The organism is Streptomyces sp. NPDC002130, from assembly GCF_040296465.1.
In the GTDB taxonomy this organism is placed as follows: Bacteria; Actinomycetota; Actinomycetes; order Streptomycetales; family Streptomycetaceae; genus Streptomyces.
In genome coordinates, this window is the sequence record NZ_JBEOXI010000045.1 from 1 (window position 1) to 42,895 (window position 42,895).

38 protein-coding genes and 2 pseudogenes are annotated in these 42,895 nt (G+C 71.5%); 26 read left to right on the forward strand and 14 right to left on the reverse strand.

Annotated features, from left to right (window positions below; translation table 11 throughout):
• The first annotated feature begins 153 nt into the window (after positions 1 to 153).
• Positions 154 to 567 (forward strand): SRPBCC family protein, encoded by a 414-nt coding sequence (locus ABT116_RS11400; RefSeq protein ID WP_351631022.1) that lies wholly within the window; start codon positions 154 to 156, stop codon positions 565 to 567.
• 6 nt (positions 568 to 573) lie between these two features.
• A complete protein-coding gene (locus ABT116_RS11405) occupies positions 574 to 882 on the forward strand; it encodes a hypothetical protein (protein WP_351631025.1) in 309 nt (102 codons plus the stop codon).
• Positions 883 to 985: 103 nt separating this feature from the next.
• Here ABT116_RS11405 and ABT116_RS11410 read toward each other — a convergent pair whose 3' ends face one another.
• Positions 986 to 1,465 (reverse strand): MarR family transcriptional regulator, encoded by a 480-nt coding sequence (locus ABT116_RS11410; RefSeq protein WP_351631027.1) that lies wholly within the window; start codon positions 1,463 to 1,465, stop codon positions 986 to 988.
• Between the two features lie 64 nt (positions 1,466 to 1,529).
• Here ABT116_RS11410 and ABT116_RS11415 point away from each other — a divergent pair, with 64 nt between their 5' ends.
• Positions 1,530 to 2,369 (forward strand): alpha/beta fold hydrolase, encoded by an 840-nt coding sequence (locus ABT116_RS11415; RefSeq protein WP_351631030.1) that lies wholly within the window; start codon positions 1,530 to 1,532, stop codon positions 2,367 to 2,369.
• Between the two features lie 25 nt (positions 2,370 to 2,394).
• Here ABT116_RS11415 and ABT116_RS11420 read toward each other — a convergent pair whose 3' ends face one another.
• The 9 genes from ABT116_RS11420 to ABT116_RS11460 form a co-directional block, all read right to left on the reverse strand.
• Positions 2,395 to 3,576, reverse strand: coding sequence for a Rieske 2Fe-2S domain-containing protein (locus ABT116_RS11420; RefSeq protein WP_351631032.1), 1,182 nt, complete (start codon positions 3,574 to 3,576; stop codon positions 2,395 to 2,397).
• Positions 3,577 to 3,721: 145 nt separating this feature from the next.
• Positions 3,722 to 4,255 (reverse strand): AAA family ATPase, encoded by a 534-nt coding sequence (locus ABT116_RS11425; protein ID WP_351631115.1) that lies wholly within the window; start codon positions 4,253 to 4,255, stop codon positions 3,722 to 3,724.
• A 13-nt stretch (positions 4,256 to 4,268) separates the two neighbouring features.
• Positions 4,269 to 4,787: a hypothetical protein gene (locus ABT116_RS11430; protein WP_351631034.1), complete on the reverse strand. Its 519-nt coding sequence runs from the start codon at positions 4,785 to 4,787 to the stop codon at positions 4,269 to 4,271.
• A 10-nt stretch (positions 4,788 to 4,797) separates the two neighbouring features.
• Positions 4,798 to 5,328, reverse strand: a complete 531-nt coding sequence (locus ABT116_RS11435) for a GNAT family N-acetyltransferase (protein WP_351631036.1) — start codon at positions 5,326 to 5,328, stop codon at positions 4,798 to 4,800.
• A gap of 102 nt (positions 5,329 to 5,430) precedes the next feature.
• The gene (locus ABT116_RS11440) at positions 5,431 to 8,370 is read right to left on the reverse strand and encodes a hypothetical protein (protein ID WP_351631039.1); all 2,940 of its coding nucleotides are present in this window, start codon (positions 8,368 to 8,370) and stop codon (positions 5,431 to 5,433) included.
• A gap of 2 nt (positions 8,371 to 8,372) precedes the next feature.
• On the reverse strand, positions 8,373 to 10,229 hold the full coding sequence (locus ABT116_RS11445) for an HSP90 family protein (RefSeq protein WP_351631040.1): 1,857 nt from the start codon (positions 10,227 to 10,229) through the stop codon (positions 8,373 to 8,375).
• 70 nt (positions 10,230 to 10,299) lie between these two features.
• Complete coding sequence (locus tag ABT116_RS11450; protein WP_351631043.1) at positions 10,300 to 11,286, reverse strand: hypothetical protein; 987 nt, start codon at positions 11,284 to 11,286, stop codon at positions 10,300 to 10,302.
• A 239-nt stretch (positions 11,287 to 11,525) separates the two neighbouring features.
• Positions 11,526 to 13,241: a SpoIIE family protein phosphatase gene (locus ABT116_RS11455; RefSeq protein WP_351631045.1), complete on the reverse strand. Its 1,716-nt coding sequence runs from the start codon at positions 13,239 to 13,241 to the stop codon at positions 11,526 to 11,528.
• A gap of 227 nt (positions 13,242 to 13,468) precedes the next feature.
• Positions 13,469 to 14,314: an endonuclease/exonuclease/phosphatase family protein gene (locus ABT116_RS11460; RefSeq protein ID WP_351631046.1), complete on the reverse strand. Its 846-nt coding sequence runs from the start codon at positions 14,312 to 14,314 to the stop codon at positions 13,469 to 13,471.
• Positions 14,315 to 14,552: 238 nt separating this feature from the next.
• Between ABT116_RS11460 and ABT116_RS11465 the strand changes: the two genes are divergently transcribed.
• From ABT116_RS11465 to ABT116_RS11530, 14 genes are all read left to right on the forward strand, one after another.
• Entirely contained in the window at positions 14,553 to 15,248 is a 696-nt protein-coding gene (locus ABT116_RS11465) for a GAF and ANTAR domain-containing protein (protein ID WP_351631049.1), read from the forward strand.
• Positions 15,249 to 15,655: 407 nt separating this feature from the next.
• Entirely contained in the window at positions 15,656 to 16,720 is a 1,065-nt protein-coding gene (locus ABT116_RS11470) for a sugar ABC transporter substrate-binding protein (protein WP_351631052.1), read from the forward strand.
• 45 nt (positions 16,721 to 16,765) lie between these two features.
• The gene (locus ABT116_RS11475; RefSeq protein ID WP_351631054.1) at positions 16,766 to 18,331 is read left to right on the forward strand and encodes a sugar ABC transporter ATP-binding protein; all 1,566 of its coding nucleotides are present in this window, start codon (positions 16,766 to 16,768) and stop codon (positions 18,329 to 18,331) included.
• A complete protein-coding gene (locus ABT116_RS11480) occupies positions 18,324 to 19,367 on the forward strand; it encodes an ABC transporter permease (protein WP_351631057.1) in 1,044 nt (347 codons plus the stop codon). The genes ABT116_RS11475 and ABT116_RS11480 overlap by 8 nt, the downstream gene beginning before the upstream one ends.
• 93 nt (positions 19,368 to 19,460) lie before the next feature.
• Entirely contained in the window at positions 19,461 to 20,786 is a 1,326-nt protein-coding gene (locus ABT116_RS11485; RefSeq protein WP_351631060.1) for an L-fuconate dehydratase, read from the forward strand.
• Positions 20,779 to 21,690, forward strand: coding sequence for an amidohydrolase family protein (locus tag ABT116_RS11490; protein WP_351631063.1), 912 nt, complete (start codon positions 20,779 to 20,781; stop codon positions 21,688 to 21,690). The genes ABT116_RS11485 and ABT116_RS11490 overlap by 8 nt, the downstream gene beginning before the upstream one ends.
• Positions 21,681 to 22,118 (forward strand): RbsD/FucU domain-containing protein, encoded by a 438-nt coding sequence (locus ABT116_RS11495; protein ID WP_351631066.1) that lies wholly within the window; start codon positions 21,681 to 21,683, stop codon positions 22,116 to 22,118. The genes ABT116_RS11490 and ABT116_RS11495 overlap by 10 nt, the downstream gene beginning before the upstream one ends.
• On the forward strand, positions 22,115 to 23,158 hold the full coding sequence (locus ABT116_RS11500) for a zinc-dependent alcohol dehydrogenase (RefSeq protein WP_351631069.1): 1,044 nt from the start codon (positions 22,115 to 22,117) through the stop codon (positions 23,156 to 23,158). The genes ABT116_RS11495 and ABT116_RS11500 overlap by 4 nt, the downstream gene beginning before the upstream one ends.
• Positions 23,155 to 23,913, forward strand: a complete 759-nt coding sequence (locus ABT116_RS11505) for an SDR family oxidoreductase (RefSeq protein WP_351631071.1) — start codon at positions 23,155 to 23,157, stop codon at positions 23,911 to 23,913. Before ABT116_RS11500 ends, ABT116_RS11505 begins: the two co-directional genes overlap by 4 nt.
• Entirely contained in the window at positions 23,910 to 24,551 is a 642-nt protein-coding gene (locus ABT116_RS11510) for a bifunctional 4-hydroxy-2-oxoglutarate aldolase/2-dehydro-3-deoxy-phosphogluconate aldolase (protein WP_351631074.1), read from the forward strand. The genes ABT116_RS11505 and ABT116_RS11510 overlap by 4 nt, the downstream gene beginning before the upstream one ends.
• Positions 24,548 to 25,585, forward strand: coding sequence for a PfkB family carbohydrate kinase (locus ABT116_RS11515; RefSeq protein ID WP_351631077.1), 1,038 nt, complete (start codon positions 24,548 to 24,550; stop codon positions 25,583 to 25,585). The genes ABT116_RS11510 and ABT116_RS11515 overlap by 4 nt, the downstream gene beginning before the upstream one ends.
• A gap of 34 nt (positions 25,586 to 25,619) precedes the next feature.
• Positions 25,620 to 26,651 carry an aldo/keto reductase gene (locus tag ABT116_RS11520; RefSeq protein ID WP_351631079.1) on the forward strand — a complete coding sequence of 344 codons (1,032 nt, stop codon included), beginning with the start codon at positions 25,620 to 25,622 and terminating at the stop codon, positions 26,649 to 26,651.
• Positions 26,642 to 27,370, forward strand: a complete 729-nt coding sequence (locus ABT116_RS11525; protein WP_351631082.1) for a FadR/GntR family transcriptional regulator — start codon at positions 26,642 to 26,644, stop codon at positions 27,368 to 27,370. Before ABT116_RS11520 ends, ABT116_RS11525 begins: the two co-directional genes overlap by 10 nt.
• A 196-nt stretch (positions 27,371 to 27,566) precedes the next feature.
• Positions 27,567 to 28,268, forward strand: a complete 702-nt coding sequence (locus ABT116_RS11530; protein ID WP_351631085.1) for a FadR/GntR family transcriptional regulator — start codon at positions 27,567 to 27,569, stop codon at positions 28,266 to 28,268.
• A gap of 52 nt (positions 28,269 to 28,320) precedes the next feature.
• Here ABT116_RS11530 and ABT116_RS11535 read toward each other — a convergent pair whose 3' ends face one another.
• Complete coding sequence (locus ABT116_RS11535) at positions 28,321 to 30,450, reverse strand: glycoside hydrolase family 36 protein (protein ID WP_351631088.1); 2,130 nt, start codon at positions 30,448 to 30,450, stop codon at positions 28,321 to 28,323.
• 167 nt (positions 30,451 to 30,617) lie between these two features.
• On the opposite strand from ABT116_RS11535, the gene ABT116_RS11540 reads away from it, so the two are divergent.
• The 8 genes from ABT116_RS11540 to ABT116_RS11575 all read left to right on the forward strand — a co-directional run bounded on the left by ABT116_RS11540 (position 30,618) and on the right by ABT116_RS11575 (position 39,877).
• Positions 30,618 to 31,361 carry a substrate-binding domain-containing protein gene (locus ABT116_RS11540; protein WP_351631091.1) on the forward strand — a complete coding sequence of 248 codons (744 nt, stop codon included), beginning with the start codon at positions 30,618 to 30,620 and terminating at the stop codon, positions 31,359 to 31,361.
• Positions 31,362 to 31,476: 115 nt separating this feature from the next.
• The gene (locus ABT116_RS11545) at positions 31,477 to 32,787 is read left to right on the forward strand and encodes an ABC transporter substrate-binding protein (RefSeq protein ID WP_351631093.1); all 1,311 of its coding nucleotides are present in this window, start codon (positions 31,477 to 31,479) and stop codon (positions 32,785 to 32,787) included.
• A 76-nt stretch (positions 32,788 to 32,863) separates the two neighbouring features.
• Positions 32,864 to 33,820 (forward strand): carbohydrate ABC transporter permease, encoded by a 957-nt coding sequence (locus ABT116_RS11550; RefSeq protein WP_351631096.1) that lies wholly within the window; start codon positions 32,864 to 32,866, stop codon positions 33,818 to 33,820.
• The gene (locus ABT116_RS11555) at positions 33,817 to 34,671 is read left to right on the forward strand and encodes a carbohydrate ABC transporter permease (RefSeq protein ID WP_351631099.1); all 855 of its coding nucleotides are present in this window, start codon (positions 33,817 to 33,819) and stop codon (positions 34,669 to 34,671) included. The genes ABT116_RS11550 and ABT116_RS11555 overlap by 4 nt, the downstream gene beginning before the upstream one ends.
• Positions 34,672 to 34,877: 206 nt before the next feature.
• A complete protein-coding gene (locus tag ABT116_RS11560) occupies positions 34,878 to 35,561 on the forward strand; it encodes a class I SAM-dependent DNA methyltransferase (RefSeq protein ID WP_351631102.1) in 684 nt (227 codons plus the stop codon).
• A 53-nt stretch (positions 35,562 to 35,614) separates the two neighbouring features.
• A complete protein-coding gene (locus tag ABT116_RS11565; protein WP_502983856.1) occupies positions 35,615 to 37,402 on the forward strand; it encodes a SpoIIE family protein phosphatase in 1,788 nt (595 codons plus the stop codon).
• 86 nt (positions 37,403 to 37,488) lie between these two features.
• On the forward strand, positions 37,489 to 38,061 hold the full coding sequence (locus ABT116_RS11570) for a PadR family transcriptional regulator (RefSeq protein ID WP_351631105.1): 573 nt from the start codon (positions 37,489 to 37,491) through the stop codon (positions 38,059 to 38,061).
• A gap of 91 nt (positions 38,062 to 38,152) precedes the next feature.
• The gene (locus tag ABT116_RS11575) at positions 38,153 to 39,877 is read left to right on the forward strand and encodes an acyl-CoA dehydrogenase family protein (RefSeq protein ID WP_351631107.1); all 1,725 of its coding nucleotides are present in this window, start codon (positions 38,153 to 38,155) and stop codon (positions 39,875 to 39,877) included.
• Between the two features lie 496 nt (positions 39,878 to 40,373).
• Here ABT116_RS11575 and ABT116_RS11580 read toward each other — a convergent pair whose 3' ends face one another.
• Positions 40,374 to 40,802, reverse strand: coding sequence for a peroxidase family protein (locus ABT116_RS11580; RefSeq protein ID WP_351631110.1), 429 nt, complete (start codon positions 40,800 to 40,802; stop codon positions 40,374 to 40,376).
• 224 nt (positions 40,803 to 41,026) lie between these two features.
• Positions 41,027 to 41,182, reverse strand: a complete 156-nt coding sequence (locus ABT116_RS11585; protein ID WP_351631113.1) for a hypothetical protein — start codon at positions 41,180 to 41,182, stop codon at positions 41,027 to 41,029.
• 464 nt (positions 41,183 to 41,646) lie between these two features.
• On the opposite strand from ABT116_RS11585, the pseudogene ABT116_RS11590 reads away from it, so the two are divergent.
• Positions 41,647 to 42,525, forward strand: a pseudogene (locus tag ABT116_RS11590) (NUDIX domain-containing protein); the annotation flags it as partial.
• Positions 42,526 to 42,804: 279 nt separating this feature from the next.
• On the opposite strand, the pseudogene ABT116_RS50865 reads toward ABT116_RS11590, so the two are convergent.
• Positions 42,805 to 42,895 (reverse strand): annotated as a pseudogene (locus ABT116_RS50865) (CBS domain-containing protein); the annotation flags it as partial.

The following is a 42,895-nucleotide window of genomic DNA, read 5'->3' on the forward strand; positions in this document are numbered from 1 at the left end:
CCGCGCGCCGCCGCGAAAACCTGCGGAACCCGCTTACGATCGCGCGGGAAATCTATGCAAATCGTCGCACGGGTGTACTCCGGTCGGAGTTGGGCCCGGGCAGACCGGGAACACGGTGCGCGCTACGACCCCCGAGGCGAGGCCGGTGAGGCGATGACCGAGTACGAACGTTCCCGCACGATGCCCGCGCAGCCCGAGCACGTCTTCGACCAGGCCGCGAACATCGGACGGCTGGACAGCTGGCTGCCGGAGGCCCTGCACGTGGAGGCCGGAGAACTGCCGGCCGTCACCGTCCACGAGGACCGCACCGACGAGGACACGGACGCCCTGTTGCGTGCCCGGCCGGAGCAGATGCGGCTCGAATGGGGCACCCGCGGGCAGGGCGGCTACGCGGGCTGGCTGCAGGTCGCCGGGCTCGACGGCGGAACCAGCGAGGTGACCGTGCACCTGTCGTTCTTCGACGACGGTCACGACCCGGGCGAGCGGGCAGCCGCCGACGCCCTGGACAGCAGCCTGCGACGGCTGGAGGAGCAGGTGCGGCTGCACGTCGACCACGCGGCCGGCTGATCCGCCGTGGCACGCGTGAGGCAGTACGCGGTCGCGGCGTCCGGGCAGTGGACCGACGAGGAGGAAGGGCGGCGCCGGCTGCCCTCCGGTGAGGTGCACGCCTGGGAGCCGGGCCGCAACGAGACGGTCTGCGGCCTGTCCCTGAGCCGTTCCCGGCTGGTCCGCTTCCCGCACGTGGGCTGGCCGGACACCTTTCCGGAGTCCGGCGGCGCCGCGGACCGGGTGCGACGCCTGTGCCCGCGCTGCGCGTCGGTGGCGGGCCGCCGCGGCCCGGACGCCCGCCCGCGCTGGCACCGCACCAACCCCCGCCCGTGAGGGCCTGCGCGTCCGCGCCGGGTCGTGGTCCGGACGACAGGCGGCAAGGCCGGTCAGCCCTGCCGAAACGTGCGCCGCGGCCGCTCGCGGAAGGGGCTGGACGTCACTCTCCCCCGGAGCCGTCCCGCTGGGCGCGTCGCCCGGCCGCGGCGACGTCACGCATGGTCAGCAGGAAACGCCGGACCACGGCGAGTTCCGCTTCGTCGAAGGACCGCATCGAGTCGACCATCTCGTGGATCAGCGGCCCGAAGAAGGACCATCCCAGCCGGACGGCCTCGTCCCGCACGACCAGCAGCACGCGTCGGCGGTCCTCCGTGTCCCGTTCCCGGCGCACCAGCTCCAGCCGCTCCAGCCGGTCGACCAGGGCCGTGGTCGACGCCGAGTTCACCCCCAGCTGCGCCCCCAGCCACCCCGGGGTGGCCCGTTCGCCCTCCCGGCCGGCGTCGAGCAGATGGATCAACGCCCGTACGTCCGTGGGATGAAGCCCGTTGCGGCCTGCGAACTCGGCTGCGAAAAGGTCCAGTTCCACCGTCACGGCCCGCAGCAGATGCACCAGTCGCAGGCCGGGATCCTGGTCGCCCATGCTTCACTCCCCTAATATCTCGTTGGTCGAGAGTATCGGTGAACGAGTCATACGGGGCGGGGACATGGATGACACGGCAGCGTTCTTCAGGGCGTACGACGACGTCCTGCGACAGTGGCCCGGAGAGGTGCACGGCGTCGACGTCCCCACCCCCTACGGCGGCACCCGGGTCCAGATCAGCGGGCGCGAGGACGGCACCCCGCTCGTCCTGCTGCCCGGCGGCGGAACCACCTCGACCTCCTGGTTCGCCAATGTCGGTGCCCTGTCCGCCACCCACCGCATCCATGCCGTCGACCTCATGGGCGACATCGGCCGCAGCGTCCACGACGGAGCGCCGCTACGCGGCGCAGCGGACCTGACGGCCTGGCTCGACGCCCTCTTCGACGCGCTGGACCTGGACGGCGCGCACCTGTGCGGCCACTCCTACGGAGCCTGGATCGCCCTCCGCTACGCGCTGCACGCGCCCCACCGGCTCGGGCGGCTCGCGCTGCTCGACCCGGTCAACTGCTTCACCGGCATGAGCCCGCGCTACCTCGCGCACGCCCTGCCGATGCTGCTGAGGCCCAACGCCGAGCGGGTGCGCGCCTTCCACCGATGGGAGACCGGCCGTGACCCCGAGGATCCGGTGTGGCGGGCGTTCCTGGGGAGCACCGCCACCGCCCACCGGTCGAAGGTCGTGGCCATGCGGCGCCCCACGGCGCGGGAACTGGCGACCTGCACCGTCCCGACGCTGGTACTCCTGGCGGAACGCAGCCGTGCCCACGCTCCGCTGCGTGCCGCGGCCGCCGCACGCCGGCTCCTGCCCTCGGCGCGCGTCGTCACCCTGCCCGGTGCCTCCCACCACTCCCTGCCCACCGAGCGACCCGCGGAACTCAACCGGCTGCTGCGGGAGTTCTTCGCCTGAACCCCACGGGTCCGTGTCCGCACCGCTAGGGGGTGTCCGGCATCCCCGCCGGACCGCGGTCCTGCCCGTCGCACACCGAGGCGGCGCCGCACGCGGCAGTCCGGGGGCGGATGGGGACGCCGTTGGTGCGCAGCACCTCGCGGACGTCCAGGATCAGGGAGAACACCTCGCGATTGCGGTCCTCGCCCTGCTCGTCCCAGGCCCGCTGCTCGGCCTCGACGGCCATCCGGTCCTCGGCGAACACCCGCTCGGTGAAACGCCTGATGAGGGGCCAGGCCACCTGCAGAGCGCCGGGAATCCGCGGCTTCTCGATCATGAGCAGGCCGAACGTGTGGCAACGGCGCTGCTCGGCGTCCTCGGGCACATAGGCGACCCAGAGGCGGAAGGCCGGCCGCTCGGCGTTCTCCGGCACCAGGTCGAGGGTCTGGTACGGGTACTCGGTGCGGATCGTCATGACGTCGCGGGAGTCGTTGCCGCCGATCCCCTCGGCGGCCAGCAGGCTCGCCCCCCGGTTCCGCTTGCCCCCGGCGTGGCTGAACAGATACCTGGCCTCCACCGACCGCTCGTCGGTGCGGGAGTCGAGCAGCTCGGGGTGGAGTTTTCCCACCACGCCCCGGTGCAGGAACTGGTGGTTCATGTCGAGCAGGTTCTCGTGCATGAACGAGTAGTGGCAGCGCACGGTCCGGGAGTAGGTCATCGCCTTGTACCGCGGGGAGCCGAACGCCGGCAGGTCGGGCAGCGCAGCGGAGGCCGCCTTGTCCGGGTCGCCGGGGAACACGAAGACCAGGCCGTAGGCCTCGCGCACGGGGTAGCCGCGCACGCCGCGCGGGGGCCGGCCGTCGCCTTTGGAGAGGTACGGGATCTGCGAGATGCGCCCGTCGCCGCGATAGGCCCAGGCGTGATAGCAGCAGCGGAGTGTCTCGCCCTCCACGACGCCCATGCTCAACGGCACCTGCCGGTGGGCGCACCGGTCCTCCAGCGCGTACACGGTGCCGCTCCGCCCGCGGTAGAGCGCGATGCGCTCGCCGGCGAACGTCGTCGCGAACGCCCGCTCGCTCCGCACGTTCTTCGACAGGGCGACCGGATACCAGAAGTCCGGGTTCGCCCCGACGCGCCGGAGATCGACCATGCCCGTACTCGGGTCACGGTGCGCCGCCGGCCACTCGGCCCCGGCAGAGAAGGCCCCGGCCTCGTCGGTCTCGGTCATACCTCTCCCTCGCGCGTACGGGCAGCGACAGCCGCACATCCCGTCAGGCAGCACCGAGCCGCCGGTGCGGGCGCCCGGCACCGCCCATCCTCACCGCGCCGCACCGCGCACGCCCTGCCCGGCACGTACGGACGGGTGAGTCGGGCTAGAGGCCGGTCTCGGGCAGACCGGCCAGGCCCGAGTCGAGCATGATGCGCTCCACGGTCTGCGGCAGGGTGCTGTCGGCACCGATGACGGTCTCGACGCCGCCGGGCAGCAGGTCCAGTTCCCGGTACCACTCGCGCAGCTGCGGCTCGCCGACCTCGTTCGCGATGGGCTTGGTGGCATGACGGACGAGGGTCTGCTCGAACGGCACGTGCAGGTAGTACGCGTGGGTCGGCCCGCGGTGGTCGGCGCGCAGCCGGGTGAGCATCTCGCCGTAGTGGCCGGCGTACAGGATCCCCTCGACCACGACGTGGTACCCGGCGTCGAGGGCGTAGCGGGCCGTCAGGTCGATCAGACCGATGTTCGCCGCGCCGGGCCGGTCCCTCTCCCGCAGCACGACACGGCGCAGGTTGTCCTGCCCCACCAGCGCCAGCCCCCGCCCGAACCTCTCACGCACCCCGGCCGCGACGGACGACTTCCCCGACCCGCTGTTGCCTCGCAGCACGATGAGCCGGGTCCCTTCGCTCCCCACCATCACGGAAGGCACCCTACGAGTGACCGTGACGGCGTTCGGGCACTGAGCCGACGGCCATCGGCGCCGGCCTGCGAGCGGGTGCCCACAGCCAGGTGCGCTTGCGGGTGCGGCCCGCGATGTCCGTGCTGTGCAGTGCTGCCACCGCCGTCATGAACGGCCATGCGAGGAAGGTCGTGCCGAGCTGGGCGAAGGCCCCGTCCGTGCCGATCGCGACGACCAGGAACTCGGCGGGGAAGACGAGCGCTCCGAGGAGTGCTCCCACGAGGGTGAGCCCCCACCGGCGGGTGAGGACACGAGCCGCGAGGGCCAGCCCCCCGGCGAGGACCAGGCCCATCAGCACACCGGCCAGCAGGCTTCCTCCCGTGAGCAGCCCGCCGTAGCGCAGGTCCCGGGCGGCGAGCCGGGTGTCCCCTCCTCGGAGGAACTCCACCAGGGCCACCCCCAGGGCGAGAGCGGCCCACGGCAGGCCCGGAAGGCACGCCATCAGCAGGCCCACTTTCAGAGCGCGCCCGACGCTCCCCTGTCTCTCCACGTGCTCCACGTCAGGCCCGTACCAGTCCGCCGACCCACCAGTCGTGCGGCTTGCCGTCGTTGGCGATGCCGCGGCTGCGCAGCGTCCCTTCGACGGTGAAGCCCAGCCTCTCGGCGACGGCACGCGATCCGGTGTTGCCGGTCATGGCCCACCATTCGATGCGGTGGACGTCGAGCGTGGCCCACCCCCAGTCGCACAGCGCCCGCGCGGCCTCGACCGAATAGCCCCGGCCGCGCTGTTCCTTGACCGCCCAGTAGCCGAGTTCGTAGACGCCCGCGCTCACCTTGGTCAGGCAGTACGAGCCGACGAGCGCGGCACTGTCCTTGCGGAACGCCCCGAGGACGTAGTCCTTGTCGGCGGCCCAGCCCTCGGGCCACTCCTCGCGGATCCTCTTCTCGGCGTCCCGCCGTCCGAAAGGCACGGGCACCGGCGTGTAGAACTGGATGTCCTCGTCCTGGCAGGCGTCGTGCACCGCGTCCGCGTCGCCCGGCTCGAAGGCCCTCAGCACCAGGCGTCCGGTCTCAAGTGTCACTGGATCCACCGCGTCAGTATGTGCGTTGCACCGGACCCGCGACCAGCGAATATCGCCCCGGGCAGGCCGCGGGTACGGGCCGAGGTCAGAAATGCGCCCGCGGCCCGCACGTCACTCCTCATCGCGCAGCCGGGCCGCCAGGGAGGTCAGCGATTCGCTCTCCTCGGTGTGGCCCAGGGCGGTCAGGCGGACGATGGCCGCGTCCAGGCGGGTGAGGGCGGGGGCGGGGCGCTCCAGGTAGAGGCCCTCCACGACACCCGCGAGGCGCACGCACTCGGCCCATTCGCCGGCCCGGTCGTCGTCCTGCCCCGGCTCGCCGAGCAGGGTGAGTGCCTTGTCCAGGGCCGCCAGGGCGTCCTCGTACGCACCGGCGTAGGCGTTGACCCGCCCGTGCTCGTAGGCCAGGGCCGTGTCCAGGGAGCGGCCATGGGCCTCGTACCCGGCGGCGCGGGCCTCGTCGGCGACCCGGCCGGCGTCGGCGAGGACGGCGAGGGCGTCGGGCAGTCCGTCCGCGCCCTGCTGCTGCGCCTGGAGACGGGCGAGTTCACGCAGCGAGTTGCTGAGGTGCTCGTAGCGCGGGTCCTCGGCGTGGGCGGCGAGCGCCTGGTCGGCGGCCTCGCGGGCCCGGCCGAACTCACTGGACTCGGCGAGGAGTACGGCCGTCTCCGCGGCGATCATGGCGTGACTGCCCGGGTCGTCGTCCCAGCCGGCCGACTCGGCCGCGAGCGCGACGAACTCCGCCGTGGCGGCCTTGAGGTCCTCCCCCGTGTGCAGCGCGCGGGCGCGGGTCAGACGCAGCTGGGCCACGAGCCGGTCGTCCAGCTCTCCGGCGGCCACGTCCGGTTCGGCCAGCAGGGAGTCGAGCAGCGCGATGCAGTCCTCGACACGGCCCAGGTCGAGGCTGAGCTGGGCGGCGTTGCTGTAGGTGCAGTACGCGTCGGTCCGGCTGCCGTGTCGCAGGTCCAGCTCCGCCGCGCGCGTCAGGTGCCGCAGTGCCTCCTCGGGTCGGCCCAGGTGCATGCAGGCCTCGGCCAGGTCGGCGTGCAGGCGGGTGGTGCCGACCGCGTCGGCCGGCCAGTCGGCGGCCAGGCGCAGGCCCTCGGCCAGATCGGTGTACGCGCCCTGGGGGTCCTGGAGGAGGAGCCCGATCCTGCCGCGCAGTCCGAGCGTGCGGGGCAGGTGCCAGGCGGGGCCGTGCGCCTTCAGCCGGTCCAGGAGGGCGTCGGCCTCGGTGACCGCGGCGGGCAGGTCGCCGGAGATGGCGTGCGTGGTGGCCCGCAGCATGTGTGCGCCCGAGATCTGCCCGACGATGTCGTGCCGCGCGGCGAACGCCCGGAGCAGGTCCGCCTCGGCGAAGACCGGCGCGACGTGATCCTGGCTCCGGGTCGTCTGCAGGCGCAGGGCGAGCGCGGTCGCCCGCAGCCGCAGCAGGCGTGCCTCCTGGTGCGGGGTCAGGCCGGGCGTCCCGTCGTGCATGCGGACCATGGACGCGTGGGCGTCGGTCAGTGCGGTGGCCTTCGCCTCCGGTCCGTCGGCGCCCTCCGCGAGGATCTCGGCGTTCGCGAGCAGGACGCCGGCCCGGGTGAGCGCCGCCTCGCCCGGCGCGCCGGCGTCGTCGTACAGGGCCGCGGCCTCCTCCTTCAGGGCGACGGCGTCGGTGAACCGGTCCTCCTCGTGCGCCCGGTTCGCCTCTTCGGCCAGCAGGTCCGCGCGCAGCCGGACGACCGGGCCCACGGCCGGGTCGTCGGGGTGGGTGTAGTCGCGGGCGGCGACGAGTGTGCGCAGCCGCGCCCAGCAGGCCCGTGCGTCCGGGTGGCCCTGCTCGTCCGACGTCCGTGCGCGCAGGATGAGTTCGGTGAGCGACTCCGGGGCGGCTGCGGCCGGGCGGGCGGCCGTCGGGGCGACGGGGGCGGCCGGGGTCACGTCGTCGAGGCTGCGGGTGCGCAGGGTCAGCTCCAGGGTGTCCAGGAGCGGGGCGCGGTCCAGACGGGCCCTGCGGCGGTCGGTGTGGGCCGTGGTTCCGTTGCGGGCGTCGAAGCGGGCGGCGAGGTCGTCGGCGCGGCCCCGCACCTCGGCGCGCAGGCCGGCGGCGGTCCAGGTGCGGCCCGCGTATCCGGCGGCGGGCAGCTCGCCGTGGCCGAGGAGCTCGACGCGCTGGAGGAGGACCTCCACGCCGGTGAGGAAGTCGAGTTGGTCGAGCGGCGAGTCGACCTCGTCGAACAGGCTCCGGTTCTCGGCGAGCAGCTCCAGGCCGCGGGCCTCGTTGCCGGTGAGTGCGCAGAACTCCAGATGCCGGCCGACCTCCCCGGACATCGAGGGGTTGCGGCGGCAGCCGCGGTAACCGGCGAGGTGCAGTTCGCGGGCCCGGTCGGCGCGGCCGGTGCGCAGCAGGGGCAGCAACGCGTACGACAGGGAGCGCGCGGGCTCCTCCTGGCAGGATTCCTGGCCGGCCAGGACGGGCTCCCAGGCGCGCAGGGCCCGCTCGTCGTCGCCCGCGGCGAGGTGGTGGCGGGCGCGCCGGCAGATCTCACAGGCCTCGCAGTCGCTGAGCCGGGTGCGGGTGCGGGCGGCCCACAGCTCGTAGGCGAGGGTGGTGTCCTCACCGACGTGGGCGGCGAGCTGGTACGCCTCACCGTAGTAGGGCTGCAGGCCGAGGCCGGCCTTCTCGTAGCGGTCGCGCATCTCCGTCAGCCACTGGCGCAGGCTGGTCAGCGGTATCTCGGGCAGGGCGCGCAGGGCGTTGGCCACCCACTTGAACCGCCAGAACAACAGGTGGCGCAGAGGCTCGTCGAAAGCGTCGGGCTGCTCGTCGAAGAGGGTGAGCAGGCGTGCGAAGACGACGGGCGATTTCCTGGGTTCGGAGCCGTAGGTGTACGCCTCCTGGAGTTCGAGGAGTGTGCGGAACAGCGGGAGGGGCTCCCCGAACTGCTCGGCGGCGTCGACGAGTTCCTCGGCGGTGACGGTGCGGGTGCGGCCGTAGGGGCGCCGTTGGTTCTCCTGGAGCGCCTGGTACAGCTCGTCGGTGTTCTGGGGGTGGGGCGCGGTGGGCATCGTCAGCTGTCCTTGCGGAGGGCGTGGGCGAGCAGGTCGAGGAACGAGCGGTTGATGAGGCTCGATTCGGCGGGCCTCAGCGGGCGCCGGGACAGCATCGCGGCCTGCCCGTAGAGGGCTTCGGCGCTGGTGCGGGCCAGTTCGGGCTCGTCGATGGCGACGGCGGTGCGGACCAGCGGGTTGAGCTGGTTGAGGATCAGCTGGGCCCGCGGTGCCTCGTGGCGCAGGGCGCCGAGGATGTCGCCCCACAGGCCGCCCTCCTGCTCACGGGCGAGCTGGGAGCGGGTGCGTTCGTGCCGGGCCTCACGGCTGTCGATGAGGAGGGCCGGCGCGGAGACGGGCTGGAAGGTGCGCAGGGCGACGTCGCAGTCGAAGACGGCCAGGGCGTCGCGGGCCTGTGCGAGATAGGCCGCGGCGGCGAGCTCCGTCTCCCGGTCGACGGGGTCGAGGTGGGCGGTGAGGGTCGCCGGGTCGAGGTCGGCGACACTGGCTTCGGGCCTGATCTCGGGCAGCCGGTGGACCAGCTCACGGTCGTAGGTGTAGCCGCCGTTGACGACGCCGAGCCCGGCGGCCGAGGCGATCGCGGCGACCTGGCGGAACTCCTCCACGCTCGACGTCACCAGCACGGTGCGGTGGGTGCGGGCGAACTCGTCGAGGGTGCAGTGCCCGTCGGTGGTCTCGAACGGCAGCCAGGGCAGCAGCATCCGCAGGATCTCGTCGTCGTGCACGGCGAGGGACTTCACGGCCAGGTGGTGGGCCTGGAGGAAGCGGCCGAGCAGGTCCGGGTCGCCGGCGGCGGTCCGGGCGATCCAGTCGCGCAGCCGCTCGGCGAGGGCGTCGCGGACGGCGGCGAGGGTGGCGTCCTCGTAGAGGGACTCGCGGGACGCCGTCGGGCGCAGGCTCTCGGCGTCGACGACACAGCGGACGAAGAACGCCCAGTCGGGCAGGATCTCCTCGGCCTGCTCGGACAGCAGCATGCCCTTGACGTGCACGCGGTGGCCGTGGCGGCGCCCGGCCGGCACCGTCTCGGGCAGGACGCAGGCGATGCCCTTCAGGCCTACGGCCGGCAGGTCCAGCTCGATGGTGTCCAGCGGCTTGAAGCCGAAGACCTCCTCGCCGTACGCGGCCAGGGCCCGGGAGCGGGATCCCGGTGTGGGGTACGTACGCCCCCAGGGGGCGGGCTCGGGATTGACGGACGTGCCGGAGCGCTCCGGGCCGCCGGTGCCGTCTTCGAAGGTGACCGGGTGGCGCAGCAGGGAGCCGAAGTGGCGGGCCAGGGCGTGCACTTGTGCCGGCCGGGTCCACTCCCCCGCGTCGGCGCGCGGCGTCAGGGTGACGGTGGTGCCGGGCCGGGGGCGGGCGGATGCGGGCAGGGTGCGGACGCTGTAGCTGCCGTCGCCGCGTCCACGCCACTCCACGGCGGGTGCGTCGGGGGTGCGGGCGGAGCGGCTCAGGACGTGGATCTCGTCCGCGACCAGGAAGCAGGAGAGCAGGCCGATGCCGAACTGGCCGATGAAGTCGCCCCGTTGCTCGGCGATGCGGTCGGCGCGCTTGCTGCTGCGGCCGATGGTGGCGAGGAAGCCGTGCACGTCGGCCTCGGTGAGACCGACGCCGTCGTCCTCGACCCGCACCACCGAGCCGTCGGCGTACAGGCGTACGCCGAAGGCGTCCGCGGTGGCGGCCGGTTCGAGGGCGTACCGGGCGGTCAGTGCGTCCACCGCGTTCTGCATCAGTTCACGCAGGTAGACGCGGGGACTGGAGTAGAGGTGGTGGGAGAGGAGATCGACGAGGCCGCGCAGGTCCACCTGGAAGGTGCGGTCGGCGCCGGGCGGGTTCGGGGCGGTGTCGTGGAGAGTCATGGGGCAGTCCGGGGTGGGAGGGGCGACGGGATGGCGAGCGAGGGGCGCGGACGGCACCGGACCCGGCTGCTCAGGCGCGGCGGTGTCGCTGGGCGAACTGTTTCTCGGGCTCGGCGAAGTAGGTCCAGGGCCACTTGGTGTACGCGCCGTCCAGGGTCTGGAAGACACGCCGGACCGTGTGGCGCTCTCCGGCCAGGGACAGGGCCATGGCGAACATGTTGAAGTCCTGCTGCCAGCCGGGGCGCCACACATAGGCGGGGTGGAGGATGCTGCGGTCGGCCGCCTCCCGCAACTGCGCCCGGATCTCGGAGGTGTGGAGGTAGTCGCCGCGGTCCGACTCGACCCACTCCTCGATGTACGCCATGGCGATCACGCAGCCGAGACGGTGCCCCTGCGGGGCGCGGGAAGCTGCTTCCTGGGCGAACGCCAGGGCCTGCCCCGGCTCGCCGCCCCAGCGGGGCTGCAACTGCGACAGCCACTCCAGGTGGGTCTCCAGGTCCAGCGGGTCGCGGCGCAGGGCGGCGTCGCGGCGGGTCCGGTTGACGGCGGAGCCCAGCGACATGCCCCGGCCGGAGGTGAGGAGCTGACGCCAGGGCGTGACCCATTCCGGCCGCAGCTCGGCGGCCTGCAGCAGGTGTTCCTCGGCGATCTCGAGCCGCTCGTGGAAGACCCGCCACTGGTCCCGGGTGACGTTCACGGCGAGCTCGGCGGTACGCGCCTCCCAGCCCCAGGTGATGTGGCGCGCACCGGATATGAGCAGGGCCGTCGCCCGGTGCTCCTTCTCCTCCTCGACGGCCCGGCCGATCCAGTCCTGCACGCCGTCCAGCCCGGCGAGCTCGCCCAGGACCCGGTGGTCGCGGCCGAGGTCGAACGGCGCCAGCGCCGCCTTGACCGCGTCCCAGTCCCCCGCGTCCGCCGCCTCGATCAGGGCGAGCACCCGCGCGTCCCCGAGCGCGCGCAGCGTGTACATCCCGTTCTTCTGTCTGCGCGGGGCGGGCAGGACGTGCGGATCGGCCGCCGGTCTCTCCGCACCCCTGCCGAACAGCTTGCCGAACATGCCGCGCCCTCCCCTGGTACCGCGTGATCTTCCGGTGCAGCATAGGCGGACCCACCGACATGTTCTCCACCGGGTTTTCACCGGCACTTCACGCGCCCGGAACAGCGCCGCACGGAGGCGCGGCAGCGCCGGTCGGCCGCGGTGTCCGGGGCATGGGCCGGGACCTCTGGAGGCGCGTGGCAGGCCGCCGAAGCCGTCCGGCCGGAGGTGTGGCCTCGCCCTCTGCGGGCCCCCTGCGGTCAGTTGTCGGGGACGCGCAGGACCAGGACGGCGACGTCGTCGTCGTTGCCTGCGGGGCGGACGCGGCGCAGGAGCTGGTCGGTGAACGAGGCGAGGGGCCGGTGGGCCAGGGCGGCGGCGTGCTGGCGCAGTCGGTCCAGTCCCTCGTCGAGGGTGCGGCGGGGCGCTTCGACGAGTCCGTCCGTGTACAGCACCAGGGTGGAGCCGGGCGGGAGCTGCGCGGTGGCGTCCGGGCGCCGGGTGCCGGTCTGGGTGCCCAGAAGGATGCCGTGACCGTCGGTGAGGTAGCGGGCCAGGCCGTCCCGGCTGATCAGCAGTGGCGGAGGGTGGCCGGCGTTGGTCCAGGACAGTTGCCATCCGTCGTCGGCCGGTTCGATCCGGGCGAAGATCGTCGTGGCCATGGTGACGTCGGTGATGTGCTGGATCGCCTCGTCGAGCCGTTCGACGATCCGGCTGGGAGGTTCGTGCTGGGACCAGGCGTAGGCACGGAGCATGTTGCGGACCTGCGCCATGCCGGCCGCCGCCTCCAGGTCGTGGCCGACGACGTCTCCGATGGCCAGGGCGGTGGACGCGTCGGACAGGGGGAAGGCGTCGTACCAGTCGCCGCCGACCTGGGAGGCGTCGGGTGCGGGCAGATAGCGGACGGTCATCTGCAGGCCGGAGACGCCCGGCATCTGCGGCAGCAGATGGTTCTGCATGGTCTCGGCGACCTTGCGCTGGCGCTGGTAGAGGCGGGCGTTGTCCAGGGCGAGGCCGGCCCGGCGTGCGATGTCCTCGATCAGGGGGAGGTCCACGGGCGTGAAGGCCGCCGATTTCTCGTCGCGGCCGAGGGTCAGTGCGCCCAGGACGGCGCGGGTGCTGCGGATGGGCGCGATGGCCGCGGAGCGCATGCCCGTGACGTCGAACAGGCGGCGCTGCTCGACCGCGATGCCGGAGTCCGGTGCCCCCTGATAGGTCTGCGGGCCGGCCAGGTTGGAGGCGACCCCGCGCAGGGCCCTGGACAGGGGCATCGGGGATTCCTCGGGGATCGGCGGCATCGGCCCCTGCAGGTCCTCGTGGTGCGTGAGCGTCTCGCCGTCGGCGTGGACCACGACGGTGCGCCACACCTCGTCGCGCTCGGTGATCAGGTCGACGACCATCCAGTCCGCGAGGCGGGGCAGGACCAGGGTCACCAGCCGCCGCAGCGCCTCGTCCACGTCGAGCGTGGAGGTCAGCTGCGTGGTGGTCTCGGCCAGCAGGGCGAGTCGTGCCAGCTCCGGCAGCGGCTGGGCCGCCGGCTCCGGCTGCGGCTCGGGGACCTCCGGGTGGTCGGGGGCGTGGAAGACGACGAGTGTGCCTGCCTGCCGGTCGCCGACGTCGTACGGGGTGATCAGCCAGGAGATGCGCAGCACGGTGCCGTCGGCGCAGGCGAAGTAGTCCTCGTCGGCCTGGGCCGTGCGCCCGGCGTGGAAGGCCTGCCGCATGGCGCACTGGGTTCTCGGCAGGGGCTGCCCCTGCGGGCCGCGGTGCAGCAGGTCGTGCGCGTCGTGTCCGATCAGGTCGGCGGCGGGCCGGCCCAGCAGGTGCTCGGCGTGGGCGTTCACGGCGATGATGCAGCCCTGCTCGTCCACGATGTAGGCGCCGGCGCCGATGGCTTCCAGGGACGCGGTCGGCGCGACGGACGCTGTCGGCACGGACGGCCCGTGAACGGTCTCCGTGTACTCCGGCCCCGTCATCGCGGCCTCCCTGCTGGTCGGACCGGCCTCCCGCTCGCCGGCGTGCCCTGCTTGCTTGCCTTCCCCGTATGCCCATACGCGGGTGAATTCCACGTGCCGGGGCGATGCCGCCGCCTCGTGCGGCCGGTACGGGCCGCCGACCTGCGGTCCAGGGAAACGGACCGTCCGGCCGGGGACGGGCCGGGCAACGCGTGGCCGTCACCGGCGGGGGCGGCCGCTGGACGCCCTCAGCTCAGGTCGAGGTCGGCGTGCAGCAGGTCGTGGTCCGAGTACGAGGTCGGATGCACGCGGTGCCTGAGCGGAACGACGCCTCGCAGGAACACGTAGTCGAACTTGCTCTGCCAGTCCGTCGTCGTCCGGCAGCCGCCGGTGGGCGTCGGACGGCACTGCGGGTCGGCATCCGTGGCCAGCGCCCAGATGCCGGACAGTTCGGGGGCGTCCGGCACGGCATTGAAGTCGCCGAGGAGGATCGCGCGGTCGTGCCGGGCGACCTCCGATGCGAGCACGCGGACCTGCTCCGCCCGGACCGCCTCCTGACGACGCTGGGCGAGATGGGTGTTGAAGACCCGGACGGACCGGCCGTCGACGGTGGTGGTGACCGCCATGTAGCCGCGGTCCTCGGAGCCGCCGTCGGGATATTCCACGGTGACCGGGTCCGTCATCGGCGCGGCCGACAGAATTGCCTGGCCGAAGGCGCCCGGGCTCCACGGCGTCCCCCCGCAGCGGCCCCATTTCCGCAGCACCGACCCGTACTCGACGCGGTAGACCAGCCCGTGCAGGTTCTCCAGATACTCCCGGATCCTCTCGACGTCACGCACGCACGCTTCCTGCAGGCCGATGACCTGGGGCGCGTAGGCGGCGATCTCCGCGGCCTTGTCGACGTCGCTCGCCTCGCAGGGGTTGCAGATGTTCCACGTCATGACCCGGTTCGGCACGACGTCCCTGGCCGCCACGGCGGGCTGCGCCCCGGCGAAGAGGGCACCGTCGGGTGCACTGGGTCCGACGAGCACCACGCAGACCGCCAGCATGACGCCCGCGAGCAACCGCGCGCCCGTGCGCCTGTGGAGCACCATCGCCTCCTCACGGTGGATACAGCCTGCCTCTGACGCCTCCAAGCACGAGGTTATGGGACGGGGTCCTCGGCAACGCAGGTGATGGGCGATCTCGTTGCCGCGCACGCTCACTCGGCCCACGGCAGGACGGAGAGGCGCCGCGGCTCGCGCCACGCTCCGTGGTCCTGGCGCCTTCGACGGTGAGGGACAAGGCTGTGCGTAGGGTGGCCGGACTGGTGATCGACGCGGGCGGTGCGACATGGAGTGGCAGAAGTTCGCCGAGGAAATGGCCGTGCTCGCGCGGACCCTGCTGAAGCAGGACTCCGTACAGCGGACACTGGACGAGATCGCGGCGTCGGCCGTGAGGCTGGTGGACGGCTGCGACGCGGCGGGGATCCTCGCCGTGCGCAAGGGCCGTGCCGTCACGCTGTCCTCGTACGGCGACATGGTCGAGGAGTCCGACCGTCTGCAGGGTGAGCTGGGCGAGGGGCCGTGCTTCGACCTCGCCCGCCGCGCGGACGACGAGCCCGTGTTCCGGATCGTGGACATGACCCGGCCCCAGCCGGACTGGCCCCGGTACGCCGACGCAGCGCGCGAGCTGGGCATCGGCAGCATGACCGGGGTCCTGCTCTACACCCACGAAGAGGACTTCGGCGCGCTCAACCTGTACGCACGCCGCCCGGGCGCCTTCACCGAGGACATCGCGACCGCCGGCTGGCTGCTGGCCTCGCACGCCGCCGTCGCCCTCGCGGACGCCCGCACCATCGACCAGCTCGAACACGCGCTGCAGACCCGGCACGCCATCGGTGAGGCCATGGGCATCCTCATGGAGCGCCACGGGATGAGTGACGAGGACGCCTTCAACGTGCTGCGCAACATCTCCCAGCACCACAACGTCAAGCTGCGCGACGTCGCCCAGCGGATCCGGGACAAGCGCTCCGGCAAGCAGGCCTGAGGGCACCGGGCGACCCGGTCAGACATCCCTCTGGTCTCGGCCAGTTGCGCACTGGCGGGACAACGCCACCAACCTCTACGGCGCCCGCGGCTTCCTCGCCGTCCCGCACCGACGGCGAGTACGGGCACATGCTGCATTCCACCAGCGGCTGGAACCAGGAATGGCAGCTCGTGGGGTTATGACGGGTGTCACGCATCCATCTCACTATTGATGGGATGGATCTACGTCTTGGCTTGCACAGCAGCCCTTCCCTAGATCGCTTGACGCGCTTTACCAGCAACTTCACGCAAGCCTCTAGACGACTCAAGCGAACAGCATCTATAAACATCCCATCTCTCCACGAACGACACACAGCTGTCGTTCGGCGTGACAACTTCCGCTACGGGACCAGCGCGAGGAATCCAACGATGAGACTCAGATCCGTTCTCTGCTCCACCGCCGCCGCCCTCTCCGCGCTGACGCTGCTCAGTGCCTGCGGCGGCGGCTCCACCACCGCCGCGTCGTCGGGCGACAAGCCGCTCGTGGGTGTCGACTACCCCCGCTCCGACACCGACTTCTGGAACTCTTACATCAAGTACACCCCCCAGTTCGCCAAGGAGCTGGGCCTGGACCTGAAGACCACCAACTCGCAGAACGACGTCGCCAAGCTGACCGCGAACGCGCAGACCTTCATGAGCCAGGGCGTCAAGGGCGTCGCGATGGCCCCGCAGGACACGGCCGCCATCGCGCCCACCCTGGCGCAGATGGAGGCGAAGAAGATCCCGGTCGTCACCGTGGACACCCGCCCCGACAGCGGCAAGGTCTACATGGTCGTCCGCGCCGACAACCGCGCCTACGGCGAGAAGGCCTGCCAGTTCCTCGGCACCAAGCTCGGCGGCAAGGGCAAGGTCGTCATGCTCCAGGGCGGCCTCGACTCGATCAACGGCCGGGACCGCACCGAGGCGTTCAACGAGTGCATGAAGAAGAACTACCCCGGCATCAAGGTCTTCGGTGAGGCCACCAACTGGGACGGAGCGATCGCGGCCCAGAAGCTCCAGACCGATCTGACCGCCCACCCGGACATCAAGGGCGTCTACATGCAGTCCAGCTTCGCCCTGTCCGGCACGCTCCAGGTGCTCAAGCAGCGCGGTCTGCTGGTCGACCCGAAGAACAAGAAGCACGTGTTCGTGGTCTCCAACGACGGCATTCCCGAGGAGCTCAAGAGCATCGCCGCGGGCAAGATCGACGCCACCGTCTCCCAGCCGGCCGACCTCTACGCCAAGTACGCCCTGTACTACCTGAAGGCCGCGATCGACGGGAAGAAGTTCAAGCCCGGCAAGACCGACCACGACAGCACCATCATCCAGGTCCGCCCCGGTCTGCTGGAGGACCAGCTCTCCGCCCCGCTGGTCACGGCGGACGGCGGCACGTACGGCGGCGTCCCCAGCGTCAAGAGCGACGACAAGGCCCTCTGGGGCAACAACCTCGGCTGACATTCCCCCGGCAGAGCAACGGCTGACGAGATCTAGGCGGTTGAGATGAAGGACGGGGAGCGAACAGCAACCCCCGTGCCCGTCCCGGCGGACCATGGGCCGGCCTCCACGGGCCTGCCCATCGTCGAGGCGACGGGCATAGTCAAGCGATTCGGTCCGACGGTGGCGCTGAACGGCGCCCGGATCACCATCAGGGCCGGCGAGACCCACGCGCTCGTCGGACGCAACGGGGCGGGCAAGTCGACCCTGGTGTCCGTCCTCACCGGTCTGCAGTCCCCGGACGAGGGCAAGGTCACCTTCGGCGGCAGTCCCGCACCGCGCCTCGCCGACCGCGACGCCTGGCGCCGGCGCGTGGCCTGCGTCTACCAGAAGTCCACGATCATCCCCACGCTGACCGTCGCGGAGAACCTCTTCCTGAACCGGCACGACCACGGTCGCAACCGGCTGATCAGCTGGACGGGCGTGCGCCGCCGGGCCCAGGAACTGCTGTCGACCTGGTCGGTGGACGTCGACCCGCAGTCCCCGGCCGGCGACCTGAACGTGGAGCAGCGGCAGTTCGTGGAGATCGCCCGGGCGCTGTCCTTCGGGGCCCGGTTCATCATCCTCGACGAACCCACCGCTCAACTCGACGGGGCGGCGATCAACCGGCTCTTCGACCGCATCCGCGACCTGCAACGCCAGGGCGTGACCTTCCTGTTCATCAGTCACCACCTGCAGGAGGTCTACGAGATCTGCGACATGGTCACGGTGTTCCGCGACGCCCGGCACATCGTGACCGCCCCGGTCGCCGGACTCCCCCGCACCGAACTGGTCGCCGCCATGACCGGTGAGGCGGCGGCGGACCGGCGGCAGGAACGCCCCAGCAGCCTGGACCGCACCGCACCGCCCGCGCTGTCCGTGCGCGCGCTGGGCAGTGACGGCGCCTACGGTGACGTGACGTTCCGGGTGGGAGCCGGGGAGATCGTCGGACTCGCGGGGGCCGCCGCCAGCGGGCGTACCGAGGTTGCCGAGACCGTCGTGGGTCTGCGGGCCGCCACGACCGGAAAGATCGAGATCGCGGGGCGCCGGCCCCGGCCGGGCAGCGTGCCCGCCGCCCTCGCCGCCGGTGCCGGGTTCGTCCCGCAGGACCGGCACCACCAGGGCTTCGTGCCCGACATGTCGATCGCGGACAACGCCACGCTGTCCGTGCCCAAGCGGCTCGGCAACAACGGGTTCCTGAACCGCGGCCGGCGGGACCGGCTCGCCGAGGACATGATCCGGAACCTGGCGATCAAGACACCGGGCCCTGAGCTGCCCGTCTCCGGACTCTCCGGAGGCAACCAGCAGAAGGTCGTCATGGCCCGTGCCCTGGCCGACGACCCCCGGCTGCTGGTGCTGATCAACCCGACCGCGGGCGTGGACGTGCGGTCCAAGGAATTCCTCCTCGGCAAGGTCGAGGAGACCGCGGAGAGCGGCACCGGAGTGCTGATCGCCTCCGACGAGCTCGACGACCTGCGCATGTGCGACCGGGTCCTGGTGATGTTCCAGGGCCGTGTGACCAATGAGATCGCCCGAGGCTGGCACGACCACGACCTCGTCGCCGCGATGGAAGGAATGGACCTCGATGCCTGAAACCGTCGTCGCCGACGCGTCCGTCACCGCGTCGGACGCGCCCCGCGCGAAGCGGACCGCGCTGCTCGGCGGCCGGATCCCGCTGGCCCGGCTGCGCGACCTCGCCCTCGTTCCCGCGATCGTGGCCATCGCCATCGTCGGCCAGATCGTCAACCCGGTCTTCCTGCAGGCCGACAACCTCATCAACGTCCTGCAGACGATGTCCGAGATGGCGCTGCTGGTCCTCGCCCAGACGATGATCCTGATCGTCAAGAAGATGGACCTGTCCCTGGAGTCCACGATGGGCCTCGCGCCCGGCGTGGCCGCCTGGCTCGTGGTGCCGGCCGGAGCAGGGCACGGGCTCGGGCTCATACCCGGTGGCCTGTCGATCCCGGTGACCCTGGCCGTGGGTCTGCTGATCGGCGTCATCAACTCCGTGCTGATCATCCGCTTCGGCCTCAACGGCTTCATCGTCACGCTCGGCATGCTGATCGTGCTGCGCGGCATCCTCACCGGCATCTCCGGCGGCCAGACGTTCTTCCAGCTGCCGTCGTCGATGCTCTACCTGGGCACCGCCCAATGGTTCGGCATGCCGGCCTCGATCTGGATCTGCCTGGCCCTCTTCGCCGTCGCGATCGTCGTCCTCGGCTGGACCAGCTTCGGCCGCTCGCTCTACGCCATCGGCGGCAACGTCGACGCGGCGAAGGCGGCCGGCATCCGCACCGACCGGGTGCTGTGGATCGTCATCGTCACCGGCAGCCTGCTCGCCGCCCTCGCGGGCCTGATGCTCTCCGGACGGCTGGCCTCCGTCGCCTCCGCCCAGGGCAACGGCTACATCTTCACCGTGTTCGCCGCGGCCGTCATCGGCGGCATCAGCCTCAACGGCGGCAAGGGCACCGTGTTCGGCGCCTTCAGCGGCATCCTGCTGCTGTTCATGATCCAGAACGTGCTCACCCTGGCCGGTGTGCCCGCCCAGTGGATCGGAGCCCTGAACGGCCTGATCATCCTGGTCGCCCTGACCATCTCCCGGATCACGGGCGGCAAGGTCCAGGAGTGAACCGGGCGGCCGTCGCCGCCGGACACCGATCACCGCCTCACCCTTCCAGCCGCAGGGGGGCCGCGCGCCCCGCCTGCCCCCACAGGAGCTGCCATGTCCTCCGCCGTGACCTCAACCGCCCGCATCATCGCCCTGGACGTCCTGGACGTCCGCTTCCCCACCTCCGAGCATCTCGACGGCTCGGACGCGATGAACCCCGAGCCCGACTACTCGGCCGCCTATGTGGTCCTGCGTACCGACGCCGGCGACGGGCTGGAGGGCCACGCGCTGGCCTTCACCACCGGACGGGGCAACGACGCGCAGGCCGCCGCCATCGCCACTCTCGCCCCGCACGTCGTCGGACGGTCGGTCGAGGAGGTCTGCGGCGATCTCGGTGCCTTTTCCCGCTCTCTCGTACACGATCCCCAACTTCGCTGGCTGGGACCGGAGAAGGGCGCCATCCACATGGCGACCGGCGCCGTCGTCAACGCTGCCTGGGACCTCGCGGCCAAGCGCGCCGGCAAGCCCGTCTGGCGCTTCCTCGGCGAGATGTCCCCCGAGGAGCTCGTCGCGCAGGTGGACTTCCGCTGGCTGTCCGACGCGCTCACTCCCGAGGAGGCGCTGGAGATCCTGCGCCGCGCCGAGCCGGGCCGTGAGCGGCGCATCAGCCTGCTGATCGAGGGCGGCTACCCCGCGTACACCACCACCCCGGGCTGGCTCGGGTACTCCGACGAGAAGCTGGCCCGGCTGTCCCGCGAGGCGGTCGCCGACGGCTTCACCCAGATCAAGCTGAAGGTCGGGGCGTCCCTGGAGGACGACATCCGGCGCATGCGCGTCGCCCGCGAGGCCGTCGGCCCGGACATCCGCGTCGCGGTCGACGCCAACCAGAGATGGGACGTCCAGCCCGCGATCGACTGGATGCGCGAGCTGGCCCCCTACGACCCGTACTGGATCGAGGAGCCCACCTCCCCCGACGACATCCTCGGCCATGCCGCCGTCCGCAAGGCGCTCAGCCCCATCAAGGTCGCCACCGGCGAGCACATCGCCAACCGGGTCGTCTTCAAGCAGCTGTTGCAGGCCGGCGCGGTGGACATCGTGCAGATCGACTCGGCGCGCGTCGGCGGTGTCAACGAGAACATCGCGATCCTGCTGCTCGCCGCGAAGTTCGGCGTACCGGTCTGCCCGCACGCCGGCGGAGTGGGCCTGTGCGAGATGGTGCAGCACCTGTCGATGTTCGACTACGTCGCCGTCTCCGGCACCACCGAGGACCGCGTCATCGAGTACGTCGACCATCTGCACGAGCACTTCGTCGACCCGGTGCGCATCACCGACGGCCACTACCTGGCACCTGCCCTGCCCGGGCTGAGCGCGCAGATGCACCCGGAGTCCCTCAAGGAGTACTCCTACCCCGACGGCCCGGTCTGGTCCTCCCGTGTCTGAGTTCCTGCCCCTGGTCGACGCCCACCACCACGTGTGGGACCTGAACCGGCGTGCGCAGCCCTGGCTGGACGAGCCGGGCCTCGAGCCGATCCGCCGCAGCTTCGACGTCGAGGACCTGCGGCGGGAGGCGATCCGGCCGATCGCGGGCCGGTGGCTGACGCGGACGGTGCTCGTCCAGTGCATCGCGTCCGTGCCGGAGACGGCGGAACTGCTCGTGCTCGCCGACAAGGACCCGCTGATCGGAGCGGTCGTCGGCTGGGCGGATCTCGCCGGGGCCGACGTCGGGGACGTGCTCGACGTGCTCCTCGCCGGTACCGGAGGCGCGAACCTGCGGGCCGTGCGGCACCTGGTGCAGGGGGAGCCCGATCCGGAGTGGCTGCAGCAGCCGGTCGTCGAACGGGGCCTGCGCGCCGTGCAGGACCGGGGCCTCGGTTACGACGTGCTGATCCGCAGTCATCAGTTCCCGCAGGCCATCCGGCTCGCCCAGCGCTTCCCCGGGCTTCCCCTGGTCCTGGACCACGCGGGGAAGCCGCCCATAGGCCCCCACGCCCACCGTGACACGCTGCCCGACTGGCAGCGGAAGGTGCGCGTGCTGGCCGGCTTCCCGCAGGTGCGGTGCAAGGTCTCCGGGCTGATCACCGAGGCCGACCACCGCGAGTGGACCATCGCCGACATCCGGCCGGTGTGGGACACCTTGATGGCCACCTTCGGCCCCTACCGGCTCATGTTCGGCTCCGACTGGCCCGTCTGCGTCCTGGCCGGCGGCTGGGCCCGCTGGGCGGCCACCGTCGAGGAACTGCTGCACGGTTTCTCCGAGCACGAGAAGCAGGCGCTGCTGTGCGACACGGCGGCCGGCTTCTACCGGCTGCACGAGACGTGGGAAGAGGCCCTTTCATGCTGCTGACCGAACTGCTCCACCCCGGCATCCTCGAAGCGCTCGCCGGAGCCGGGCACGGGGCCCGGGTCCTGCTCGCCGACGGCCACTACCCCGCCAGCACCGCCGTCGGGGAGCGGGCGCGGATCGTCCACCTCAACCTCACCCCCGGCGTTCTCGACGTCACCACCGTCCTCGACGTCCTGCTGCGGGCCCTGCCCGTCGAGACGGCCCACGTGATGGTGCCGCCCGAGGGGGAGCCCGAACCGCCGGCCGTCGCCGAGTACCGCTCCCGGCTCGCGCCCGTCCCCGTCGAGACGCTCGGCCGCTTCGAGTTCTACGACGCCGCCCGCTCACCCGACCTGGCCCTGGCCGTCGTCACCGCCGACATCCGTACCTACGCCAATCTGCTGCTGACCATCGGCGTCCGCGCTGAAAGGACCCTGAACCGACGATGACCCTCGCCGTCCGCTATCTCGCCGCCCGAACACTCGACACCGCACCCGCAGAAAGCACCGAGCCCGGCCCGGGCGAGGTCCAGGTGGCCCCCGCCTACGTCGGTATCTGCGGTACCGACCTGCACATCTTCCACGGCGACATGGACGCCCGCGTCGCGGCGCCCGCCGTACTCGGGCACGAGATGTCCGGCCGCGTCGTCGCGGTGGGGGCGGGCGTGGAGGGCTGGCGCCCCGGCGACGCCGTCACCGTGATGCCGCTGCGCTGGGACGACACCTGCCCGGCCTGCCGCTCCGGTCACCGGCACGTCTGCCAGCACCTGGACTTCATCGGCATCGACTCCCCCGGCGCCATGCAGCAGCGCTGGACCGTCCCCGCGTCCACTCTCATCCGCCTGCCGCACTCGCTGCCCCTGGACCAGGCCGCGCTCGTCGAGCCCACCGCCGTCGCCGTGCACGACGTCGGCCGGGCCGGTGTCCGCCACGGCGAGAAGGCCGTCGTGGTCGGCGGCGGCCCGGTCGGCATCCTGATCGCCCTGGTCGCCCGGGCCGCCGGCGCCGACGTCCGCGTGGTGGAACTCAGCGCGCACCGCCGCCTGCTCGCCGAGGAACTGGGGCTGACCACCTGGGACCCGGCCGCCGCCGACATCCCCTCGCTCGTCGGTGAGTGGACCGGCGACGCGGGCGCCGACGTGGCCTTCGAGGTGTCCGGTGCCGCCGGCGGCGTCGACACCGCCGTCGAGGTCCTCGGGGTCCGCGGGCGGCTGTGCCTGGTCGCCATCCACCCCAGGCCCCGCGAGATCAACCTGCACCGCTTCTTCTGGCGCGAACTCACGCTCGTCGGGGCCCGGTTGTACGACCGCTCCGACTTCGAGAAGGCGGTCGCCCTGGTCGCCGACGGCACCGTCGCCGCCCACCGCCTCATCAGCAAGGTCGTCCCGCTCACCCAGGCACCGGCCGCCTTCGAAGCCCTGGAAGGCGGCGGTGACGTGATGAAGATCCTCGTCGACTGCACCACCGACTCCGAGGGAGCCACCGCATGAACGCCTTCGACCTCACCGGAAAGCTCGCCGTGGTCACCGGCGCCAGTCGTGGCATCGGCCGCGCGATGGCCCGTGGCCTCGCCGAGGCCGGCGCCGACATCATCGGCGTCAGCGCGTCGTTGGAGCCGGGCAGCGACGTCGAGAAGGACGTCACCGCCGCGGGCCGCGCCTTCGAGGCGATCCGCACCGACTTCGCCGACCCCGAGGCCGTTCGGGCCCTCGGCGAAAACCTCGCCGGGCGCGAGCGCCCGGTGGACATCCTCGTCAACAACGCCGGCACCATCCGCCGCACGCCCGCCGCGCAGCACTCCGACGCGGACTGGGAGCTGGTGCTCCAGGTCAACCTCAGCGCACAGTTCGCGCTCACCCGCGCGGTCGGGGCGGGCATGGTCGCCCGCGGGCACGGCAAGGTCATCTTCACGGCTTCGCTGCTCAGCTACCAGGGCGGCATCACGGTCCCCGGCTACACCGCCGCCAAGCACGGCATCGCCGGCCTGACCAAGGCCCTGGCCAACGAGTGGGCCCCGCACGGCGTCAACGTCAACGCCATCGCCCCGGGCTACATCGCCACCGACAACACCCAGGCGCTCCAGGACGACCCGGCGCGCAGCAAGGCCATCCTGGAGCGGATTCCCGCCGGCCGCTGGGGCTCCGCCGACGATCTCGCCGGTGCGACCGTCTTCCTCGCGTCGGGCGCGGCCGACTACATCCACGGCACCACCCTCCCCGTCGACGGCGGATGGCTCGGCCGATGAGCGCGACGAGCGGCACCTCCCTGACGGCCGTCCTCGCGGGGGCCCGTCTGCTGCCCGTGCTGACCGTGCCGTCCGTGACGAGTGCCGGCCCCCTGGCCGACGCGCTCGCGGCGGGCGGTGCCCGCTGCGCCGAGGTCACCCTCCGCACGCCCGACGCCGAGCAGGCCCTCAAGGCGATGGCGGCGCACGGCGGTCTGACCGTCGGCGCCGGCACCGTCCTCACGGCGGAACAGGCGGAGCGGGCCGTTGCGGCCGGAGCCCGGTTCCTGGTCTCCCCCGGCTTCGATGCGGAAGTCATCGACAAGGGCAGGGAGTTGGGGGTTCCGGTCGTGCCCGGCGTCGCGACCGCCACCGAGTTGATGCGCGCGCTGAAGGCGGGCCTGGACACGGTCAAGCTGTTCCCCGCCGAACCGCTCGGCGGCACCCGGATGCTCCGGGCGCTGGCAGCGCCCTTCCCGCAGGCGCGTTTCGTGCCCACCGGCGGCATCGGCCCGGATCTGATGCCCGGCTACCTCTCCCACCCGGCGGTCCTCGCCGTGGGCGGCAGCTGGATGGTCACCTCCGGCCACCTGGAACGCGGCGCATACGCGGAGATCCGCCGGCTGACCGCCGAGGCCGTGGAGAGGAGCACGCCGTGACCGAGGTGATCGCCCTGGGCGAGGTGATGCTGCGCTTCGACCCGGGCGAGGGACGGATCAGCACCGCCCGCTCCTTCCAGGTGTGGGAAGGGGGCGGTGAGTACAACGTGGTACGGAGTCTGCGCCGCTGTTTCGGCCTGCGGACCGCGGTCGTCACCGCCCTCGCCGACAACGCCGTCGGCCGGCTCGTCGAGGATCTGGTCCTGCAGGGCGGCGTCGACACCTCGCTGATCCGCTGGGTCCCCGACGACGGCATCGGCCGCGGCGCCCGCAACGGCCTCAACTTCGTGGAGCGCGGCTACGGCATCCGCGGCGCTCTCGGCGTCAGCGACCGGGCGAACACGGCCGTGTCACAGCTGCGGAAGGGAGACGTCGACTGGGACGCCGTCTTCTCCGGCTCGGTGCGCTGGTTCCACACCGGCGGCGTCTTCGCCGGCCTGTCGGACACCACCCTCGATGTGGCCGACGAGGCGATGGCCGCCGCTCGCCGCCACGGCGTGACCGTCTCCTACGACCCCAACTACCGCCCGAGCCTGTGGGCCGGCCGCGGCGGCGCCGACCGTGCCCGCGAGGCGGATCTGCGCCTCGCCCGGCACGCCGACGTCGTCGTGGGTGCACTCGGACTCGCGGGCAGCCACCCGGGCGCCTGTCGCCTCACGGCCGACGAGGTTCCCGACGCGCTCGCCGAAGTGGCCCGCCTGCTGCCCGGGGCGAGCGTGCTGGCCACCACGCTGCGCGAGGTGCCGTCCGCCGGCGTCAACGACTGGTCCGCGGTCGCCTGGTCATCCGGGACCGGCCTCGTCACCGGCCCCCACATGCCCGGACTGCACGTCCTGGACCGCATCGGTTCGGGCGACGGCTTCGCCGCGGGGCTCGTCTACGGCCTGCTCACCGGTGTGGGCCTGGAACAGGCCCTCGCCTACGGCACCGCCCACGGCGCCCTCGTCATGACCACCCCGGGGGACGTCTCCATGGCCACCCTCGCCGAGGTGGAGGCGCTCGTCGCGGGCGGCTCGGCCCACGTCCGACGCTGACCGCACGCACCCCGTCGTCCCCGAGGAGAACGTCTTGCACCGCCGAACGATCCGCAACACCCGTGTCGAACTCACGGAGCTCGGCTTCGGAGCCTCCGTGATCGGCAACCTCTACCGCATCACCTCCCCCGAGGAGGCGTCAGCCGCGGTCGACGCCGCGTGGGACGCCGGCATCCGCTACTTCGACACCGCCCCCCACTACGGTCTCGGCCTGTCCGAACGCCGCCTCGGCACCGCGCTGCGCGAGCGGCCCCGCAGCGAGTACGTCGTCTCCTCCAAGGTGGGCCGCCTGCTCGTCCCCAACGAAAACCCGCGCGGTGTCGACAGCGAGGGCTTCGTCGTCCGCGACGACGTGCGCCGTCAGTGGGACTTCAGCCGGGACGGGGTACTGCGCTCCATCGAAGCCACCCTGGAACGCACCGGTCTCGACCACCTCGACGTCGTCTACCTCCACGACCCCGACGACCACTGGCGGCAGGCCGCCGACGAGGCCATGCCCGCTCTCGCCGACCTCCGCGACCAGGGCGTCATCGGCGCGATCGGCGCCGGCATGAACCAGTCCCCCATGCTCGCCCGGTTCCTGCGCGAAACCGCCGCCGACGTCGTCATGCTCGCCGGCCGCTACACCCTGCTCGACCAGGGCGCCCTCGACGACGTCCTGCCCGCCGCGCGGGAGACCGGCAAGAGCGTCGTCGCCGTCGGTGTCTTCAACTCGGGCCTGCTCTCCCGCGACCGTCCCGCCGCCGGCATGAAGTACGACTACCAGGACGCCCCGCCGGACCTCGTACGGCGTGCCCTGGCCATCGCGGAGATCTGCGAGGCCCACGGCACGAGCCTGCCCGCCGCGGCCATCGCCTTCCCCCACACCCACCCCCACGTCGTCAACGTCACCCTCGGCATGCGCAACGCCGACCAGGTCACCCGCAACGCGCGGCTCCACCACCGGAGTACTCCCACCGGCCTCTGGAAGGACCTCCTCGACCAGGGACTCATCCGACCGGACGTGCCCATCGGGCGGGTCCCGCACGGTGACGGTGTCTCCGAGAGGAGCACCCCGTGTCCCTGACCGACAAGGCGATCGCGCGGATCCGCGAGCTCATCGCCTCGGGTGCGCTCCCGCCCGGCTCCAAGCTGCCTCCCGAGCAGGAACTGGCGGCCCAGCTCGGCCTGTCCCGCAATCTGGCCCGGGAGGCGGTCAAGGCGCTGGCCGTGGCCCGCGTCCTGGAGGTCAGACGCGGAGACGGCACCTACGTCACCAGCCTCCAGCCGGGTCTGCTGCTGGAAGGGCTGGGCGGCGCGGTGGAGCTCCTCCAGGTGGACCCGGGCGTCGTACTGGACCTCATGGAGGTCCGGCGCCTGCTGGAACCCGTCGTCACCGCGCTGGCCGTCGCCCGGATCTCGGACGACGGCCTGGCCGAGGTGAAGGAGCATCTCGACGCCATGCGGGAAGCGCCCGGGGTCGAGCAGTTGAACGCCCACGACGCGGCGTTCCACCGGGCCATCGCGAACGCCACCGGCAACGAAACCCTCATCACCCTCCTCGAAGGCATCTCGGGCCGCACCCTGCGCGCCCGCATCTGGCGCGGTCTGGTCGACAGCCGGTCCCACGGACGCACCCTCGCGGAACACGAGGCGATCTACGCCGCCCTGGCCGCGCGGGACGCCGCACTCGGCCACGCGGCGGCACTGCTGCACGTCAGCAACACCGAGCAGTGGCTGCGGGAGCACCTGGAGTCCGCGGGCGGCTCGCACGAGAGCGGCCCGGCAGGCGGACCCGCCTCGTGAACGGGGCCGCCCCACGCCGGGTGCGGACCGTAAGGGCGTCCCGGACGAGCGGGCCCGACGCGAGGTCCCCGCTCCGGACACATCCAGGGATCTTCGACCGGTCCTGCCGGTATCATCAACGTCACATGTGACGGCCCTCCTGCCGGTTTCGCGTAAGGGGCCCTGTAGAGCGGCGCGCTCGCGGAGGGAGCTCGAGTTGTCCCTGACGGACAAGGCCATAGAGCAGATCCGTGAGCTCATCCGCTCGGGGGCGCTTCCCCCGGGCGCGAAACTGCCCCCGGAGCCGGAGCTGGCGGCGCAGCTGGGGCTCTCGCGCAACCTCGCCCGCGAGGCGGTCAAGGCTCTGTCCGTCGCCCGGGTGCTGGAGGTCCGACGAGGAGACGGCACGTACGTGACCAGTCTCCAGCCGAGTCTGCTCCTGGAGGGTCTGGGCGGCGCGGTGGAGCTCCTCCAGAGCGACAAGGGCGCGCTGCTGGACCTGATGGAGGTACGTCGGCTGCTCGAACCGCTCGCCACCGGGCTCGCCGCCGGCCGGATCACCGACGAGCAACTGGCCGACGTCGAACGGCACCTGGACGCCATGCGCGAGGCACGCGACGACGTCGAGCGGCTCAACGCGCACGACGCCGCCTTCCATCGGGCGGTTGTCGCGGCCACCGGCAACGAAACCCTGCTCACCCTGCTCGAGGGCATCTCCGGCCGCACTCTGCGCGCTCGCATCTGGCGCGGCCAGGTGGACGACCGGTCGTCCGAGCGGACCCTGGCGGAACACCAGGCGATCTTCGACGCCCTGTGCACCCGCGACCCCGCCCTCAGCCAGGCCGCCGCCCTGCTGCACGTCAGCAACACCGAGCACTGGCTCCGCGGGCACCTGCAGTCCCTCGATCCTCAGGCGTAGGGCCTCGAAGTTCCCGAGGGCGTACCCCTACGGGCCGCGGTCCCGCGGCGCGTCATCTCCGCGAGTCCGCCGCAACCGAGTCGAGCCGGAGGAGAACGGCGGTGTTCCCGCGCGGCAGCGAGACGGTGAGCCGCCCCGCGTCCGCGTCCCACTCCGCGGCGGCATCGGCTGTCGGTGGATACAGCACCGCGGGCCGGACCCGCGTACCACGCAGGTGAGAGACGGCAAGGGTGCTGCTCAAGGCGGGTGTTCCGTCGTGGTCCGGTTCCCTCCTGCAGACGGAGAGGAACGTGGCCCCTCGGCCCCGAAGTCCATGAGCGATCCAGTCGTCCTCCCAGCCCGGGAGCCCCAGGGGCCAGAACGGCCGCGCGCCGCCGAGCTCCGGCCGGAGCTCCTTGTACACGGTGATCGCCGAGCGGACGAGGCCGGACTGCTCGGGGCTCATCAGGTTGAGGAAGCCGGAGAGGTGGACGCGGCCGAGCAGGGCCCCGGTGAGGGTGAGAGCGATCTCGTCGAGGGTGTGGTCCGGCTGGGGGTAGGCCCAGACTGCGGCCTGCTCCGGTGTGACGGCGGTGGCGGCCGCGGCGGCGATGGGCGGACAGCGCAGGAGGTCCTGCTGGTCGCTCGTGGACTGCAGTTGGGCCACGGCCAACTGCGCGTAGTCCATGCGAAGGCCGCCCGATCCGCAGTTCTCCAGGACGAGACCGGGATGCCGGTCGAGGAGCGCGGCCATCCAGTCGAGGTGGGCACGGTGGTGCCCGAGCAGGCCGGCACCCGCGCTCTCGGAGCCGTTCTCCGTGCCGGGACCGATGTTGATGTTGTAGTCGAGCTTGAGGTAGCCGACGCCCCACTCACCGACCAGCCGGTCCACGACCTCGTCGAGATGGGCGCGGGCGGCCGGGTGACGCAGGTCCAGGTGGTGCCGCCCGTGTTCGGTGACGCGCAGACCTCCGCGCCGGAAGAACGCCTCGTCAGGGAGAGTGCGGGCCAACGGGCTGCGGACGCCGACGACTTCGGGTTCGAGCCAGAGCCCCGGGGTCATCCCGTGCGCTCTGATCGCGTCCAGGACCTCCGGCAGACCGCCCGGGAAACGTCGGGGAGCGGGCTTCCACGCGCCGACGGCGTCCCACCAACCCTGGGCGTCGTCGTCGTACCAGCCCGCGTCGATCACGAACACCTCGGCACCGGCCGCACCCGCCGCCTCGATCAGCGGCAGGAGCCGTTCGGTGGTGGGGTCGCCCATCAGGGTGTTCATGTAGTCGTTGTAGATCACCGGCAGCGTGCGGTGGTCGGGGTGGGCACGGCGGATGCTCCGTCGGTGGTCGGTGAGTTCACCGAAGGCCGCGTCCAGTCCGCCGGTCTCCGTGTGGACGAGAACGGCCGGGACGGTGTGGAACTCCTCGCCGGGGGCCAGGGTCTGCTGCCACTGGTGATGCGCGTCGTCGGGGCCGAACAGGGCCACATAGGCGGCACCTTCGCGTTCCCCCGTCTCGAAGCGCCAGCCCGCGCTGGACTCGATCTGCCACAGCCAGGCGCGGCCCTCCGAGTCGGTGAGGCCTGCCATGGGGAGGTGGCGACCGGTGGACCAGCTCCCCTGCGAGTACCGCTCGAAGCAGCCCCGGCCCTCGTGGCCGTGGGCGGACCGGCTCAGCGGGACCACCCGCTTGCGGAACGCGTCCTGCCGCCACCGGCATTCGGCGAGCCAGTCGTTGTCCGCCCAGTGCAGGGTCAGGTCATCGAGACCGCCGTCCGCGTCGACGATGCCGCCGAGGGCCAGGGTGGAGACGCTCTCCAGCCGCAGCGCCGCGCCGCCCTCGTTGACGAGGCGTACCCGGGACCGCAGGCATCCGCTGCGCGCACGGGTTTCCAGGGTGACGTGAGCGGCCAGGCCGGTCTCGGGATCCGTGAGCCGGATCGTCGTACGCTCCCCGTCGCCGCTCCGGACCGTCTCGTGCCCCCGGTGGCTCAGGCGCTCACCGATGGCCGTCTCGATGAATCGCTCTCCCGACCACATGCGTCCGTGGCCGGTGGCGGTGACCTCGACGAGGGGTACCAGGCGGGCCCAGTCCTGACCGGGTCTTCCCAGCCTCACCGCTCCGGTGGCATCCATGACGGCGTGCAGGCCGGATTCCGGGTGCGACCAGACACAGGAGCCCTCGGCTGTTTCGACGGTGGCGGTCAACGCGATTCCCCTTCCGGGACGGTTCGGTCCTGCGGCGGTCTGGGTGGGCTGATCTGGGGATTCACCAACGGCGACGAGGCCGGGCCCCGGCGGCGGATGTGCCGGACAGCTGAATCGGCGCTCACGGTCTCTTGACGCCCGCGTTTGTGACCGCTCACAATCCTGGCATGTTTGTGACCGGTCACACAAGGTCGGGCAACTCCGCCGGCCCTTCTCGGGGACAGCGGCAGGCCGCGAGCATCCGCGATGTCGCCCGGGCGGCGGGCGTCTCCTGCCTCGGCGCGACCGCCCTGGACCCCGTACCGGCACACGTGTCGTGCGCGACGGTGGTGGAGGCGCCGCCCCCGGGGAGCTCACCCGGTCTGCCCGCCGTGCGGGCCGACGACCGCGAAGCGGCCCCTGCCGCCCCCGAACACCTCTGGGCGCCGGGGCACGACACCGTCCACTACGTGGCGGTTCCCGCCTCGACCGAATCCCGGCGCTCGGTGGAACCGCGCGCCGGGAGCCGGCGTCCGGCCCTGGAATCGGCCGGTGTCGCCGCTCCCGAGCCGTCCGGCAGGGGCTGGGACGCCCAGGCCGGATACGAGGCCGGGAAGGAGCTCGCCCGGAACCCGGAGGTCACCGCGATCCTCTGCGGCAACGACGACCTGGCGCTCGGCGTCCTGCGGGCCCTGCACCACGCGGGCCGGCGGGTCCCCAAAGACGGCGGCGTCACCGGATTCGACGACGCTCCGCACTCCGCCTACGTCACCCCGTCCCTCACGACGGTCCGCATGGACTTCCAGAGGCTGGGCCGCGCCGCCTTCGGGCTGCCGCGTGCCCGGCTCGACACCGATCAGCGGGCACCCGCGGCGGTGCCGGCCGAACCCGCCCTCGTCCTCAGGGAGAGTACGGCCCCGCGCCGCACATGAGCCGGACCGCGCACCCGCGCCCCACCTCTCCCGCCCCCTTCCCGTTCCCCGCAGCCATCGCCCCTCCCCACAGCAGCGCACCGCCTTCCCGCTCCTTACGACCGAGGAACTCGCCATGAGAAGAGCCGTCTCCGTCCTTGTCACCGCCTGTCTGCTCGGCCTGACCGTCACCGCCTGCAGCGACAGCACCGCCGGCGGAACCGGCGCCGCTCCCGAGGGATCGGTCGACCCGACCGCCGACCTCAAGGGTGTCGAACTCACCATGTGGACGGCCCAGAACAGCGTCGGGCAGCCCAAGCAGGCCATCGAGGCGTTCGAGAAGGCCACCGGCGCCAAGATCAACACCGAGGTCGTCCCCGACCCCTACGAGTCGAACGTCCCGACCAAGCTCGCCTCGGGCGTCAAGCCGGACCTGATGTTCTGGCAGCCCACGGGCAGCACGCTGCCGTTCATCCAGCCGCAGCAGAACCTGCTCCAGCTCGACAACGAGGACTGGGTCCCAAAGCTCGGCAAGACGGAACAGGGACTCGGCCAGGTCGACGGCCACCGCTACGCGGCCATCGTCACCAGCCCCGCGGTCCTCGGTGTCTACTACAACAAGGACGTCTTCAAGAAGGCCGGCATCACCACGATGCCGAAGAGCTACGACGACCTCCTCGCCACCGCCTCGAAGATCAAGTCCAAGACGGGCGTGGCCCCCTTCTTCGAGGTCGGCGGCGACAAGTGGCCCCTGCAATGGCAGGTCCAGGTGCAGATGACGGACCTGCCGCAGTCGTTCTGGGACAAGCTGAACGAGAACAAGGCCGGCTGGACCGACAAGACCATCGTCGACGCCATCACCACGTACAAGACGAAGGTCCTCGACGGCGGCCTGGCGCAGAAGAACTACAGGACGGCCACGTTCGTCGACCAGGGCAAGGCGATCATGGACGGCAGTGCCGCGATGGCGCTGAACGTCACCTCGCTCCAGTCCCAGATACAGGCCACCTCCAGCACGGAGGAGATGGACGAGAAGCTGGGCTGGTTCCCCATCGCCAACAGCGCCGCCAAAGCCGAGTACTCGCCCGACCAGACCAACGGCGTCGTCGCCTTCAAGACCGGCGACACCAAGCGGCAGAACGCCGCCCGGCAGTTCCTGTCCTTCTGGCTCGGCAAGGACTATCCGGACTACATCAAGGCGAACAAGCTCGTCTCGGTGCAGCCGTCGGTGCCCAGCCCCGGCGGTCTGCCGCAGACCGCGATCGCCCAGGCCGAGGCGCTGCCCTCCGCCACCGGCGTCTTCCAGGTCAGGGCACTGACCGCGCCCGACATGCACCTGGCCCTCGCCGACATGATCTACGGCAAGAAGTCGCCCCAGCAGGTCGCCCAGGCCGCCCAGGACCAGTTCGAGCAGGTGCTCAAGGCGCGCGGCGTCTCCGGCTTCTGACCGGCGCCCTTTCGCCAGCCCGCTCCCCGGGCCGCCGTCGGCGGTGCGCCCGGGGCCTGCATCCGGAGGTGAGAAAGTGGTGAACACCGCCACCAGGGGCGCCATCGACGCCGCGCGCGCGAAGGACCGGAGCGCATCGCCCCGTCGCGGCCGGCGCGAGCGCCTCCGCAGGAAGGCCGACCAGCCGTGGTGGTTCGCGCTTCCCGCGCTCGCCGTGTTCGGCGTGTTCTTCCTGCTGCCGAACCTGCTGAACTTCGTCTACCCGTTCACCGACTGGTCGGCGTTCCACCCGCAGATCGGCTTCGTGGGCCTGTCGAACTTCGAGACCATCCTGAACGACGGCTCGATGGCCCGCGACATCCGCATCACCCTGGAGTACGCGGTCCTGGTGGCCGTGTTCCAGAACGGCTTCGGTCTGGGCCTGGCCCTGCTGCTGGAGCGGGACACCCGCTTCAACCGCTTCTTCAGGGCGGTGTTCTTCCTTCCCGTGCTGATCTCCGCCCTGGCCGTGGGCTACATCTTCCGGGCCCTGCTCGCACAGGACGGGGCGCTCAACAGCGTGCTGTCCTCCCTCGCGGGGCACCAGGTCGACACACCCTGGCTCGGGTCGACGACCTGGACCCTGGTCGTGGTGACCCTCGTCCACGGCTGGAAGTGGATGGGCCTGGCCATGCTGATCTACCTCGCGGGCCTGAAGAGCATGCCCGGTGACGTGCTGGAGGCCGCCCGGATCGACGGGGCCGGCGCCTGGCGCACCTTCTGGTCGATCCGGTTCCCGCTGCTGGCACCCGCGGTGACGTTCAACGTGACGACCGCGCTGATCGGCTCCATGAACACCTTCGACATCGTCCAGGCCACCACCGGGGGTGGTCCCGGCAGCGAGACCGAGGTGTTCAACATCTACATGTTCCGCATCTTCGGCCAGGGCCTGTACGCCCAGGCGTCCGCGATGAGCCTGGTGCTCTTCCTCGTGGTCGTCGTCCTCGCCGTGCCCGTGATCGTCGGCCTGCGCCGAAGGGAGAACAACCAGTGACCGCCGCCACCGTGTTCGCTCCCGCCCGTCGGCGCGCCCCGGGCTGGCTGCAGCCGGCAGCCGTCCTGCTCATCGCGGCCCTCACCATCGGCATCCCGCTCTGGCTCGTCGCGGTGACCTCCGTGAAGCCCCAGGCGGAGGCGATCAAGCCCAGCCTCTCGCTGCCGCACCAGGTGCGGGCCGCGGAGAACTACCAGCAGACCTTCGACCAGGGCAAGGTCGTCCAGGGCTTCGTCAACAGCCTGCTGGTCGTGGTCCCTTCCGTGGTCCTCGTGCTGCTGCTGGGCGCCGGCGCCGCCTGGGTCTTCGCCCGCCGCAAGGGGCGCCTGGTCGGCACGCTGTACGCGCTGAGCATCAGCGGCCTCCTGCTGCCGCCCGCCGTCATCACCATCGTCATGGAGCTGCGCCAACTCGGCCTGGCCGGCACTCAGCCGGGCATGATCGCGGTCTACACGGGGATGTACCTGTCCACGTCGATCTTCTTCATGACCGGCTTCATCCGCAACCTCCCGGAGGAACTCGAGGAGGCCGCGCGCATGGACGGCGCCGGTCCGGCCCGGGTCTTCCTCCAGGTGATCCTGCCGCTCCTGCGCCCCGTCATCGCCACCGCGACGATCATGGTGATGCTCTTCGCCTGGAGCGACATCTTCTACGCGTTCTTCGTGCTGGGCGGCGGGGAGAAGGCCACGCTCCCGCTCAACCTCTACCAAGTCGCGAGCGCCCAGCTGTACCTGAACAACTGGCACCTCATCTTCGCCTACGTCGTGATGATGAGCCTTCCGATGGTGGCCGTCTTCGTCGTCGCCCAGCGCCGGATCGTCGCCGGCATCACCAGCGGCGCCGTCAAGTAGCCCGCGCCCACGATCTCCGGGGCGCGACTCCCGGCGCGCCCCATGGGGGCCATCGCCTGCGCCGCGCTGATCGGCACGGCCGTGACCGCTCCGACCGCCCACTACAGTGCGCTGCCCAAGGGATACCCTGCGCATGCGGGAAGCCGACCCGGACCGATAGGCGGATATATGGGAAAATTACGCAGGATGAACAAGGGGGAACGCCTGTGAGCAGCAGCCTTCCCGGCGACCTGGGCTACGAGGACGCACTGCCTGACCGCACCGGCCAGGCCGAGGCCTTCGACGCCATCGGCGACCACTACGACGAGGCCTTCCCGCACAAGGAAGGGCAGGTCGCGGCCGCCCAGTGGCTCGTGGACTCCCTGCCGGCCGGGTCCCGCGTGCTGGACCTGGGGTGCGGCACCGGGCTCCCGACCGCCCGACAGCTGGCGGTGGCGGGCTTCGAGGTCATCGGCGTCGACCTGTCGGGCGGAATGGTCGCCCTTGCCCGCGAGCACGTCCCCGACGGCACCTTCCACCAGGTGGACATCGCTGATCTGCGGCCGGGAGGACCCTGCGACCTCGGCCGGTTCGACGCGGTGGCCGCCTTCTTCTCCCTGCTCATGCTGCCGCGCGCCGAGATCCCCCTCGCGCTGCGGACCGTCCACCGTCTCCTGGTGCCGCACGGCATGTTCGTGCTGTCGATGGTGGAGGCCGACGTGGACGACTTCTCGATCCCGTTCCTCGGAAAGACCATCCGGGTGTCCGGGTACCTGCGGGACGAGCTGAGGGAGACCGTCGAGGCGTCCGGCTTCGAGATCGTCGAGGAGGCCTCCTACACCTACGCACCCGCGAGCGCCGACGTACCGCCCGAGGTGCAGATCTTCCTGCGCTGCCGACGGCACGGCTGACCGCTCCCTCTCCGCCCGCACCGGCAGGGGCCCACCCAGACGGAAGCGACACTGTGACGAAGCACCTGGGAACTCATGAACACCCCGGCAGGAAGGCCAGGGCGAACGAGCAGGTCACGCCCCCGCGCCGGCCAAGGCTCCGCGGCCCGCAGACCGACCGGCTCCGCTACCTCGACGAGGCGACGCGCCGGATCGCCCGCGGCTTCGATCTCGACGAGACGTTGCACGAACTGTGCCGGGCGGCTGTCCCGTCCTTCGCCGACACGGCCTTCGTCCACCTGTCCGATCCGCTGCCGGCCGGGGACGAGGGTCCTGGCGCCCCCGCCGTGCTGCGGCTGCACAGCACGGACCGGGCGCCGCCGAGGGATGCGGCGGCCCACGGGCCCGGACTCCCCCGGGAGACGTCGGCGGACGTGCGACCGGCGGACGTCGTACGCCCGGCCGCCGACGGCCGGCTGGCCGAGCTGCTGTACGCCGGGCAGCCCGTGTCGGGGGACGCCCCTGGTGCCGCTCCCGCCCTGAGCGAATTGCTGGGACCGGTGAGTGTCCCCGGAGCGGCGCGACCCGGACCGCGGCTGATCATCGCCCCGCTGCACGGCCGCCGCCACGTCATGGGCAGCGTCGTCCTCATCCGCCGCCCCGACCGGCCCGCCTTCACCGCGGACGACCTGCTCGTCGCCTCCCAGCTCGCCACCCACACCGCACTCGGCGTCGACAAGGCCGCGCTCTACCTCCGCGAGACATCGGTCGCCGCCGCACTGCAGCGCACGATGCTCCCTCCGGCACTGCCCCAGCCGACCGGGGTCCGCCTGGCAAGCCGTTACCTGCCCGCCTCGCGGGCCTCCCAGGTGGGCGGCGACTGGTACGACGCGATCCCCCTGCCCGGCAACCGTGTCGCGCTGGTGATCGGCGACGTCATGGGCCATTCCATGACGTCGGCCGCCATCATGGGCCAGCTGCGCACCATCGTGCAGACCCTGGCGGGGCTCGATCTTCCTCCCGACGAGGTCCTGCATCACCTCGACGAGCAGGCGGAGCGGCTGGGCAGTGAGCACATGGCGACCTGTCTGTACGCGATGTACGACCCCGTACTGCATCGGCTGCTGGTCGCCAACGCCGGTCACCCGCCCCCGGTGCTCCTTCACGCGGACGGCCGGGAGGAGGTGCTGCCGGTCCCGCCCGGGGCGCCGATCGGCGTCGGCAGCAGCGCCTTCGAGTCCACCGAGATGCACGCGCCGTCGGGAGCGACTCTGCTGCTGTACACCGACGGGCTCGTCGAGTCCCGCGACTCGGACGTGCTGTCCGGCGTGGAGCGGCTGTGCGCACACCTGCGCGCCGCCACTGCCGGTTCGGAGCCCCCGTCGCTGGAAGTGCTGTGCGACCAGGCACTCGGCACGCTGGGCACGCGCGACCGGGACGACGACATCGCGCTGCTCGCGGCCCGGTTCGAGGGCATCCTCCCCGAGACGGTGGCGTACTGGTACATGGCTCCACGGCCGCAGACCGCGCGGCAGGCACGCCGGCTGACGCGAAGGACACTGCACCAGTGGGGCCTTGACTCGATGGTTGAGTCGGCCGAACTGCTGGTCAGCGAGGTGGTGGCGAACGCCGTACGCTTCGCGTCCCGGCCGATCACCCTGCGCCTGCTCCGCACGGACGTACTCCGCTGCGAAGTGGGCGACGACTCGCCGCAGGTGCCGAGGATGCGGCACGCCAGGCTGAGTGACGAGGGTGGCCGGGGACTGTTCCTGGTCGACCAGCTGGCGGAACGCTGGGGGGCGACCAGGGTGAGCACGGGCAAGGTCGTCTGGTTCGAGCAGGCGCTGCCCGGCCGGGAATGACAAGGGAGCACGTGCGGACGTGAGCCGCGTCGCATCGACATGGATGAGACTTGCTATGCAACGAGTTGCATAGCACGATCGTCGTCATGGCGCTCGAACACGCGATCCTGGTGTCGCTCCTGGAGAAGCCGGGCTCCGGCTATGAGCTGGCCCGGCGTTTCGAACGGTCCATCGGCTACTTCTGGACCGCGTCCCACCAGCAGATCTATCGCGTGCTGAAGCGCATGGAGAGCGACGGCTGGGTCGAAGCCCGGGACGTCCCGCAGCAAGGACGGCCGGACAAGAAGGAGTACTCCGTCGCCGACCTCGGCCGGGCCGCGCTGTCCTCGTGGTTGCACGATCCGATCGAACCGGAGAGCGTCCGCCACGACCTGGCGGTGAAGATCCGGGGTGCCGCCTTCGACGATCCGGCCGCCCTGATCCGCGAGGTGGAGCGGCACCGGCAGGCGCACCGGGACCGGCTGGCGCACTATCTGGCAGGCGAGGAGAGGGACTTCACGGGGCCCGAAGCGGGCGCGGCCGCTGCGGTAGCGCCGCTGGACGCGGAGCGGGAGCTCCAGCACGTCGTACTGCGCGGCGGCATCGCGTACGAGCGGATGATGATCGGCTGGCTGGACGACGTGCTCGGCACGCTGGCCCGGTTCGGGCCGGGTCACTGACCGCGCCACCGCACGGGCCACGACTGCTCCTCCTCTCCGGCCGCCCTACCTCTCCATTTCCATCCGTCCACCAGCCGAAAGGGTCCTCACCATGGCTGACCAACTGCTCTTCAACCCGCGCACTTACGACCCCGCGCACTTCGACCCCGAGACACGCCGCTTGCTGCGTGCCACCGTCGACTGGTTCGAGGAGCGCGGGAAGCGGCAGCTGATCGAGGACTACCGGACCCGCGCTTGGCTCGGTGACTTCCTCGCCTTCGCCGCGAAGGAGAACCTGTTCGCCACCTTCCTGACGCCGTCGTCCAGTGCGGGGGAAGGGGAGCCGGACAAGCGGTGGGACACCGCCCGTATCGCCGCGCTCAACGAGATCCTCGGCTTCTACGGCCTCGACTACTGGTACGCCTGGCAGGTCACCATCCTCGGCCTCGGCCCGGTCTGGCAGAGCGACAACGCCGCAGCACGCGCCCGCGCCGCGGAACTCCTCACGCAGGGAGAGGTGTTCGCGTTCGGCCTGTCCGAAAAGGCCCACGGCGCCGACATCTACTCCACCGACATGCTGCTCGAGCCCGACGGCGACGGCGGCTTCCGCGCCACCGGCTCCAAGTACTACATCGGCAACGGCAACGCCGCCGGACTCGTCTCCGTCTTCGGCCGCCGTACCGACGTCGAGGGCCCCGACGGCTACGTGTTCTTCGCCGCCGACAGCCGTCACCCGGCCTACCACCTGGTCAAGAACGTCGTCGACTCGTCCAAGTTCGTCAGCGAGTTCCGGCTGGAGGACTATCCCGTAAGGTCCGACGACGTCCTGCACACCGGCCGCGCCGCCTTCGACGCCGCCCTCAACACGGTCAACGTCGGCAAGTTCAACCTGTGCACCGCCTCGATCGGCATCTGTGAACACGCGATGTACGAGGCCGTCACCCACGCGAGCAATCGCGTCCTCTACGGCCGCCCCGTCACCGCCTTCCCGCACGTGCGGCGCGAACTGACCGACGCGTACGTCAGGCTCGTCGGCATGAAGCTGTTCAGCGACCGCGCTGTCGACTACTTCCGCTCCGCCGGCCCGGACGACCGCCGCTACCTGCTCTTCAACCCGATGACGAAGATGAAGGTGACCACGGAGGGCGAGAAGGTCATCGACCTGATGTGGGACGTCATCGCCGCCAAGGGCTTCGAGAAGGACAACTACTTCAGCCAGGCGGCCGTGGAGATTCGTGGCCTGCCGAAGCTGGAGGGCACGGTCCACGTCAACCTGGCGCTGATCCTGAAGTTCATGCGCAACCATCTCCTCGACCCCGCCGATTACCCGAGGGTGCCGACCCGTCTCGACGCGGCCGACGACGACTTCCTGTTCCGGCAGGGCCCGGCCCGAGGCCTGGGCTCGGTGCGCTTCCACGACTGGCGCCCGGCCTTCGAGGCGTACGCGCACCTGCCCAACGTCGCTCGCTTGCGCGAACAGGCCGATGAGCTCTGCGAGTTCGTCGCCACAGCCGCCCCCGACGCGGAGCAGAGCCGCGACCTCGACCTCGTCCTCTCGATCGGCCAGCTCTTCGCCCTCGTCGTGCACGGTCAGCTCGTCCTGGAGCAGGCCGAACTGACCGGACTCGACGAGGACGTACTCGACGAACTCTTCGCCGTCCTCGTACGGGACTTCTCCGGGCACGCCGTCGAACTGCACGGCAAGGACTCGGCGACCGAGCAGCAGCAGGAGTGGGCGCTGGCCTCGGTCCGGCGGCCGGTCGTCGACGAGGCGCGCACGGAGCGAGTCTGGCAGCGGGTCGAGGCGTTGTCCGGTACGTACGAGATGGCCCAGTAGGCGCGCCGCATGCAGCACCGGTAGCCGGGCCCGCGGCCCGGCCACCGGTCGGCCCGGGGTTCGGCTCCTTGAGCCGGACCTGGCAGGGGCTAGGCGCGGCGCGCGCAGCCCTGTCCCGAGCCGACAACCGTCGGCGTACCCCCTGAGCGGAAGCGGCAGGGGCGAGGCACAAACCCGTCACGGATCAATCGGCATTCTCGCGGGTCAGCGCACCCTTCAGACCCGCTGGGTCTACCAGCTCGGGGTCCTGTGTGCCGCCCTCGAAGACTCGACGCCCTGCACGAGATCAACACGGCTGTCCGGCACGCCCCTTCACCCCTCGCACCGCGACCGACCACGCCGCGCAGCCTTAGCGGCACGGGTGGGCGCAGCGGCACCCCGCTACGCCGGGCTGTGGCCGGACGGAACCCAGGCGGTTCGGAGGTGCCCATGCCTAGTCGCGAGACCGTGGAGGTCGACTTCGTCGCACCGCGGCACAGGGCAGCGTACATCCCGATCAACAGGTCAACCTTCTCAATGTCGTTCTCGTACAGCCGCTTGATCTCCTCGGCCCACGTCGGGTCGGCGTAGTGAACTGTCTCAGCCCCGGGGATGCCGCTGACGAGCTCGCTGCCGCTGATCCGGCCGAGAAGGTCGTGGATATGTTCCCCGCGATGCCCCACCAGTTGGTTCGCAGGGCCTTGACGGTCGTGGGACGACTGAGCACGGCCGGTGTCCGGTCCACGGTGTGGATCTCGGCGATGAGTGCGGAGTTGACGAGCCGTGCCCGTTGGAACAGTTCTTCGTCGTCCCACGAGGGATACGCGGCATGCAAGTGGTCGCAGATGGCGTTGTGCTGCTTGACGAACAGACTGAGGCCGCCGACGCCATGGCCCAGCACCGCGGCATCGGCAACCGCCTCCTCGACAGCCGCCAGATAGATCATGGCCCTGATGGAACAGGGCTTGGGCCAGCAGGCCCGCGACGCGGTCGACACCAGCCAGCCCACGGAGCCAGGGAGAGAGCCATGGCCCTACTCCTTCACGCCCACTGCCGGCCCGCAGACACCCCCGTCCCATAACCCGACCTCGACCGCACGCTTGATGAAACCGTCCAGCTCCTTGCCCGCCCCGATCCGCCGATCGCCGCCTCCCCGACCCGGCGGCCCTGTCAGCCCTGGAACTTGACCGCGCCGGACGATACGCCGCCCGCGTGCTCGACTCCCTCGTCAGCGTCGCCCGACTCGACGCCCGCGCCGCACGAGACGCACTGAGCCACCCCGTCGTCGCGTCCGCCCTGGACGACGGCCCGACAGACGCGCTCCACGCGGTGATCGCCGCGGCCGGACTGGGAACCGGTGTCCTATCCGCCCATCACCATGAGGCTCTGACAGGTTCGGTCACCCACGCCGAGGCAGAGCTCGAAAGGTTGCTGAGGCCGAACAGGATCCCAGCTAGGAGGGGACGACCGGGATCACCCGCCGCACTGCCAACACTGCTTGGCGATGTCGGCGTTTCGGCCATCTCCTGCCCGCAGCCGCTCTAAGCCGGACCAGGGATCCCGCACCCACGAGGTTCCCTCACGCAGTAAATAGCGGGCTCCCCAGCACGACCGAATGACGTGTGTTCGATATCGCAGCCGTGTCGTTAGACCTCACGACTCTGCCGCAGCGACCGTCCTAGGGGGAACGATGACCTTGGCCATTACGCAGGACCAACCGCCGCAACCGCCCAAGAAGACCGCGCCGGACGACGAACCGCAGGAGGCCGGTGTGGGAGCTGCAGCGCCGGATGAGCGGCGCCTCCCCTGATCACCCCTGGCCGTTCCTCGTTGCCCACTCGCCCGTCCACCGTCTCGGAAGGCAGAGATACGTGACCTTTCCCGTCTCCCCTTCGGATCACGTCTCACCGCGTGCCGCTCTGCCCGCAGCGCAGTACGCCGCATCCCGGCATGCGGCGTGGCTCGGCGCCGCCGCGATCATCACCGACGAGGTCGGCCGGGTCCTGCTGGTGCACCCCACCTACCGCGAGGACGACTCGTGGCTGCTGCCCGGAGGGGTCGTCGAACCCGGCGAACATCCGCACGTCACCTGCCGGCGCGAGATCACCGAGGAACTGGGCCTGGACCTGCACCTGTCGGCCGTGCTCGCCGTCCACTCCTTCTCCCCGCACCACCCCGACCTTCAACCCGGCACGCACTGCCCCGGAGAGGTCCGGTTCGTCTTCGACGGGGGAACCCTCACCCCCGACCAGGTGGAGGCGATCCGCCTGCCGCGCGAGGAGCTGTCCGAGTACGCCTTCCTGGAGACCCGGGACGCGGTGCGGCGGCTGCGACCCGTGGACGGGCGGATCATGCTCGCCGCCTACCGGGCCCGGCTCGGGAACACCGCCACCTCGCACCTCGCCGACGGGCGGCACATCCTCGATGTCCCGGCGCTGGACCGCCATGACGTCCACGTCCGCTACCGGCCCTCGTGGGACAGCCCTCTCCAGCGCGGCCCGGTCCCCGTGCCGCTGCCCGTGCAGCAAGCCTGGGCGTGGTGCTTCGTGCCCGACGGCCGGGTCGTCCTCGTGGCCGACCCCGGCCCGCGGGGCGCCCTGCCGATGCTGCCCGGCGGCACCGTGGAAACAACCGACACTACGCCCGAGGACACCTTGCACCGCGAAGCGGCCGAGGAAGCCCAGCTCACCCTGGCCGATTCGGTGCGACTGGGCTGGGTGCTGGACGAGACCGGCGAGGTCTACGGCGGCGTGGGGCCCAACGCCCGGCTCCGCCTGGCCGCCCGGGTCACCGCCATCGGACCGGCGGCCGTCGACCCCGCCACCGGCCGCCCTTTCGCCCGCCTGCTCGCCACCCCCGCCCAGGCAGCCGCCCTGCTGGGATGGGGTCCGCCCGGCGCGCGGCAAGCCCAGCTCGCGGCGGAGACGGCAGGCGAGCGGTGGGGCCCGCTGGTCGTCCTGGTCGCAGACGACCAGTCGGCCCGTGCGTGCGGCGGCCATGACGGCCAGCGCCACCTCGACGCTCATGTCGTCACAGACC

Coding starts and splice junctions, on each gene's coding strand:
- ABT116_RS11570 (WP_351631105.1), top strand. CDS start 37,489: ATGGCGCTCGAACACGCGATCCTGGTGTCGCTCCTGGAGAAGCCGGGC.
- ABT116_RS11500 (WP_351631069.1), top strand. CDS start 22,115: ATGACCCTCGCCGTCCGCTATCTCGCCGCCCGAACACTCGACACCGCA.
- ABT116_RS11460 (WP_351631046.1), bottom strand. CDS start 14,314: ATGGTGCTCCACAGGCGCACGGGCGCGCGGTTGCTCGCGGGCGTCATG.
- ABT116_RS11455 (WP_351631045.1), bottom strand. CDS start 13,241: ATGACGGGGCCGGAGTACACGGAGACCGTTCACGGGCCGTCCGTGCCG.
- ABT116_RS11510 (WP_351631074.1), top strand. CDS start 23,910: ATGAGCGCGACGAGCGGCACCTCCCTGACGGCCGTCCTCGCGGGGGCC.
- ABT116_RS11445 (WP_351631040.1), bottom strand. CDS start 10,229: ATGACTCTCCACGACACCGCCCCGAACCCGCCCGGCGCCGACCGCACC.
- ABT116_RS11485 (WP_351631060.1), top strand. CDS start 19,461: ATGTCCTCCGCCGTGACCTCAACCGCCCGCATCATCGCCCTGGACGTC.
- ABT116_RS11480 (WP_351631057.1), top strand. CDS start 18,324: ATGCCTGAAACCGTCGTCGCCGACGCGTCCGTCACCGCGTCGGACGCG.
- ABT116_RS11495 (WP_351631066.1), top strand. CDS start 21,681: ATGCTGCTGACCGAACTGCTCCACCCCGGCATCCTCGAAGCGCTCGCC.
- ABT116_RS11580 (WP_351631110.1), bottom strand. CDS start 40,802: ATGATCTATCTGGCGGCTGTCGAGGAGGCGGTTGCCGATGCCGCGGTG.
- ABT116_RS11545 (WP_351631093.1), top strand. CDS start 31,477: ATGAGAAGAGCCGTCTCCGTCCTTGTCACCGCCTGTCTGCTCGGCCTG.
- ABT116_RS11575 (WP_351631107.1), top strand. CDS start 38,153: ATGGCTGACCAACTGCTCTTCAACCCGCGCACTTACGACCCCGCGCAC.
- ABT116_RS11425 (WP_351631115.1), bottom strand. CDS start 4,255: ATGGTGGGGAGCGAAGGGACCCGGCTCATCGTGCTGCGAGGCAACAGC.
- ABT116_RS11450 (WP_351631043.1), bottom strand. CDS start 11,286: ATGTTCGGCAAGCTGTTCGGCAGGGGTGCGGAGAGACCGGCGGCCGAT.
- ABT116_RS11470 (WP_351631052.1), top strand. CDS start 15,656: ATGAGACTCAGATCCGTTCTCTGCTCCACCGCCGCCGCCCTCTCCGCG.
- ABT116_RS11415 (WP_351631030.1), top strand. CDS start 1,530: ATGGATGACACGGCAGCGTTCTTCAGGGCGTACGACGACGTCCTGCGA.
- ABT116_RS11465 (WP_351631049.1), top strand. CDS start 14,553: ATGGAGTGGCAGAAGTTCGCCGAGGAAATGGCCGTGCTCGCGCGGACC.
- ABT116_RS11400 (WP_351631022.1), top strand. CDS start 154: ATGACCGAGTACGAACGTTCCCGCACGATGCCCGCGCAGCCCGAGCAC.
- ABT116_RS11440 (WP_351631039.1), bottom strand. CDS start 8,370: ATGCCCACCGCGCCCCACCCCCAGAACACCGACGAGCTGTACCAGGCG.
- ABT116_RS11475 (WP_351631054.1), top strand. CDS start 16,766: ATGAAGGACGGGGAGCGAACAGCAACCCCCGTGCCCGTCCCGGCGGAC.
- ABT116_RS11505 (WP_351631071.1), top strand. CDS start 23,155: ATGAACGCCTTCGACCTCACCGGAAAGCTCGCCGTGGTCACCGGCGCC.
- ABT116_RS11540 (WP_351631091.1), top strand. CDS start 30,618: ATGTTTGTGACCGGTCACACAAGGTCGGGCAACTCCGCCGGCCCTTCT.
- ABT116_RS11410 (WP_351631027.1), bottom strand. CDS start 1,465: ATGGGCGACCAGGATCCCGGCCTGCGACTGGTGCATCTGCTGCGGGCC.
- ABT116_RS11420 (WP_351631032.1), bottom strand. CDS start 3,576: ATGACCGAGACCGACGAGGCCGGGGCCTTCTCTGCCGGGGCCGAGTGG.